The following is a 57,671-nucleotide window of genomic DNA, read 5'->3' as shown; positions in this document are numbered from 1 at the left end:
CCGGTGATGAATGCACCGTTGGCCATGCACCAGAGCGGCTGGACCGACGAGGTGGTCAACCGCGTCATGTACCTCTCCAGTGCCAACCTCAAGTCGGCGGAAATCCAGCTGCAGCCGGCCGAACTCGGGCGCCTGGATATCAAGGTCAACATGAGCGCCGATCAGCAGGCCCAGGTCAATTTCATGAGCGCCCACCCGGTGGTGCGTGAAGCCCTGGAAAGCCAGTCGGGGCGCCTGCGGGAAATGTTCGCCCAGCAGGGCATGGGGCAGGTGGACGTCAATGTGTCTGACCAGTCCCGTGGGCAGGAGCAACAACAACAGCAGCAGGCGCAGACCGCGGGTGTCAGCCGCAGCAGCGGGCGTGGCGGTGATAGCGACGCGGGCGCCCATGTTGAGGTGGCTGAAGCTGTAGCGCCCGTGACCTCGACGGTGATCGGCTCCAGTGCGGTGGATTACTACGCCTGATTCCAGTCAAAGCACGGTCAGTGTGGGAGCTGGCTTGTCGGGTCGCCGCATCGCTGCGATAGCGGTGTATCAGCGGCAGAGATGCCAACTGGCCCACCGCTATCGCAGGCAAGCCAGCTCCCACAGTTGATTTGTGGTGTGCCTCCTTACCCGATAGCCAGACAACTCTGGCATAACACTTGCTCTTGCCTTTCCGTAGATCTATGAATCCCCGAATAGTGACGGATTATTGGCATGGCGAAGAGCGACGACGCAGCAAAAGCACCCGCGGGCAAGGGCAAGCTCAAGCTTATCCTGTTGATTGTGTTGGGCCTTATCCTGGCCATCGGCGCCTCGGTCGGTGGCACCTGGTACATCATGCACAGCAGTGCAAGCAAACCGGCACCTGCCGCCGAAACCGCCACTAACGTCAAGCAACCGGCTATCTTTGAGCCGATGCTGCCGGCCTTTGTCGCCAACTTCACTCAGAACGGTCGTCAACGCTACTTGCAGGTGAGCATCACCTTGCTGGCGCGTAACCAGTCGGACCTGGATGCCCTCAAGGTGCACATGCCGGTGATCCGCAACAACCTGGTCATGCTGTTCTCCGGACAAAGCTTCGACAGCCTGGCCACGCCGGTGGGCCAGGAAATGCTGCGCCAGAAGGTCACTGCCAGCGTGCAGGAAGTGGCCCAGAAAGAGCTCGGCAAAGTCGTGGTCGAACAGGCGCTCTTCACTAACTTCGTATTGCAGTAGGATCACGACATGGCCGTGCAAGACCTGCTGTCCCAGGATGAAATCGACGCACTGCTGCATGGTGTCGACGATGGTCTGGTACAGACCGAAATGGCTGCCGAACCCGGCAGTGTCAAAAGTTATGACCTCACCAGTCAGGATCGCATCGTCCGTGGACGCATGCCGACCCTGGAAATGATCAACGAGCGTTTCGCCCGCTACACCCGTATCAGCATGTTCAACATGCTGCGCCGCTCGGCGGACGTGGCGGTGGGCGGCGTGCAGGTGATGAAGTTCGGTGAATACGTGCACTCGCTGTACGTGCCCACCAGCCTCAACCTGGTCAAGATCAAGCCCCTGCGCGGCACCGCGTTGTTCATCCTCGACGCCAAGCTGGTGTTCAAGCTGGTGGACAACTTCTTCGGCGGCGATGGCCGTCACGCCAAGATCGAAGGCCGCGAATTCACCCCCACCGAACTGCGGGTCGTGCGCATGGTGCTGGAACAGGCCTTCATCGACTTGAAGGAAGCCTGGCAGGCGATCATGGAGGTCAATTTCGAGTACATCAACTCGGAAGTGAACCCGGCCATGGCCAACATCGTCGGTCCCAGCGAAGCCATCGTGGTCTCCACCTTCCATATCGAACTCGATGGTGGTGGCGGCGACCTGCACGTGACCATGCCGTACTCGATGATCGAGCCGGTGCGCGAAATGCTCGACGCCGGTTTCCAGTCGGACCTGGACGACCAGGACGAGCGCTGGGTCAAGGCCCTGCGCGAAGACCTGCTGGACGTCGACGTCCCCCTGAGCGCCACGGTGGCCCGTCGCCAATTGCGCCTGCGCGATATCTTGCACATGCAGCCGGGGGATGTGATCCCGGTCGAACTGCCGGAAGAACTGATCATGCGCGCCAACGGCGTGCCGTCGTTCAAGGTCAAGCTGGGTTCCCACAAGGGCAACCTGGCGTTGCAGGTGGTCGAGCCGATCAACCGACGCTAGTCACACCGCTTGATGCCACCCTATTTATGAATGTTTGCTTCGCCGAGGACATGTAATGGCTACCGAACACGAAAACACTTCCGCTGAAGACCAGGCCCTGGCTGACGAGTGGGCAGCGGCACTGGAAGAGACCGGCGACGCCAGCCAGGACGATATCGACGCACTGCTGGCTGCCGATGCAGCCACCGCGCCAGTGGGCAACCGCCTGGCGATGGAAGAATTCGGCAGCGTGCCGAAGAACAACGACCCGGTGAGCCTCGATGGCCCTAACCTGGACGTGATCCTGGATATTCCGGTGTCCATTTCCATGGAAGTGGGCAGCACCGAAATCAACATTCGCAACCTGCTGCAGCTCAACCAGGGGTCGGTGATCGAGCTGGATCGCCTGGCCGGTGAGCCGTTGGACGTGCTGGTCAACGGCACCCTGATTGCCCACGGCGAAGTGGTGGTGGTCAACGAGAAGTTCGGCATCCGCCTGACTGACGTGATCAGCCCCAGCGAACGCATCAAGAAGTTGCGCTGATATGCGGCGCTTGATGGTAGGACTGTTGGTCGCACTGCCATTGGACGTATTGGCGGCGGAACCGGTGGCCCAGGCGGCGGCCGCAGCGGCGCCGAGCGGCAGCGGCATCGGTGGGCAACTGACTCAGTTGGTGCTGGGGTTGTTGCTGGTGGTGGGCCTGATCTTCGTGCTGGCCTGGCTGATGCGTCGCGTGCAGCGGGTTGGCCCGGGTAATGGCCAGGTGATCGAAATGATCGGCGCCCGTGCCCTCGGCCCGCGTGACCGGCTGGTGCTGGTGCAGGTGGGCGAGGAGCAGATCCTGCTGGGCATCACCCCAGGCCGCATCACGCCGCTGCATGTGCTCAAGACCCCGGTGGAAGTGGCCCAGTCCCAGGCCGCCACGCCGGAATTCGCCCAGCGCCTGATGGAGTTGCTGGGCAAGGATCAGAAGGATAAGAAGTAATGCGCGTTTTATTGACGCTCATGCTGTTGCTGGCGGCGCCGCTGGCGTTCGGCGCCGACCCGCTGTCGATCCCGGCGATCACCCTGGGCACCAACGCGCAGGGCGCCCAGGAGTATTCGGTCAGCCTGCAGATCCTGCTGATCATGACCGCGCTGAGTTTTATCCCGGCGTTCGTCATGCTGATGACCAGCTTCACGCGGATCATCATTGTGTTCTCGATCCTGCGTCAGGCCCTGGGCCTGCAACAGACGCCGTCGAACCAGATCCTCACCGGCATGGCGCTGTTTCTGACCCTATTCATCATGGCGCCGGTGTTCGACAAGGTGAACCAGCAAGCCCTGCAACCCTACCTGGCGGAAAAAATCACCGCCCAGGAAGCCATCGACAAAGCCCAGGGCCCGGTCAAGGATTTCATGCTGTCGCAGACCCGCTCCAGCGACCTCGAGCTGTTCATGCGCCTGTCCAAGCGCACCGACATCGCCACGCCGGACCAGGCACCGTTGACCATTCTGGTTCCGGCGTTCGTCACCTCCGAGCTGAAAACTGCGTTTCAGATCGGCTTCATGATCTTCATCCCGTTCCTGATCATCGACCTGGTGGTGGCCAGTGTGCTGATGGCCATGGGGATGATGATGCTGTCGCCGCTGATCATTTCATTGCCGTTCAAGATCATGCTGTTTGTGCTGGTGGATGGCTGGGCGCTGATTATCGGCACCCTGGCCAGCAGCTTCGGCGGGGTATAGCGCGATGACACCAGAAGTTGCGGTCGACCTGTTCCGTGAAGCGTTGTGGCTGACCACCATGATGGTGGCCGTGCTGGTGGTGCCCAGCCTGTTGGTGGGCCTGCTGGTGGCGATGTTCCAGGCCGCGACCCAGATCAACGAACAGACCCTGAGCTTTCTGCCGCGCCTGCTGGTGATGCTGGTCACGCTGATCGTGGCCGGCCCCTGGCTGGTGCAGACTTTCATGGAATACATCCTGCAGTTGTACGGCAGTATTCCGCAGTTGATCGGCTGACCCGATGCAATCCGTGCTCGCATTGACCGACACCCAGATCAGTACCTGGGTGGCGTCCTTCATCCTGCCGATGTTTCGTGTCACGGCGGTGCTGATGACCATGCCGGTATTCGGTACCACCCTGGTGCCGCGGCGTATCCGCCTGTATTTCGCGTTTGCCATCACGGTGGTGATCGTGCCCGGATTGCCGCCCATGCCGCCGGTGAACGCCCTGGACCTCAGCGCACTGATGCTGATTGCCGAACAGATCCTGATCGGCGCGCTGCTGGGCTTTTCCCTCACGTTGTTTTTCCAGGCGTTCGTGATCGCCGGGCAAATCATTTCGATCCAGATGGGCATGGGCTTCGCGTCCATGGTCGACCCCACCAACGGCGTGTCGGTGGCGGTGATCGGGCAGTTCCTGACCATGTTGGTGACCTTGCTGTTCCTGTCGATGAACGGCCACCTGGTGATGTTCGAGGTGCTGACGGAGAGCTTTACCACCCTGCCGGTAGGCTCCGGGTTGGTGGTCAACCATTTCTGGGAGCTGGTCGGGCGCCTCAGTTGGGTGCTCGGCGCTTCGTTACTGCTGGTGTTGCCGGCGATCACCGCGCTGCTGGTAGTCAACATTGCCTTTGGCGTGATGACCCGCGCGGCGCCGCAACTGAACATCTTCTCCATAGGCTTCCCCCTGACCCTCGTATTGGGCATGGGGATTCTCTGGGTCAGCCTGGCTGACATTCTCAATCAGTATCAACCGCTGGCGACCGACGCCTTGCAGTTTTTGCGTGATCTGGCACGGGCGCGCTGAGCCATGGCCGAGAGCGAGAGTGGTCAGGACAAAACAGAAGACCCCACGGAGAAACGCAAAAAGGACTCCAGGGAAAAGGGCGAGATCGCGCGTTCCAAAGAGCTCAATACCGTTGCGGTGATGCTGGCCGGTGCCGGTGCCTTGCTGATTTACGGTGGCGGCCTCGCGCTGGATCTGATGGAGCTGATGAAGCACAACTTCGCCTTGCCCCGTGACGTGCTGCTCAACCCGGGCACCATGGGCCAGTACCTGATGCACTCGGGCAAGATCGCGATTCTGGCGGTGCAACCGATCCTGATTCCCCTGTTGCTGGCCGCCCTGATCGGACCGGTGTCCCTTGGCGGCTGGTTGTTCGCAGCCGGCAGCATGGCGCCCAAATTCAGCCGCCTGAACCCGGGGGCGGGGCTCAAGCGGATGTTTTCCGCCAAGGCGCTGGTGGAGCTGCTCAAGGCGCTGGCCAAGTTCATCCTGGTGCTGTTCGTGGCGCTGATGGTGTTGTCGTCGGACATCGACGACCTGTTGCGCATCGCCCATGAGCCGCTGGAGTCGGCGATCATTCACAGCGTGCAGCTGGTGGGCTGGAGCTCGCTGTGGATGGCGGCCGGGCTGATCATCATCGCGGCGGTGGATGCACCGATCCAGCTGTGGGAAAGCCACAAAAAACTGCTGATGACCAAGCAGGAAGTGCGTGACGAACACAAGGACCAGGAAGGTCGCCCCGAGGTCAAGCAGCGCATTCGCCAGCTCCAGCGAGAAATGTCCCAGCGCAAGATGATGGCCTCGGTGCCCGACGCCGATGTGGTCATCACCAACCCGACCCACTACGCCGTGGCCCTCAAGTACGACCCGGAAAAGGGCGGGGCGCCGATGCTGCTGGCCAAGGGCGCCGACTTCACCGCGCTGAAAATCCGCGAAATCGCCGTGGCCAACGACATCCTGCTGCTGGAGTCGCCGGCGCTGGCGCGGTCGATCTACTACTCCACCGACCTGGACCAGGAAATCCCCGCCGGTCTGTACCTGGCCGTGGCCCAGGTGCTGGCGTATGTCTATCAGATCCGCCAATACCGTGCAGGCAAGGGCAAGCGCCCGGATCCGCTCAAAGACCTGCCGATCCCGCCTGACCTGCGCCGCGATTCCTGAGGCTTTTTGACGCCTTTGCGTGCTGTCAAATTGACACCGTGCCATTTATCCGAAAATCCCCGAGACCTGTCAACTCTGACAGTAGCCAGCATCGCTCGCTCGCGATTCCATGGCGCTATGGACTGCGCAGAAGTGGTTAAAAGATGCAGAGGAATGGTGGATGGAAGCTGTGACGGGCACGGTCAGCTGTTATTGCCGGGCAACCGGCAAGGGCTGGATTGCACTGGATAATGGGGAAGACTGCGTGCAAGTGGATCTCATCAGCTCGCGCGGGATCTGGCTCAGAAAGGGCCTGCGAGTGCGACTGGGGAGAATCAACCGCCGCGAGGGTGTGTTTGCGGTCAACATCACGCTTATCTAGCGGCGGATGTGTCGCCGTCTTCGCAGGCAAAGCTCCCACAAGCGGCGCGATGTCCCTGGTGGCAGCGTTCTTCCAGCCACTGCCAATCCCCTGTGGGAGTTGTCGAGCCCCGGCGAGGCTACGAAGGCGGTGGGTCAGGCAGCCTCGTTGTCAGCTGTGCCGCCCCGGAAACAACGGGTTCCGATCTGAAGAGCAAAAGTTGGAAGGCTTCTTGCAATAGCGCCTCCAGGACGCTTCTCGGCGTCAAAAGTTTGCTTCAAGGACACGAGGAATACCGGTGGAACGTTCTCAAATGCTCAGCACGGCCCGTGGCACCCTGACTGACCTCTCGCGGGGCAATCTGGGTGTGCCGCTGTTGTTGCTGGTCATGCTGGCAATGATGATGTTGCCGATGCCGCCGTTCCTGCTGGACGTATTCTTCACGTTCAACATTGCCCTGTCTGTCGTGGTGCTGCTGGTGTGTGTGTACGCCCTGCGGCCGCTGGACTTTGCGGTATTCCCCACGATCCTTCTGGTGGCGACCCTGCTGCGTCTGGCGCTGAACGTGGCGTCCACCCGCGTGGTCATGCTCCACGGCCAGGACGGCCACGCCGCCGCCGGTAAGGTGATCCAGGCCTTCGGTGAGGTGGTGATCGGCGGCAACTACGTGGTCGGTATCGTGGTGTTCGCCATCCTGATGATCATCAACTTCGTCGTGGTGACCAAGGGTGCCGGGCGGATCTCCGAGGTGAGCGCGCGGTTTACCCTCGATGCGATGCCCGGCAAGCAGATGGCAATCGACGCCGACCTCAACGCTGGTCTTATCGACCAGAACCAGGCCAAGGCCCGTCGCGCGGAAGTGGCCCAGGAAGCCGAGTTCTACGGTTCCATGGACGGTGCCAGCAAATTCGTGCGTGGTGACGCCATTGCCGGTCTGTTGATTCTGTTCATCAACCTGATCGGCGGCATGGCGGTCGGTATCTTCCAGCACGGCATGACCTTCGGCGATGCGGGCAAGGTGTACGCCTTGCTGACCATCGGTGACGGTTTAGTGGCGCAATTGCCATCACTGTTGTTATCGACAGCGGCGGCGATCATGGTGACCCGTGCTTCGGGCTCCGAAGACATGGGCAAGCAGATCAGCCGGCAGATGTTCGCATCGCCCAAGGCGCTGGCCGTGGCCGCCGGCATCATGGCAATCATGGGCATCGTGCCGGGCATGCCCCACGTATCGTTCCTCACCATGGCCGCGTTGGCCGGCGGCGCCGCTTACCTGTTCTGGAAGAAGCAGCACGCGATCAAGGTCAAGGCCATGCAAGAGGTTGCACGCCAGCAGGAGCTGCTGCCGTCGCCGGCCCGCGCCCAGGAAACCAAGGAGTTGGGCTGGGACGACGTAACCCCGATCGACATGATCGGTCTGGAAGTGGGCTATCGCCTGATTCCGCTGGTGGACCGCAACCAGGGCGGCCAATTGCTCGCGAGGATCAAGGGGGTGCGCAAGAAATTGTCGCAGGACCTGGGCTTCCTGATGCCCACCGTGCACATTCGCGACAACCTCGACCTGGCCCCCAGCGCCTATCGCCTGACCCTGATGGGGGTGATCCTGGCCGAAGCCGAGATCTACCCGGACCGCGAGCTGGCGATCAACCCGGGCCAGGTGTTCGGCAGCCTGAACGGCATTACCGCCAAAGATCCGGCTTTTGGCCTGGACGCGGTCTGGATCGAAATCAGCCAGCGCAGCCAGGCGCAGTCCCTGGGTTACACCGTGGTGGACGCCAGTACCGTGGTGGCCACGCACCTCAACCAGATTCTCTACAAGCACTCCCACGAGCTGATCGGCCACGAGGAAGTCCAGCAATTGATGGGCTTGCTCGGCAAAGCCTCGCCAAAACTCGCCGAAGAGCTGGTGCCGGGCGTGCTCACGCTGTCGCAGTTGCTCAAGGTGCTGCAAGCCTTGCTGGCCGAACAGGTGCCGGTACGCGACATTCGCAGCATTGCCGAGGCCATCGCCAACAATGCCGCCAAGAGTCAAGATACTGCCGCTCTGGTGGCGGCGGTGCGCGTCGGCTTGTCCCGCGCAATCGTGCAAAGCATTGTAGGGCTTGACTCCGAGCTGCCTGTGATCACCCTGGAACCCAGGTTGGAACAAATATTGCTCAATAGTATCCAGAAGGCAGGACAAGGCCAGGAAGAGGGCGTTCTGCTGGAGCCAAGCATGGCCGAGAAGCTGCAGCGTTCGTTGATCGACGCCGCGCAACGCCAGGAAATGCAGGGCCAACCGGTGATTCTGCTGGTGGCGGGCCCCGTCCGGGCGATGTTGTCGCGGTTTGGGCGCCTGGCAGTACCGAATTTGCACGTTTTGGCTTATCAGGAAATTCCTGACAACAAGCAAGTGACTATCGTCGCGACAGTAGGGCCCAACGGCTGAGGGTAGTGGGTTATGCAAGTTAAGCGTTTTTTCGCCGCCGATATGCGTCAGGCCATGAAACTGGTGCGTGATGAGCTGGGCGCTGATGCCGCGATCATCGGTAACCGTCGTATTGCCGGCGGTGTGGAGCTGACGGCTGCCCTGGATTACACCCCCCAGGCCCTGGCGCCGCGTGTGCCGAACATGGAACTCGAAGACGAGTTGCGCAAGACCGCTTCGCGCATCGTTTCGGCCCAGGCCGAGTTGAGCATGCGTGGCGACATCGACGCGACCACCAATCGCCAGCTGTTCGCCGGCCTGCCGCTGACTGCTGCCGAGCCGCTGGTGGAACCGACTTTCAAAGAGCCACCGCGTCCCGCCGCGCCTGCCCCCGCGCCGACGGTGGACCCGCGTGTGTTCGACTCGATGCGCTTTGAACTCAACGGCCTGCGCGAGCTGCTGGAAGTGCAACTGGGCTCGCTGGCCTGGACCCAATTGCAAGGCAGCAAACCGCAACAGGCCAACCTGTGGCGCCGCCTGCAACGCATCGGCTTGTCCGGCCCGTTGTCCCGCGACCTGCTGGCGCTGACCACCGAAATCGAAGAACCCCGCCAGGCCTGGCGCATGCTGCTGGCCCATCTGGCGCGGATGATCGTCACCCCGGAAATCGAACCCCTGGAAGAGGGCGGCGTGATCGCCATGGTCGGCCCGGCCGGCATGGGCAAGACCACCACCCTGGCCAAGCTGGCCGCCCGTTATGTGCTCAAGTACGGCGCGCAGAATATCGCGCTGGTGAGCATGGACAGCTACCGTATCGGTGCGCAGGAACAGCTCAAGACCCTGGGGCGCATTCTCAATGTGCCGGTGACCCATGTCGACCCGGGCCAGTCCCTGGCCAATGCCCTCGACCCGCTGCTGCGCAAGCGCGTGGTGCTGATCGACACCGCCGGCCTGCAAGCCAGCGATCCGGCATTGCGCATGCAACTGGAAAGCCTGGCCGGGCGTGGCATCAAGTCGAAAAATTACCTGGTGCTTGCAACCACCAGTCAAAAACAGGTACTTACCGCTGCTTATCACAGCTACAAGCGTTGCGGCCTGGCCGGTTGCATCCTCACCAAGCTCGATGAAACCGCGAGCCTGGGCGAGGTGTTGAGCCTGGCCATCAGCCATGAACTACCGGTCGCCTACCTGACCGACGGGCCGCGGATCCCGGATGATCTGCATCTGCCGCGCCGTCATCAGTTGGTCAGCCGTGCCGTCAGCGTACAAATGCAAGATGAGCCTAGCGAGGAAGCGATGGCCGACATGTTCGCTGATCTGTACCACAGCCCGGCCAAACGGGTGGGCTGAGCACTATGAACACAGTGCAATGTATCTACATCGATGGTCTGCAAGCGATTCACGCGGCCAAGCCATGTAGCCTGCGTCTAAGCAAGACAAGGTAAAGAAATAAAATGGGCAGCATGCATCCCGTACAGGTGATCGCGGTGACCGGCGGCAAAGGTGGCGTCGGGAAAACTAACGTGTCAGTGAATTTGTCCCTGGCGCTGGCAGAGCTTGGCCGTCGCGTCATGCTGCTGGACGCTGACCTGGGGCTGGCGAACGTCGACGTTCTGCTGGGACTGACGCCCAAACACACCCTTGCCGATGTGATCGAAGGGCGCTGCGAGCTGCGCGATGTGCTGCTCCAGGGCCCTGGCGGCATTCGTATCGTGCCGGCGGCCTCCGGCACCCAGAGCATGGTGCACCTGAGTCCGGCGCAGCATGCCGGCCTGATCCAGGCGTTCAGCGATATCGGTGACAACCTGGATGTGCTGGTGATCGACACCGCTGCCGGGATCGGCGAGTCCGTGGTCAGCTTCGTGCGCGCCGCCCAGGAAGTGTTGCTGGTGGTGTGCGATGAGCCCACTTCGATCACCGACGCCTACGCCCTGATCAAACTGCTCAACCGTGACTACGGCATGAACCGCTTCCGTGTGCTCGCCAACATGGCCCAGAGCCCGCAGGAAGGTCGCAACCTGTTCGCCAAATTGACCAAGGTCACGGACCGCTTTCTCGATGTCGCCCTACAATACGTCGGCGCTGTGCCCTACGACGAGTGTGTGCGCAAGGCTGTGCAGAAGCAGCGTGCAGTCTACGAAGCGTTTCCCCGCTCCAAGTGCGCGCTGGCGTTCAAGGCGATTGCCCAGAAGGTCGATACCTGGCCGTTGCCTGCCAACCCGCGCGGGCATCTGGAGTTTTTCGTCGAGCGATTGGTGCATCAGACGAGCGCAGGACCCGTGCTATGACAGCGACTGGCTACAACGCGTACAAGAAGTCTGCCCGTGACAGCCAAGGCGAGTTGATCGAGCGCTATGCGCCGCTGGTCAAGCGTATCGCCTACCACTTGCTGGCGCGCCTGCCTGCCAGCGTCCAGGTCGAAGACCTGATCCAGGCGGGCATGATCGGCCTGCTCGAAGTGTCGACCAAATACGACGCGAGCAAGGGTGCGAGTTTCGAGACCTATGCGGGTATTCGCATCCGTGGCGCGATGCTCGATGAAGTGCGCAAGGGCGATTGGGCGCCGCGTTCGGTGCACCGCAATACGCGCATGGTCAGTGATGCAATTCGCGCAATTGAAGCAAAAACCGGCCGTGACGCTAAAGATCATGAAGTTGCTGCCGAACTCCAATTGAGTCTCGACGATTACTACGGGATTTTGAACGATACCTTGGGCAGCCGCCTGTTCAGTTTCGACGACCTGTTGCAGGACGGCGAACACGAAGGGCTGCACGAGGACGGCGCGAGTGCTCATCTTGAGCCGTCGCGCGACCTGGAAGACGAACGCTTCCAGGGCGCGCTGGCGGACGCGATTGCCAATTTGCCGGAGCGTGAGCGGCTGGTGTTGGCGCTGTACTACGACGAAGAGCTGAACCTCAAGGAAATCGGTGAGGTCCTGGGGGTCAGCGAATCGCGGGTCAGCCAGTTGCATAGCCAGTGCGCCGCCCGTTTGCGGGGGCGTCTGGGAGAGTGGCGAGCGCGCTGACAGGCAGTGTTGGGGAGCACTGCAGACGAGGCCGTGAGGGGCGTTGACCTTTGCGGGACCGACCCGTGGTGCCACCGGCAGTCCTTTTTGTGTAATGCCTGTTGATTGAAATGGCGCGTCCAGGTGCTGGGCGCGTTTAAGACTGCTTGGAGGTCGAATTGGACAAGAACATGAAAATCCTCATCGTTGATGACTTTTCAACGATGCGGCGGATCATAAAAAACCTGTTGCGTGACCTGGGGTTCACAAACACGGTCGAGGCGGATGACGGCATTACGGCGATTCCGATCCTCAACAGCGGGAGCATCGACTTTCTGGTAACCGACTGGAACATGCCAGGCATGACCGGCATCGATCTGCTGCGCCACGTGCGCGCCGACGAAAAACTGCGCAGCCTTCCCGTGCTGATGGTGACCGCCGAAGCCAAGCGTGAACAGATCATCGAAGCCGCCCAGGCCGGGGTAAACGGTTACGTGGTCAAACCATTCACCGCATTGGCGCTGAAAGAGAAGATCGAAAAAATCTTCGAACGCATCGGTAACTGATGCTGCCACGGGGGAGCTATGGAGCATAACGAAACGTCACAGGGAGACTTCGAGTCGACCCTGAAAAAACATGCTCACCAGTTGGTCGAGAGCCTTGAAAAAGGTCAGTTCGGCGATGCGGTGCAGTTGATCCATGAGCTCAACCAGACCCGTGACCGTGGCCTGTACCAGGAAGTGGGCAAGCTCACGCGCGAGCTGCACAGTGCGATCGTCAATTTCCACATTGACCCGCACATGCCCCAGGCTGAAGAGATTTCGCAGATTACCGATGCCACCGAGCGCCTGTCCTATGTGGTCAGGCTGACCGAGGCGGCGGCCAATCGCACCATGGACCTGGTGGAAAACGCCACGCCCCTGGTCAGCGGCATGGCCAGCGAAGCCCAGGCCCTCAGCGCTGACTGGGGCCGCTTCATGCGCCGCGAAGTCGGGGCGGAAGAGTTCCGCGAGTTGGCCCGTCGGATTGAAGCGTTCCTGTCACGCAGCGAGCAGGAAAACCGTACGGTTTCCAGCAACCTCAATGACATTCTGCTGGCCCAGGATTACCAGGACCTCACCGGTCAGGTGATCAAGCGCGTGACCCAACTGGTCACCGAAGTGGAAAGCAACTTGCTCAAATTGGTGCTCATGGCCGGCCAGGTCGACCGTTTCGCGGGGATCGAACATGACCGCGCAGCGATCCTCTCGGAAAAAGATCCACAAAAACATCTCGCCAAGGGTGAAGGTCCGCAGATTCATGCCGATAAACGTGAAGACGTTGTATCGGGTCAGGATGATGTCGATGACCTGTTATCCAGTTTAGGCTTTTAGGTCCTGATAGCGGCAAATGACGGTCGCGCCGGGCCCCGCAAGGCGCAAGGCTAGGCATGAGGAGAGAGGTTTGGTTTTTCCAAATGAACGACGAATAACGACGGCTTGCGCCTTGCGGGGCCCGGCCCTCCGGGTTGGAGCTGTGAGCGCGCCATGCTGCGTTGCGGAACTTGGCAAGGAAACAACCCTTGCCCGCGTTCCGCGCCTTGCCTGGCCCGCTCACAGCTCCAACGCGATCCGTCATTTGCCGCTATCAGGACCTAAAGGAGCACCCACATGAGCTTCGGCGCCGATGAAGAGATCCTTCAGGATTTCCTTGTAGAGGCCGGCGAAATCTTGGAGCAGTTGTCCGAGCAACTGGTCGAGCTGGAAAGCCGACCGGATGATGCGAACCTGCTCAATGCAATTTTTCGCGGTTTTCACACTGTAAAAGGGGGCGCCGGCTTCCTCCAGCTCCATGAGCTGGTGGAGTGCTGCCACATCGCCGAGAACGTGTTCGACATCCTGCGCAAGGGTGAGCGTCACGTCGACTCGGAATTGATGGACGTAATTCTCGAAGCGCTGGACGCCGTCAATGGCATGTTCGGCCAAGTGCGCGAACGCGCGCCGATTACTCCCGCCACTCCGGAACTGCTGGCCGCCCTGGCGCGCTACGCCGAACCGGCCGATCCGTCGGCGGCGCCGGTGGCTGAAGCGGCGCCCGAGCCTGTGGCCGCGCCTGAGCCGGATGTGACCGACAGCGAGTTCGAACAACTGCTCAACTCCCTCAGTGCGGTCAAGGCCGAAGCTGAAGCGCCGGCGGCGCCGGTGGCTGCGCCCGCCAGCGAAGATATCACCGACGCCGAGTTCGAATCCCTGCTCGATCAATTGCACGGCAAAGGCCAATTCGCCGCCGATGCAGTGGCACCGGCTGCGGTGGAACCGCCGGCGCCTGCCGCCACGGCGAGCACCGACATTACCGACGACGAATTCGAAGCCTTGCTGGACCAGTTGCACGGCAAAGGCACCTTTGCGGCCGATGCACTGCCGGCGGTCGCTGCCACGGCGGCACCGGCTGCTGCGCCTGCTGCTGCGCCTGCGGACGATGGCCTGATCAGTGATCAGGAGTTCGAGTCCCTGCTGGATGAGCTGCACGGCAAGGGCAAGTTCTCTGAAGTCGCCCCGGCTGCCGCCGTGGCGACGGCGGCACCGGTGGCGGCCAAAGCCGCTGCGCCAGCGGCCAAGACCGCACCGGCCCCCGCCGCAGCAGTGGCTCCAGCCCGCGCTGCGCCGGCACCGGTGGCCGAAAAACCGGTCAGCGAAGCCGAGACCACCGTGCGGGTCGATACCGCGCGACTGGACGACATCATGAACATGGTCGGCGAACTGGTGCTGGTGCGTAACCGCCTGGTGCGCCTGGGCCTGAGCAGCGCCGATGAGGCGATGCAAAAAGCCGTGTCGAACCTCGACGTGGTCACCGCCGACCTGCAAACCGCGGTGATGAAGACGCGGATGCAGCCGATCAAGAAAGTCTTCGGTCGTTTCCCGCGCCTGGTTCGCGACCTGGCGCGCCAGCTCAAGAAAGAAATCAACCTGGAACTGGTGGGTGAAGAAACCGACCTCGACAAAAACCTTGTCGAGGCCCTGGCCGACCCGCTGGTCCACTTGGTGCGCAACGCGGTCGACCACGGTGTCGAAACCCCGGAGGAACGCGAAGCCGCCGGCAAGTCCCGCAACGGCAAAGTGGTATTGGCGGCCGAGCAAGAGGGCGACCATATCCTGTTGTCGATCACCGATGACGGCAAGGGCATGGACCCGACCATCCTGCGTAACATCGCGGTCAAGCGTGGTGTGATGGACAAGGATGCCGCCGACCGTCTTACCGACACCGAGTGCTACAACCTGATCTTCGCTCCGGGCTTCTCGACCAAGACCGAGATTTCCGACGTGTCCGGCCGTGGTGTGGGCATGGACGTGGTGAAGACCAAGATCAGCCAGCTCAACGGCTCGATCAACATTTACTCGACCAAGGGCCAGGGCTCGAAGATCGTCATCAAGGTGCCGTTGACCCTGGCGATCATGCCGACCCTGATGGTGATGCTGGGCAACCAGGCGTTCGCCTTCCCGCTGGTCAACGTCAACGAGATCTTCCACCTCGACCTGTCGCGCACCAACGTGGTGGACGGCCAGGAGGTGGTGATCGTGCGCGACAAGGCGTTGCCTCTGTTCTACCTCAAGCGCTGGCTGGTGGCATCGGCCAAGCATGAAGAGCAGCGCGAAGGCCATGTGGTGATTCTCTCCGTGGGCACCCAGCGCATCGGCTTTGTCGTCGACCAGTTGGTGGGCCAGGAAGAGGTGGTCATCAAGCCTTTGGGCAAAATGCTGCAGGGAACCCCGGGCATGTCGGGTGCGACCATTACCGGTGACGGTCGGATCGCGCTGATTCTCGATGTTCCGAGCATGCTCAAGCGTTACGCCGCTCGGCGTATTTGATTCTGGTGGGGCAGGGCAGTAGTGCCTGCCCCGCCTAACGGAGTGTTTATGGCAGTCAAGGTCCTGGTGGTGGACGATTCGGGTTTCTTCCGCCGCCGCGTCTCGGAAATTCTTTCCGCCGATCCAAGCATCCAGGTGGTCGGCACGGCCACCAACGGCAAAGAGGCGATCGATCAAGCCATTGCGTTGAAGCCGGACGTGATCACCATGGACTACGAGATGCCGATGATGGACGGCATCACGGCGGTGCGGCACATCATGCAGCGCTGCCCGACTCCGGTGTTGATGTTCTCCTCGCTGACCCACGAAGGCGCTCGGGTGACCCTCGATGCGCTGGACGCCGGTGCGGTGGACTTCCTGCCGAAGAATTTCGAAGACATCTCGCGCAATCCCGAGAAGGTCAAGCAACTGCTGTGCGAGAAAGTACACAGTATTTCCCGCAGCAACCGTCGCAGCCTGTTCAGTACGCCCGCGCCGACTCCGGCTGCCGTTGCGGCACCGGCCCCTTCACCGGCCTCATCGTTCGGTCGTCCCGCGCCAGCGCCTGCGCCAGCTGCACGCCCAGCACCGGCGCCAGTGCGCGCCGCAGCGCCCGCTGCTCATTCGCCCGCGCCCAAGCGCAAGGCCTACAAGCTGGTCGCCATCGGCACTTCCACCGGCGGCCCGGTAGCCCTGCAACGGGTGCTGACCCAATTGCCGGCCAACTTCCCGGCGCCGATCGTGCTGGTGCAGCACATGCCCGCCGCGTTCACCAAGGCCTTTGCCGAGCGCCTGGACAAGCTGTGCCGCATCAGCGTCAAGGAAGCCGAAGACGGCGACATCTTGCGTCCTGGCCTGGCGCTGCTGGCGCCGGGTGGCAAGCAGATGATGGTGGACGGTCGCGGCGCGGTGAAAATCCTGCCGGGTGACGAGCGCCTGAACTACAAGCCGTGCGTGGACATCACCTTCGGTTCTGCGGCCAAGTCCTACGGTGACAAAGTTCTGGCGGTGGTGCTCACCGGCATGGGGGCCGATGGTCGTGAAGGCGCGCGCCTGCTCAAGCAGGGCGGCAGCGCCATCTGGGCCCAGGACGAAGCCAGCTGCGTGATCTATGGCATGCCCATGGCCATCGTCAAGGCTGACCTGGCCGACGCGGTCTACAGCCTGGACGATATCGGCAAGCATCTGGTGGAGGCCTGTCTCTGATGGATGTGTTAAGCCTGATCGGCATCATCATGGCGTTTGTCGCGATCATCGGCGGCAACTACCTCGAAGGCGGCCATCTCGGTGCGCTGGCCAACGGCCCGGCGGCGCTGATCGTGATCGGCGGTACCGTGGGCGCCGCGCTGCTGCAATCGCCATTGAGCTCGTTCAAGCGCGCGATGCAGATTCTGGTGTGGATCATCTTCCCCCCGCGCGTCGACCTGCCGGGTGGCATCGACCGCGTGGTCAACTGGAGCCTCACCGCGCGCAAGGAAGGCCTGCTGGGCCTGGAAGGCGTGGCGGATGCCGAACCTGACAGCTACGCACGCAAAGGCTTGCAATTGCTGGTGGACGGCGCCGAGCCGGAAGCGATCCGCAGCATCCTGGAAGTGGATTTCTACACCCAGGAAAGTCGCGACATCAACGCGGCCAAGGTGTTTGAGAGCATGGGCGGCTACGCGCCGACCATCGGCATCATCGGTGCGGTGATGGGCCTGATCCATGTAATGGGCAACCTGGCGGATCCGTCGCAACTGGGCAGCGGCATCGCCGTGGCCTTCGTCGCCACCATCTACGGTGTGGCCAGCGCCAACCTGGTATTGCTGCCGGTGGCCAGCAAACTCAAATCGATTGCCCTGCGCCAGTCGCGTTACCGTGAAATGCTGCTTGAAGGCATCCTCTCGATCGCCGAGGGCGAGAACCCGCGCTCCATCGAATTGAAGCTTCAGGGCTTCATGGACTGATGGGAGGGATGAATTGTGAGCCGTCGCCGCCGCGAGCCTGAAGAGCACGTCAATCACGAACGCTGGCTGGTGTCCTATGCGGACTTCATCACCTTGCTGTTCGCATTTTTCGTGGTGATGTACTCGATCTCGTCGATCAACGAAGGCAAGTACAAGGTCATTTCCCAGGCGCTGATCGGCGTGTTCAACGACGCAGACCGCGCCCTCAAGCCGATTCCCATCGGTGAGGAACGGCCCAAGACCGTGACCCCGGCCAAGCCGCTGGTCAACGACAGCGATGAAACCGCTGCCGGCGTGGCCGGTAGCAGCGACCCGCTGAAAAGCATCGCCGATGACATCAGTGCGGCGTTCGGCGACCTGATCAGTTCCAACCAGATGACCGTACGCGGCAATGAGTTGTGGGTGGAGATCGAGCTCAATTCCAGCCTGCTGTTCGCCAGTGCCGACGCCATGCCCAGCGACCAGGCGTTCACCATCATCGACAAGGTTGCGGCGATCCTGCGGCCGTTTGAAAACCCGATTCATGTGGAAGGCTTTACCGACAATTTCCCGATCAGCACGGCGCAGTACCCGACCAACTGGGAGCTGTCGTCGGCGCGGGCGGCGAGTATCGTACGGATGCTCGCGATGCAGGGTGTGAACCCGCAGCGCCTGGCATCGGTGGGGTATGGCGAGTTCCAGCCGGTGGCCAACAATGCCACGGTCGAAGGGCGCGCGCGCAACCGCCGGGTGGTGCTGGTGGTATCGCGCAACCTGGATGTACGTCGCAGCCTGACTGGCACCGGTACGGCCAATGCCACACCGGATGCGGCGTTGAAGCGGGCTGGCACACAAACTGCACCGCCTGCTGCAAAGCCGCCGGTTCGTCAGGGTACCGTCAATTCTCCGTCACCGGCTCAATAACCCATGCCATGTCTCGGTCGCGCCTGTGCCTGCCGGGAGGAACCAACCGAATGAGAGTCTGGGCAGTTGCCAATCAAAAAGGTGGAGTCGGCAAGACCACCTCTTCCATCGCCCTGGCCGGCTTGCTGGCCGAGGCGGGCAAGCGTGTGGTCGTGGTGGACCTGGATCCCCACGGCTCCATGACCAGCTATTTCGGCTACGATCCGGATGCGCTGGAACATAGCTGCTATGACCTGTTTCTGCACAAGGGCAGCGTGCCGGCCGACTTGCCCGGGCAACTGCTGTTGCCCACCAGCAATGACAGTATTTCCCTGCTGCCTTCCAGTACCGCCCTGGCGACCCTGGAGCGCCAGTCGCCCGGCCAGAACGGCCTGGGCCTGGTGATCGCCAAGACGCTGGCGCAACTGTGGCAAGATTTCGACTACGCCATCATCGACAGCCCGCCGTTGCTGGGCGTGCTGATGGTCAACGCCCTGGCGGCCAGCCAGCAACTGGTGATCCCGGTGCAGACCGAGCACCTGGCGGTCAAGGGCCTGGAACGCATGGTCAGCACCCTGGCGATGATCAACCGCTCGCGCAAACAGCCGTTGGCGTTCAGCATCGTGCCGACCCTGTTCGACCGCCGTACCCAGGCCTCTCTCGGTACCCTGCGCGTGCTGCGCGATGCGTACCCGGACACCATCTGGCAAGGCTACATTCCAGTGGACACGCGCCTGCGTGACGCCAGCCGCGCAGGCTTGGTGCCGTCGCAGTTCGACGGCAAAAGCCGGGGTGTGCAGGCTTACCGCGCCTTGCTCAAACACCTGCTGTCCCAGCAGCTTGTGGCGCAGGTGGCCTGATGAGCCGACCCATCGAACTCAAGACCCGGCCGCAACTGGCGCTGGAATCCTACCTGGACGCCTTGCTGCAGGATGCGACCGAAGAAGCCTTGCCCGAGCCGATCCTGGTGCTGGAGCCGGCCGCCGAACCGCACAGCACGCTGGATGAGTTCCAGCTGGCGGTGCTGGAAGAGCAGGCCCGTGATGCCCGGGTGACGCCCGTCGCCGCCGTCGTGGTACCGATCGCGCCGGTCATCGAAGCGCCGGTTGCCCCGGTGGTGATCGCGCCGGTGGTCGAAGTGCACCTGCCGCCGAACAACCCGCCGCCGCCGCTCAGTGGTGACGATCGCCCATCATGGGCCGCCGAGCCGTTCGAATGCCTGTTGTTCGACGTCGCCGGCTTGACCCTGGCCGTGCCGCTGGTATGCCTGGGCTCGATCTATTCGCTGGAAGGCCAGGAGTTGACACCACTGTTCGGACAGCCGGAATGGTTCCTCGGCATCCTGCCCAGCCAGGCCGGCAACCTCAAGGTGCTGGACACCGCGCGCTGGGTGATGCCCGACCGCTACCGCGATGACTTTCGCCAGGGCCTGCAATACGTGATCTCGGTGCAAGGCTACGAGTGGGGGTTGGCGGTGCATCAAGTCAGCCGCTCGTTGCGACTGGACCCGAACGAAATCAAATGGCGCAGCCACCGTGGCCAACGCCCGTGGCTGGCCGGTACCGTGATCGAACACATGTGCGCCTTGCTCGACGTCGCCGAACTGGCCGAGCTGATCGCCAGCGGCGCCGTCAAATCGATGCCGCTCAACAAACGCAGTTGATTGAACAATAAGGGCCGCATGCGAGTGCGGCCGATGAAGCACACACGCCGTACGTAACGGCATTTGAAGGGGAAGGGTCAGAGATATGAACAAGTCAGCGTCCGCACAAGGATCAGATGATCCGATCCTGCAATGGGTAACCTTCAAGCTGGACAATGAGTCCTACGGCATCAACGTGATGCGCGTGCAGGAAGTGTTGCGCTATACCGAGATCGCGCCGGTACCGGGAGCGCCGAGCTACGTGCTGGGCATCATCAACCTGCGCGGCAACGTGGTGACGGTCATCGACACCCGCCAGCGCTTTGGCCTGGTGCCGACCGAAGTCAACGACAACACCCGTATCGTCATCATCGAGGCCGACAAGCAAGTGGTCGGGATCATGGTCGACAGCGTGGCGGAAGTGGTTTACCTGCGCCAATCGGAAGTGGAAACCGCACCGAACGTGGGTAACGAGGAATCGGCCAAGTTCATTCAGGGCGTCTGCAACAAGAACGGCGAGCTGCTGATTCTGGTTGAGCTGGACAAGATGATGAGCGAAGAAGAATGGTCGGAACTGGAGAGCATCTGATTGTTCTTTGAGGCGGCGGTGATTGTCCTGGCCCTGCTGTGGGCCGGGACACTGGCATTTGTGCTGCGTTACATGCGCCAGCAGCGTGAGTCGGCCCTGCAACAGGCCGAGCGTGATGCCGTGCGTGACCGGCGCATTCTGGAGTTGGTCAAGCGCGTTGATCATTACCAGCAGAGTGCGGTGAAGGTGGGGGACGAGGTGCACGAACTGCGTGCGATCCTCGGGCCGTTGCCGGACAAGTTGGCGCAGCTGGAGCAGCGTGATCCTACCAGTCTGTCGTTTGCCCAGGCGGCGAAGTTGGTGGGGATGGGGGCTACGGTGGATGAGCTGACTCAGTCGTGTGGGTTGACGCAGGCTGAGGCGCAACTGATGAGTAAGTTGCACAAAAGCTGACCGAGTGTTGGGTACATATCCGTTATTTAGGTAACGGCCAATTAGGGGGCCGCTCTTACAGCGGCTCACGGATTCAAGCCTGCGTTCGGCCTGCGTGTTTGACGGGGCGCCCAGGATCAAGATCAAAAGCCGGTCTGGTGTACACCACCCTGTGGGAGCTGGCTTGCCTGCGATGCAGCCACCTCGGTCCACCAGACACACCCAGTGGGTGCCATCGCAGGCAAGCCAGCTCCCACAGAGAAGCGCGTGCGCTTTTCACCACTCAGGCAGCCGTTACCCAAAAAACGGATATACACCCGGTAAACAAAACCAAACCCCCTCCCCAAAGGTCCACATCCTCCAAGCACCTTTGAATCAGGAGATTCCCCAATGACCACCGCCAAAGCCCTGTTGATCCTCCACGGCAAGCAAGCCCTCAACGAGGACGTACGCGCCGCCGTGCAGGCCCGGCGCGAGCAGGGCGGGGAGTTGGCGGTGCGCGTGACGTGGGAAGGCGGCGACGCCCAGCGCCTGGTCACCGAAGCCCTGGCCGACGGCTACACCCACCTCATCGCCGGCGGTGGCGACGGCACCTTGCGCGATGTGGCCGAAGCCATGGCCCTGGCCAAGACCGACGCAAGCCTGGTGCTGATGCCCCTGGGCACCGCCAACGACTTCGCCAAGGCCGCCGGCGTGCCGCTGGAGCCCGCCCAGGCCCTCGCACTGCTGGACGTGCCGCCACGCGCCATCGACCTGGGCCAGGTCGGTGGGCAAATCTTTCTGAATATGGCGACCGGCGGCTTCGGCAGTCAGGTCACCGCCAACACTTCCGAAGACTTGAAGAAGGTCCTGGGCGGCGCCGCGTATCTCTTCACCGGCTTGACCCGCTTCAGCGAGTTGAAGGCTGCCTATGGCGAGCTGGAAGGTCCGGACTTCCACTGGAAGGGCGAGTTGCTGGCATTGGGCATCGGCAACGGACGCCAGGCCGGTGGTGGGCATGTGCTCTGTCCGGGGGCACTGGCCGATGATGGCTTGCTGGATATCAGCATCCTGCCGGCGCCCCAGGAAGTGGTTGGCACCTTGCGCGAGCTGATGAACAACGGCTGGGGGCTGGACACCATGTTCGTACGCGCACGTCTGCCGTGGGTGAATATCAAGGTGGCGCAAGGCCTGTACATCAACCTGGATGGCGAGCCGCTGGAGGGCAATGACCTGCACTTCGAAGCCCTGCCCAAGGCATTGCGCGTGCACTTGCCGGAGGACTCGCCCCTAGTCGTCCAGGCTGATGATCTGCTCGCGCACCGCAAATAACACCAGGCCGGCAACGTCGAAGATCTGCAGGCGCTTCATGATCTGCGAGCGGTGGGCTTCCACGGTCTTGATGCTCAGCCCCAGGCCATGGGCGATTTCCCGCGTGGACTTGCCGCGTACGATCAGGCGCAGGATCTCCAGTTGGCGAGCCGTGAGGTTGTGGGTGTGCGCGGTTGCCGACGCCGGACCCTGGTTGCGCACCAGTGCCTGGTTGATCACCGTGTGGGCGATTGCCGGGCTCAGGTAGCGTTCGTTGTTGCGCAGCGCGAGAAGGGCGTGCTCCAGCTCGTTGGCGGTGGTGTCCTTGAGCAAGTAGCCGTGGGCACCGGACTCCAGCGCGCACATGATCAGTTCCGGGTCGGTGTGCATCGACAGGATCAGTACGCGGCTCTTGGGGTAGGCGCGCTTGAGCTGTTGCAGGGCGTCCAGGCCGCCGGTGTGTTTCATCGACAGGTCCAGCAGCACGATATCGGGTTGCAGGGCGCTGAATTTCTCCAGCAACTGCGCACCGTCACTGGCTTCGCCCACGACGCTGTAGCCGGTAATGTCCTGGACCAGTGCGCGTACGCCGGCCCGGATCAGTGCATGGTCATCCACCAGGAGTAATTTGCAGGTCACTCTAGAACCTTAGGGGAACTGGCCCGTTCGAGGGCGCGGGGCGCCCAGGGGAAAAGCGCTTCGATCCGTGTCCCTTTGCCTGGCTGGCTGCTGACGGACAATGAGCCGCCCAGCTGATCTATCCGCTCCGACATACCGGCCATGCCCCGTTGGCCTTCCAGGCCGGGGTTGATGGCGGGCGAAAAGCCCTGGCCGTCATCGCTGATAAACAGCGACAGGCCTTCGGGCAGGCGTTGCAGGCGTACCAACAGATTGCGCGCCTGGGCATGGCGTAGCATGTTGGTCACCGCTTCCTGGGTGATGCGAAAGGCCGCCACGGCCATTTCTTCGGGAATGCCGGTCAGGCGTTGCTGGCATTCCAGGCTCCAGTGAATCGGGGTGTTTTCCAGGGTCTTGAGCAGGTGCGCGCGCAGGCTGGCTTCCAGGCCCAGGCTGGCCAACTGGCGCGGGTTGAGGATGGCGGACACGTCGCGCACCTTGGCCAGGGTTTCATTCAGGGTGTTGCACAGGACCGAGCATTGGCTTTGCAGATCGTCGGGAAGGCGGCGCTTGAGCCATTCGCTCTGCAGCTTGGCGGCGGTCAGCAACTGACCGATGTCGTCGTGCAGCTCGCGGCTGAGGCGATGGCGCTCGTTCTCCTGCACCTGCAGCAAGCGGTCGGCGAGTTCCTGGGGCTGGAACTTGATGGATTTGCGTGAGCGCCACTGCTGCAATCCCACCACCAGCAGGATGGCCAGGTTGAGCAGCAGGACGATGATCGGCACGGGTACGGAGCGGCTATACGCCCACAGGCTGAACAACAGCGAACACACGCACAGGGCAAGTGCCAGGCGGCGCAAGTTGCTGCGCGACACGGACCTTTCGAGGAGTGACTTGAGGCTGGTGTACATAGCGGATGGAGCCACTGAAGGTTCGCTGCGGGAAGACCGGTCATGGAGATTGACGGGGCTTTGTTTGGAATACCTTGCCGAATCGTTTTTATGCATGATGAAGTTGAATCACTTCGAGCGGTGCATAGTACCACCACTGTTACCGTTGGTCGCCTGGCACCTTGAACCGGCAAGCGCATTAACCACGCAAATACACTGGGGCGATAGTCCCAGAGTTAACGAAATAGGGGGCGTGTTATTAACGGGGGGGTGTGTATCGTTAGATGCCATTAGTGGCTAATTGATATCTTTCCCGATTGTAATAATGTTTCACTTTAGTTGGGTGTGTCGTTTTCAGATAAACCCGGTTTGAATACGACCTGATAACTACTCAAGACGCGTGATGCATCCGCTGTTGAGGTTTATAACTGAAATCTTTCTGCGGAATTTGCAGCGTGACTGTTGCAATCAGTGTGGTCTGTTCGCTGTCGTCCATGCTCAGTTGGCCGGTGCGGATGTCGATCAGCTCCAGTTGCCAGGCCAGCAACGTGAGGCAATCGTGCAAAGCCTTGAGGGCCTGATCATGCAATTGCATGGGGCTCGCTGCATTGGCGATCAGGGACTGGATGTGCCGCGAAAACTCGCTGATCGCCTGCAAGGCAAGGCTGTCGGCCTTTTCAGCCAGCTTGGCCAGGCTGCTTTTCATGCAGTCGATGGCGTCGCTGTCGTCACGGATCAGGTGCAGATGGCTCAGGCACTCTTCCGATTTGGCAAGCAGCATTTCCGCTTCAAGCAGGAACTCGGGAAGTGTGGTTTGCCATTCATTTGCGCTGTTCATCATGCAAGTCTCCACAACATACGGTTGGGTGATGGGATGTTGCACCGGGTGAATGGCTTAAAACTACCGCTGAAATATGACTGGAATCTGTAGGTCGCTTCTGGCTTTTCAGTCGGAGCGTTATTTAAATAAGGCCGGCAGCTCGCCGCAGCCCTGTTCAAAGGGCTCAGTTGCACAACTTCGAATGCCGACAGGTGAATGTCTGAAAGACCCGTGGGCCAAGGGCTTGGGATGGCAAACAAAAGCCTGACTCCATTCATGCAATGAGAATGGCGTCACATTAATGGCTATTAGATATTGCGAATATCAGGTTGGGCCTGATTGTGCATAGGGGAATCCCTTACGCAGCGGAACCTCACGCCGATTTCAATGTCGCGCGAGGTGGCTGTATCGCCCTCTTCAAGGGTGTAGCCAGTAAAGCATGATGTCAGTGTGACATCAATGAATTTACGTGGCATTTTAACGGGGTCAAGGTCTGGCGTTCGCCGCCGATAAGCTGCCTAGCAGCGAGCTCGCTCGCGAAGTCTTCAAAGGCGCCGCGTTGAACCCGAACGAACGCGTTTTCGTCAGTTGCACAACCCTTTAGCGCATCAGGAGCTTTTAATGGCCGGCATTCTCGACACGGTAGATCAACGCACGCAACTGGTGGGTGAGAATCGCCTGGAAATTCTCATGTTTCGCCTGGCCGGGCGTCAGCTCTTCGCAATCAACGTGTTCAAGGTGCAAGAGGTCTTGCAACTGCCCAAGTTGACCCTGATGCCCCAGCGTCATCCTTTTGTCTGCGGTGTGGTCAACCTGCGTGGCCAGACCCTGCCGGTGATCGACCTGTCCCAGGCCATTGGCATGCGCCCGCTGGTCCCCGGCCCCAACAGCACCATCATCGTCACCGAGTACAACCGTTCGGTACAGGCGTTCCTGGTGGGTGGCGTGGACCGCATCGTCAACATGAACTGGGAGGCGATCCTGCCGCCACCCACCAGCGCCGGGCGCCAGCATTACCTCACCGCCATCAGCAAGGTCGATGACCAATTGGTGGAAATCATCGATGTGGAAAAGGTATTGGCCGAGATCGTGCCGTACAGCGCCAAAGTCTCCCGCGAAAAGCTCGAGGATCCGGTCCTGGAGCGCGCCCGTGGCCGCGAAGTGCTGCTGGTGGACGACTCCAACGTGGCTCTGTCGCAACTGCGCGACACCCTGGGTCAGTTGGGCGTGAAGATGCATATTGCCAGCGACGGTCTCAAGGCGCTGAACATGCTCAAGGCCTGGGCCGACGCTGGTCAGGTGATGACCGACAAACTGCTGATGGTCTTCACCGATGCCGAAATGCCCGAGATGGACGGCTATCGTCTGACCACCGAAATCCGCAACGACCCGCGCCTGCGTGGCCTGTATGTCGTACTGCACACGTCGTTGTCGGGCAGCTTCAACGATTCGATGGTCAAGAAGGTCGGTTGCGACAACTTCCTGTCCAAATTCCAGCCGGACAAACTGGTGGATGTGGTGCGCCAGCGTCTGATGCTGGACGAAGTGCCCGCTTGACCTTAGGGTGACATCTTTGTCCCTCAGGAACGCAGGCCCATGCTTCGTCTCAGCGCGTTGTACCGTTATCCCCTGAAATCCGGCAAGGCCCAAGTCTTGCAGTCTATCGGCCTGGACAAGCTCGGGTTGGACGGGGATCGACGCTGGATGCTGGTGGATGAAGCCAGCGGGCGTTTCCTCACGCAACGGGCCGTGGCAAAGATGAGCCAGTTGTCGGCGCTGTGGAACGGCCAGGGTGGCCTCACCCTCGGCTCATCCGGCCACGGTTCGCTGGAAGTGCCGCTGCCGGGCGACGACGCCGACTTGCGCGGCGTGACCATCTGGCGTGACACCCTGCGCGTGCCCGACGCCGGAGACGCCGCCGCGGCCTGGGTCAGCGACTTCATCGGCAAGCCCACCCGCCTGGTGCACGTGCCATTGGAGCGTGCACGTACCACCGAGGCCGGTTACGGCAAGGACGATGATCAGGTCGGCTTTGCCGACGGTTTTCCGTTGTTGCTGATCGGTCAGTCTTCTCTGGACGACCTGTCCGGCCGCATTGGCCGCCCCATGGAAATGCTGCGTTTTCGTCCCAACCTCGTCATCGAAGGTGCCGATGCCTTTGCCGAAGACGGCTGGAAACGTGTGCGCATTGGCGATGTGGAGTTTCGCGTGGTCAAATCCTGCTCCCGGTGCATCCTCACCACCATCGACCCCGCAAGCGGCGAGCGCAGTAGCGACCGTGAACCCCTGACCACCCTCAAGTCCTACCGCGAACAGGATGGCGACGTGATGTTCGGCCAGAACCTGGTCAACGATGGCCTGGGGCGCCTGGAAGTGGGCATGCCGGTGACGATCATCGAGTGAGGGCCAAGGCGTCCGCGCCGGCGGGGTAGCACCGCTGGCTGGAGGCGACGTTCACCGCATGCCAGACCGTTTCGGCCACATCGGCTTCTTTTGTGAACTGCGTGGCTTGGCCCGCCCAGGCAAACACTCGTTGAGCCAGCGGTTCGTAAGCGTCGGTAATCAGTCCCTGCATGCGCTGTTCACCATTGGCGGTAAAGCGGGTATCGGGACCGTAGCCCGGTTGAACCACCTTGACCTGCACGTCGAACGCCTCGAGCTCCAGTTCCAGGCATCCGGAAAAGCCTTCGATGGCAGTCTTGCTTGCGGTGTAGGCCGCCACCAGAGGGAAGGGCGCCAGGGTCGCGCTGGAGGTGACATTCACAATCGTACCGGCCCGGCGTTGACGAAATTGCGGGATCACCGCTTGGCACATCGCCATGACGCCAAATGTATTGGTCTCGAAGATTTCGCGCACGGTGGCCATGGGGGTGGCTTCGAAGGCGCCGAGCAGGCCGATTCCGGCATTGTTGACCAGCACATCGATGGGGCCGGCGGCTTCCAGGGCCTGGGCGATGCTGTCGGGCCGTGTCACGTCCAGTGCCAGCACGCGCAGGTGCGGCGAAGAGGGGAGCACATCCTCCCGGGGGGTGCGCATCGTGGCGATGACCTTCCAGCCTTGGGCGAGAAAGTGGCGCGCGGTCTCGAGGCCATAGCCGGATGAACAGCCGGTGATCAGTACCGTTTTCATGTGCGATTCCAAGTTGTGGGAAGAGTCCGGGCAACGATAGAGAAATGTGCGTGGATGATCGATGATGCGCAGTCCACATTTGTTTGGCAGGAATCCTGATATGGCCGATCCGCTTTCCGAAGTCGTGCGCCTGCTGCATCCACGGGCAGCCTTTGCCAACCCGGTCAGTGGCCGGGGCAGTTGGGCCGTTCGGTATTCAGAATTTGGCCTGCCGAGCTTCTGCATCATGCTGGAGGGCAGTTGCCTGCTGGCGGTGGACGGGCACGCGCCGATCATCCTCGCTGCCGGTGATTTTGTGCTGCTGCCCGCAACGCCGCCGTTTACGCTGTCGAGTTTTGCGCCCGCGCCGGCGGTGCCCATGGACCCCCATGCAGTCGCCAGCGTGCGCGGCGAGTTGCGCTACGGCGAACAGGACGGCTTGCCGGAAATGCGCTCGCTGGGTGGCTCATTTGTGTTCGAATGCGCCGATCCGGGCTTGCTGGTGGCGCTGTTGCCTGCCGTTGTCCACGTGCGTGATTCGGCGCGTTTGTCGGCGCTGGTGATGATGGTCGGGGAGGAGTCCGCCGAGCAGCGGCCTGGCAATGAGTTCATATTGGGCCGGCTGGTCGAGTTGCTGCTGGTGGAGGCCATGCGTTCGGTTGCGGGCGGCAGCGCCCCTGCCGGGTTGTTGCGCGGGCTGGCGGATGAGCGGTTGGCGCCGGTACTCAAGCAGATGCATGGACGCATTGCGCATGCCTGGACGGTGGGTCAGTTGGCGCAGATCGCGGCGCTGTCGCGTTCGGCTTTTTTTGCACGGTTCACCCGGGTGGTCGGGGTGGCTCCGATGGAATACCTGTTGGGCTGGCGCATGCAGGTCGCCAAACAATTGCTGCGGGAGCAAACACTGTCGGTGTCGGCTGTGGCGCAGCAGGTGGGCTACGGTTCGACCAGCACTTTCAGCGTAGCGTTCAGCCGGCACGTGGGCGTGCCACCCAGTCAGTACGCCAAGCCATGAAAAATGCCCGTCTCACCAGAGACGGGCATTTTTTTGAGCCTTGAGCTTGCTTAGCCGCGGTATTCGCACAGGTAAGCGGTGTCCACGGCGACCTTCAGCTGGAACTTGCTGTTGGCTGGCACGTTGAACTGGCTGCCGGCGGCGAAGGTTTCCCAGTCGCTGGCGTCAGGCAGTTTGACGGTCAGGGCGCCGGACACCACGTGCATGATCTCGCGCTGGGCAGTGCCGAATTCGTATTCACCCGGAGCCATCACGCCGATGGTCGCAGGACCTTCTGCGGTGCCGAACGCGATCGACTTGACGGTGCCGTCGAAGTACTCGTTGACTTTAAACATGGCTGATTCCTCGGAAAAGGGTCTGAAAAGGTCGGCCAGTATGCCCAAGGGTATGGGAACTGCCTAGACCGGCAGAATCAACGGCAGCAGGCGCGCAGTGTTGCGTGCGTCTTCCAGCGCCCGGTGTTGTTGCCCATGGAACTGCATCCCGGCCAACTGCAACGCGCCGTTGAGGCCCAGGGGCCTGTCCAGGCGGCGCGCCTTGGCGAAGCGCTGCTTGAGGTTCACGTGGGGCGTGTGGGCGAGCACGCTGGCCAGGTCATGGCGCTGCCACTCCAGCTCCAGTTGCTGACGGTCGTAGTCGCCCCAGCTGGCCCAGCCTTCCAGGCGTGCCTGGTGTTGGCCCAACCAGCGCTCGAACAGCGGCCACACCTCGGTCATGGGGGCGGCGGCGTCGATGTGGGCCTGGGTGATGTGGGTCAATTGACGGCAGAAGGGCGTCAGCAAGGGGCGGCGCAGTGGCCGCACGAAGCGCTGGAAATGGTCCAGCTCACGGCCGTCGCGGTTGACCAGGCTCGCGCCGATCTCGATGACTTCCATCTCCGTCACGGGCCAGCCGCCTTCATCCGTTGTGGCTTCAAGGTCAATGATCAGCCAATGAGGCATCGCGCAGGTTCCCGTACTCATCCCTTCCTGATGGGGATAGAGCGTAGCCCGGCCCTGTAGTTCCGCCTAGGGGATCATTCGATCTCGAGCAGAACCTGGCGGTTGCGCACCTGGTCGCCGGCCATGACCTGCACGGTCTTGACCCTGCCGCTGACGCCAGCTTTCAGCGGATGCTCCATTTTCATGGCTTCGAGCACCAGCAGCAGTTGACCCTGGGTCACGCTTTCGCCGGCGCTGACCCGCACATCGACGATGGCACCGTCCATCGGCGCCTTGACCATGCCGCTGCCGGCCTCGGCCTGACGACTGGCCGCTTGTTGGGTGCGATTCGTCACCTTGAGGCCGGGCAACCAGAGTTGGTCGCCATCCAGGTGATAGGCAATGCGCCGGCGAACGCCATTGAGCACCACGATCGCATGGCGGCCATCGGTGCTCAGCTCGCTCACGGCGCTGGCGTCCGCCCGGTGGATTTCATCGTTGGCCTCCAGGCGACAGGTCCAGGGCGTTCGGACGGCGTTGCTCCAGCCCGCCAGACCCTGGGCGTTCCGGTTGGCGCTGTGTTGGTAGAACAGGGCGGCGGCCAGGCTCAACTGCTCAGCGGTGGCTTGGGGGCGCGGGATTTCGCTGAAGTGTTCGGCGATCAGCCCGGTGCTGAACTCACCCTCGATAAAGTCTGGATGTTTGAGCAAATCGACCAGCAGCCGCTGGTTGCTGGTTACCCCCAGCAACACCGTGTCCTCCACCGCCCGCAGCAGTTTGCGCCGCGCCCCTTCACGGGTGGCGCCGTGGGCAATCAGTTTGCCCAGCATGGGGTCGTAGAACGGACTGATCCGCTGGCCCTCACACACGCCATGGTCGAGGCGCACCCCAGCCGCAGGTTCCCAGCGCAGCACATCGCCGGTTTGCGGCAAAAAGCCCTGGGCCGGGTCTTCGGCGTACAGGCGCACTTCCATGGCATGGCCGCTCAGGCTGACCTCCTGCTGGGTCAGCGGCAGCGGTTGGCCGGCGGCGATCTGCAATTGCCAATGCACCAGGTCGAGGCCGGTGATCAGCTCGGTCACCGGGTGCTCCACTTGCAGGCGGGTGTTCATCTCCAGGAAGTAGAAGTGGCCGTTGCGATCCAGCAGGAACTCCACGGTGCCCGCGCCCACGTAGTTGACCGCCCGCCCGGCCTTGAGCGCCGCCTCGCCCATGGCCTGGCGCAGGGCCGGAGTCATGACGGGGCAGGGCGCTTCTTCGATGATTTTCTGGTGGCGGCGCTGGATCGAACAGTCGCGTTCGCCCAGGTAAATCAGGTTGCCGTGGCTGTCGCCGAAAATCTGGATTTCCACATGCCGTGGGTCGATCAGGGCCTGTTCCAGAATCAGCTCATCGCTGCCGAAGGCATTCAACGCTTCGGAACGCGCAGTGCGCAGTTGCTCGGGCAGTTGATCGGCGCTGTGCACCAGGCGCATGCCGCGCCCGCCGCCACCGGCACTGGCCTTGATCATCAACGGGTAGCCGATGCGTTCGGCTTCCGTTTGCAGCGTGGCGTCATCCTGGGCGCTGCCCTGGTAGCCGGCGATGCACGGCACGCCGGCTTCGAGCATCGCGAGTTTGGACTGGCGTTTGCTGCCCATCAGTTCGATAGCCTCGACGCCAGGACCGATAAAGGTGAGGCCGGCGTCTTGGCAGGCGCGGGCGAAGTCGGGGTTTTCGGAGAGAAAACCGTAGCCGGGGTGGACTGCATCTGCGCCGGTTATTTTGGCGGCGGCGAGGATGGCCGGCATGTCGAGGTAGGACTGCTGCACCGGCGCGGGGCCGATGCGCACGGCTTCGTCGGCCATCTGCACGTGCAAGGCCTGGGCGTCGGCGTCGCTGTAGACCGCCACGGTGCGGTAGCCCAGGGCCTGGGCGGTGCGCTGGAGGCGGCAGGCGATTTCGCCGCGGTTGGCGATCAGGATTTTGCTGAATGCGGGCATGGGTTTATCCCTTGGCTGATGGGGTGTTTGATCGGGCCTCATCGCAGGCAAGCCGGCTCCCACAGGTTGGATGTGTGAACACGGTCAACTGTGGGAGCGGGCTTGCCCGCGAAAGCGTCACCTGCACCACCGAGGCTTTCGTTTCTGCACAAACGCCTGCGTCCCCTCGATGCCTTCTTCACTCCTCAAGGATTCGGCGAACCACTGCGCCCCACGATCCAGCACGTTCTCCAGCGGTTCCTCCACACTGGCCAGCAGCAACGCCTTGGTCCGGGCGTTGGCGTGCGGCGCGCACTTGAGTACCTGTCCCAACACCTCATCCAACCGTTCTGCCAACGCCTGCGGGTCACGTTCGGTGAAGTGCACGACGCCCAGTCGTTTGGCTTCAACGCCATCAAACCGCGACGCCGTCAGCGCCAGGCGTCGAGCCTGGGTCAGCCCGATGCGTTTGACCACGAACGGTGCGATCTGCGCGGGCAACAAACCCAAGCCAGTCTCCGGCAAACCGAACTGCGCCTGATGATCGGCAATCGCAATATCACTCACGCACGCCAGGCCAAACCCGCCGCCCAGCACTGCGCCTTGCAGCACCACGATGACCACTTGCGGCACGGCTTCGACCGCTTGCAGCAGGGTGCCGAATGCCCGGTTCAACGCTTGCATGCGGTCACCTGCGCTGGCCATGTCTTTCACATCCGCGCCCGCGCAGAAGTGCCCGCCCGCGCCGCCGATCACCAGCGCTCGCGTACGGCTATCCAGGTCTGCCAGCACGGCGCGCAGTTCGTCGACCATTTCCAGGCTCATGGCATTGCGCTGCTCGGGACGGTTGAGGGTGATGTGCAGCACGCCGTTGTGCGGTTCGAGCAGCAGGGTGTTCATGGTTTTTTCCCCGGCAGGGTGCCCATCAATTTACAGATGATGCCCAGCATGATTTCGTCGGCGCCGCCGCCGATCGACACCAGCCGCACATCGCGATAGGCCCGCGCCACCGGGTTGTCCCACATGAAGCCCATGCCGCCCCAGTATTGCAGGCAGCTGTCGCTGACTTCACGACCCAGCCGCCCGGCCTTGAGCTTGGCCATGGACGCCAGGCGGGTCACGTCCAGGCCTTTGATGTATTGCTCGGTGGCCTGGTACACCAGCGCGCGCAGGCATTCGATTTCGGTGGACAGCTCCGCCAGGCGAAAGTGAATGACCTGGTTGTCGATCAGCGCCTTGCCGAAGGTCTGGCGCTCCTTGCAGTACTCGATCGTGCTGTCGATGCAGTGCTCCAGGCCCTTGATCATATTGGCCGCGCCGAACAGGCGTTCTTCCTGGAACTGCAGCATCTGCATCATGAACCCGGCGCCTTCGTGGCCGATGCGATTGCGCTGGGGCACACGCACGTCATCGAAGAACACCTGGGCGGTTTCGGAGCTGTGCATGCCGAGCTTTTCCAGGGGCGGGCTGACACTGATGCCCGGGGTGTTCATCGGCACCATGATCAGCGATTTGTTGATGTGCGGTTTGTCGTCGGAGGTGTTGGCCAACAGGCAGATGAAGTCGGCGCTGGGCGAGTTGGTGATCCACATCTTGCTGCCGTTGATCACGTAGTCGTCGCCGTCCTTGCGTGCCTGGGTCTTGAGCCCTGCCACATCGGAGCCGGCGCCGGTTTCCGACACGCCGATGCAGCCGACCTGTTCGCCACTGATGGCTGGGCGCAGGAACTCTTCGCGCAGTTCGTCGGAGCCGAAACGGGCGAGGGCGGGGGTGCACATGTCGGTCTGCACGCCGATGGACATGGGAATGCCGCCGCAGCGCACGGTGCCGAATTCTTCGGCGGCGACGATCGAATAGCTGTAGTCCAGGCCCATGCCGCCGAACTTCTCCGGCTTGGAGATGCCCAGCAGGCCGAGCTCGCCGGCCTTGCGGAAGATCGCGTGGATGGGAAAGCGCCCGGCCTTTTCCCACTCGTCCACATGGGGATTGATCTCGCGGTCGACGAAGGCCCGGACAGTGCGGCGCAGTTCCTGGTGTTCCTGGGTAAAGATCATTGTGGTTGTTCTCCTGATCGTCGTTTAGAAACGCGCCACGCCAAAACTGTTGGGTTGCAACTGCCGCACCTCGGCTTCATGGCAGATATCCAGCAAAAAGCCGAGCAACGTCCGGGTGTCCCGTGGGTCGATCAGCCCGTCATCCCACAGATTCGCGCTGCCGTAGAGCGCGGTGGACTGGCTGTCGAGTTTCTGCGCGGTGACCTGCTCCAGCATGTCCAGCACCTTGGGGTCGGGCACCAGGCCGTCCTTCAATTGCTTGGCCTCGGTGACGATGCGCAGCACCTTGCCCGCCTGGGCGCCGCCCATCACTGCCGTGCGGCTGTTGGGCCAGGCGAAGATGAAACGCGGATCGAGGCCGCGTCCGCACATGGCATAGTTGCCGGCGCCGTAGGAGCCACCCACTACCACGGTCAGTTTAGGCACGCGGGCATTGGCCACCGCCTGGATCATCTTCGCGCCGTGCTTGATCACGCCCTGCTGTTCGGACTCGGTGCCCACCATGAAACCGGTGGTGTTGTGCAAAAACAGCAGCGGCGTGCGGCTCTGGTCGCACAGCTGGATAAACTGCGCGGCCTTGCTCGCGCCCTTGGGCGTGATGGGGCCGTTGTTGCCGATCACGCCGACCGCATGGCCCTGGATGTGCAGGTGGCCGCAGACGGTATGGGGGTCGAACTCGCCCTTGAATTCGAGGAAGCGGGAACCGTCTGCCAGGCGCGCAAGGATTTCGCGTACGTCATAGGGTTTTTTCGGGTCGTCGGGGATCAGGCCCAGCAGTTCGTCGATGGGGTACAGCGGTTCTGTGCAGGTTCGTTGCGGCGCCAGCGGCAGGCGATCATTCCACGGCAGCACGCTGACGATGTCGCGCACGATCCGCACGCCGTCTGCATCATTTTCCGCCAGGTATTCGGCAGTCCCGGCGGTTTGCGCGTGCATCTCGGCGCCGCCCAGTTCCTCATCGGTTGCTACTTCACCAGTGGCGGCCTTGAGCAGCGGCGGCCCGGCCAGAAACAGCTTGGCCTTGCCGCGCACCACCACCACGTAATCCGACAAGCCCGGTTGATAGGCGCCGCCCGCGGTGGCCGAGCCATGCACCACGGTGATCTGCGGCAGACCCATGGCCGACATCCGTGCCTGATTGGCGAAGCTGCGCGCGCCTTCGACGAAAATCTCGGCGGCATAGTTGAGGTTGGCGCCGCCGCTTTCGGCCAGGGTCACCACCGGCAGTTTGTTTTCCTGGGCGATCTGTTGCAGGCGCAGGGATTTCTTCAAGCCGGTGGGCGAAATGGTGCCGCCCTTGATCGCGCTGTTATTGGCCACCACCAACATGCGCACGCCGCTGACGTAACCGATGCCGGCGATCAAGCCGCCGCCAGCGGCGCTGCCGTCCTTGTCGTCGTGCAGCTTGTAGCCGGCCAGGCTGGCCAGTTCCAGAAACGGCGCGCCGGGGTCCAGCAGCAGGTCGAGGCGCTCGCGGGGCAACAGTTGGCCGCGCTTGTCGAATTTGGGTTTGGCTTCTTGTGCCTTGTCGAGCAGGTTGCGCTCCAGCTGGCGCAGTTGGGCGATGGCGGCCAGCATCGCCTCGCGGTTCTGGGCGAACGGCGCGCTGTGGGTATCGATCAGGGATTCAATCACGGGCATCGCTTATTTCTCCGCCTTGAGTACATCCGGCAGGTACGCACGGTGGAAACCATTGAACGGCTTGCTCGTGGCCTGGGCCTTGTGCAGCGGCCAGGCACGGTTGCCCAGGCTGGCGGCGCCGTCGATGCGCAGGGTGCTGCCGCTGATGAACGCGGCGGCGGGGCTGAGCAAGAACACGATGGCGGCGCTGACTTCCGATTCGGTACCGATGCGCTTGAGCGGCACATGTTCGCGCAGGGTGGGGATCACCGCCTTGAACGCGCCTTCGTAAGTGTCCATGCCACTGGAGGCGATCCAGCCCGGCGCCACGGCGTTGACCCGCACCCCGGCGTAGCCCCATTCGAAGGCGGCGGTCTTGGTGAAGTTGTCCATCCCCGCACGTGCTGCGCCCGAGTGACCCATACCGGGCATGCCGCCCCACATGTCGGCGAGCATGTTGACGATGGCTCCGCCGTGTTTGCTCATGCACTGGTTGAACACTTCGCGGGCCATCAGGAAGCCGCCGACCAGGTTGGTGCGCAGCACGGTTTCGAAGCCTTTCTGATTGATCGAGGCCAGCGGCGACGGGTATTGGCCGCCGGCGTTATTCACCAGGCCATGGATCGGCCCGTGTTCCTCGAGGACTTGGCTGACCAGCGCTTTCACTGCCTCTTCATCGCGAATATCGCACGCCTGCCAGTGGGCGGTACCGCCGTCTTCGGCGATCTCTGCCGCGACTGTCTGCAGTTTTTCCGGTTTGCGCCCCACCAGAATCACGCGGGCGCCGAGGGCTGCCAGCTCATGGGCGGTGCAGCGGCCAATCCCGCTGCCGCCACCGGTGACGATCACGGTGTGGCCCTGGAACAGGTCGGCGTTGAAGATCGAATCGAAAGCCACGACAGCGCTCCTGTCAGTTGAGTTGATCTTTGAGGTGTTGGGGCACGGCGATCGGGATTTCCAGCAGTTGCTGGGCGAAGGCCTTGCCCTGCGGGTCGATGCGCAGGCTGGCGATACCGCCGCCGCCCAGGGCGTTTTCCAGCAGGAAGTTGAGGCTGTGGCTGCCGGGCAGGTACCAGCGTTCGACGCGACCGTGGAGCGGGTCGAGGACATGGCTCATCCAGTCGACGACTACCGCCGGGGTCAGCGTTTCGGCGATCCACGGCAGGTACTCGGGGGCACGGGCGATCACGCCGATGTTGCTGTGGTTGCCCTTGTCTCCGGAGCGCGCCACGGCGAGTTTCACCAGCGGCACGCTGGCGTCGGCGCGCCCTTGGGTTTGGGGCGGGTCGAGCGGGGCGGTCGGCGTGCCGAGCGGGTGGCTGGGCGGCAGGGTGCAGGCGTGGCGCTGGCCTTGAAACTCGATGCTCGGCGCGCAGGCGGTTTTATCGATCAGGAATGAAAACAGCCGAATCAACGGGTACACCGTCGGCCTGCCGCCCACGATGCCGGTCAATCCCGGCGCCATGCCGGTGGCGGCCTGGGCGATCTCGCGGGCGAACAGCACCAGGGCCTGTTTGCTCGGATGGCGCACCGCAAGTTTCACCACCACTTCGCGGCTGTCGTGACGCCGGGCATGGGCGCCGTACGTGGCCTCGCTGCCGAGCAGTTCGATGTTCACGTCGGTGTAGGGCGCCCAGCCGCGTTGGCTGAACAGCTCCGAGGTCTTTTGAATGATCGCCTGGCTGACGCGCTCGGCCTTGGCCACGGCATCGATTCCGGCGATCAGGCAACTGGCAGTACAACGGAAGCCATCCGCGTACGTGGCACTGACCTTGTACTGATCGGTCGGCGGCAAGCCTTTGGCACCGTGCAGGCGCACACGGTTTTTACCTTGCTGTTGAAGTTGGACCTGACTGAAATCGCAGATCACATCAGGCAATAGATAGGCGCGTGGATCGCCGATCTCATACAGCAGTTGTTCGGCCACGCTGAGTTCGCTGATCAAGCCGCCGGTGCCGTCGACCTTGCTCACGGTGAACTGGCCGTCGGCGCTGACTTCGACGATAGGAAAGCCGATGTGCGCGTAATCGGGCACGTCGCGCCAGTCGGTGAAATTGCCGCCGGTGCACTGTGCGCCGCATTCGATGATATGCCCGGCCAGTGCGGCCTGGGCGAGGCGGTCGTAGTCGTGCCATGACCAGCCGAATTCATGCACCAGCGCGGCGCTGACCACCGCGCTGTCCACCACACGGCCGGTGATGACGATGTCGGCACCCAACGCCAGCGCCTGCACGATGCCCGGTGCGCCGAGGTAAGCGTTGGCCGATACACACGCCGGCGGCAGAGGGGCGCCGCTGGACAGGTCGGTGATGCCGTGCAGGTGCTTGAGTTGGGATTGCAGGTCGTCCCCCAGCAGCACGGCGATTTTCAGCGGGACCTGTGCCTGGTCGCAGGCCGCTTGCAGCGCGGCGGCGCAGGCCTGGGGATGGATGCCGCCCGCGTTGCTGATCACGCGGATGCCCTGGCGCTGGATGTCGGCCAGAAGCGGGGTGAGCACCTCGACGAAGTCCGTGGCGTAGCCGGCCTGTGGATCCTTGAGCCGCGCGCCGGCGAGGATCGACATCGTGACTTCCGCCAGGTAGTCGAACACCAGGTAATCCAGCGCACCGCCCTGCACCAACTGGGCGGCGGCGGTGCAGGTGTCGCCCCAGAAGGCGCTGGCGCAGCCGATACGAACCGTCTTGCTCATGAGAAGTCCTTCTCCGAATGGCTGGCACCGAGACTACCAAGCAAGCGCTTGGTCTGCAACCTGCGGACACAACTTTTGGCCCAAGCGCTTGCTTGGTTGGCGGTCACGGCCTAAATTGCCGGCCAAGACGTCAGTAGAAGTAGAGGAGAGAGACATGGATGAGCACAAAGCCCGGCGGGTGATGCGCGCCATGGTCGACGGCGGCCAGTTGACCGACCCCGACAGTGCCCGTGGCAAGTTGCTGCAAACCGCGGCTCACCTGTTTCGCCACAAGGGTTTCGAGCGCACCACGGTGCGAGACCTGGCGGGGGCCGTGGGCATTCAGTCCGGCAGCATCTTTCATCACTTCAAGAGCAAGGACGAGATCTTGCGGGCGGTGATGGAGGAGACCATCCATTACAACACCGCGATGATGCGCGCCTCGCTGGACGAGGCGAGCAATGTGCGCGAGCGCCTGTTGGCGCTGATTCGCTGCGAATTGCAGTCGATCATGGGCGGCAGTGGCGAGGCCATGGCGGTGCTGGTGTATGAATGGCGCTCCTTGTCGGCCGACGGCCAGGCCCAGGTGCTGGCCCTGCGCGACGTGTACGAAGCCATCTGGTTGCAGGTGCTGGGGGAAGCGAAGGCGGCCGGTTACATCCAGGGCGACGTATTCATTACCCGACGTTTCCTCACGGGTGCCCTGTCGTGGACCACCACCTGGTTCCGCGCCGAGGGCAGCCTGACCCTGGAGCAATTGGCCGAAGAAGCCCTGCTGATGGTGCTGAAAGCACCCTGAGGTGCAAGTTATTAATTTGGCGGTAGAAAGTTGTCTCGACTGACAAAAACGCCTAGCTTATTGCCATCAGAGTGATGAACGGTGTGTGCCTTGATGTTTTCGCCATGGCGGCTGGCTGCAGGACTTACTTTATGGGCACTGGGCACCGCAGGGTGGGTACCGGCGTCGGCCGCGCAACTGGTGCGTATCGGTGCCGCGCACTTTCCCCCTTACACCGTGCGTCCGGAGCAGGGCGCCGACACCGGTCTGTTGCCGCAATTGGTCGAGGCCCTGAATGCCTCGCAGACCGACTACCAGTTTGTGCTGGTGCCCACGTCCATCCCCCGGCGCTTTCGTGATTTCGAGCAAAGTCGCGTCGACATGGCGATCTTTGAAAACCCGCAATGGGGCTGGCAGAAGATTCCCCATACCAGCGTCGACATGGGCCTTGAGGATGCGGAAGTCTTCGTCGCCCAGCGTGAGCCCGGTCGCGATCAGCGTTACTTCGACGACCTGGCCGGCAAACGTCTGGCGGTGTTCAGCGGCTATCACTACGCCTTCGCCAACTTCAACCCCGACCCCAAATACATGGCCGAGCACTTCAACGCCACGTTGACGTATTCCCATGACAGCAACCTGCTGATGGTCGCCCGCGGGCGCGCGGATATCGCACTGGTCACGCGTTCTTACCTGAGTGATTTCATGGTGCGCAATGCGGACATGGCCGGGGATTTCCTGGTGTCGGAACGCATTGACCAGGTCTATCACCATTACGCGTTGCTGCGGCCCAGGGCGCCGATCACCGGCGAGGCGTTTTCCGCGCTGCTCAAGCGCCTGCGGGACAATGGCGAGATGCTGAAGATTTTCGAGCCGTACCGCATCGATGTGATGCCCGTGCCCTGACAGGCATAACATCAATCCAAATGTGGGAGCTGGCTTGCCTGCGATGCGGACACCCAGGTTTTTCAGTTCTGCCAAGGTGATGCGATCGCAGGCAAGCCAGCTCCTACATTTATTCCGCTGAGCGTCAAACCCGGCGCGCAAACGTATCGCTATGGCTGCCCGACACCTTGCGGCAGTGCACCAAAGCATCGCGAATCATGAAGTTCACCAGGGTCGGCGACACGCCGAGTTCCTTGGCGATGTCCTTTTGCGGTACGCCATGCAGGCGGTACATCTCGAAGGCATAGCGGGTGCGCTGGGGCAGTTCCGTCAGGGCGTCGGCGATGTTTTCCAGGGTGTTGAAGTTGATGTGGGAGGTTTCCGGTGAAGCGCCGTGAATGACCACATTCAAGCCTTCCTCTTCCGTCCCGGAGTACTTCAACTCCAGGGCCTGCTTGCGGTAGTGATCGATCGCCAAATTGCGCACGATCTGGAACAGATAGCTCAACTGCGCCTTGAACGATGACGTGATGGTGGGCGCCGATTGCAGCCGGAAGTAGGCGTCCTGCACTACGTCTTCGGCACGGGAGCGGCACCCGGTAATGCGCGCCGCGATCTTCACCAGGATTAGCCGGTTATCGACAAAAGCCTGGAGAAGCGGTGAGTCGCACCTGCCTGTGGATACTTGTTCCGTCATGGAAATCACCTTGTCGCAAAAGAGGTTGGGGGAGGGCGTCCTTGCTGAGGCCTCCTACACATCGGGCAACAAATTATGCTTAATGATAATGATTGTCAAATGAGAAGGTGAACTAATCTTATGCCCGCTTGCACGGTGTGAACCAGGTCTCGCCCATCCGCCGCGACTAATTATTTGCTGGCTCCGTCCGTTCTCATGGTTGACAGGTCCGTTAGTAAAACGGCCAAGGACCAGCACCCGCAGGAGGGCGAAATGGGTTTCTATCGTGCAGACAGCGTGTTTCAGTTTGGAGTCCTCAAAGGATGAGCACGCCGACCCGACTACGCCTGTTTTGCCTGCCCTATTCGGGCGCCAGTGCCATGGTTTACGCGCGTTGGCGGCGAACCCTGCCGGATTGGCTGCAGGTGTGCCCGCTGGAATTGCCGGGCCGTGGCATGCGCATGGACGAGCCGCTGCAACGCGATATCAAAGCCTTGGCCGCGCAACTTGCCGAGGAAATCAGTCGCGACCTCAGCGGCCCTTATGCGTTGTTCGGCCATAGCCTGGGCGGCCTGCTGGCGTTTGAACTGGCCCATGCGCTCAACGCCCGCAACGTCCCCGCGCCGCTCGCCTTGTTCGCCTCCGGCACCGCCGGGCCGGCGCGGCGTGATGTGAGCGAATACGCCATCGAAAAGACCGATGAACAACTGATCGCCCGCCTGCGTGAGCTGCAAGGCACTGCCGAAGAAGCCCTGACCAACCCCGAACTGATGCAGTTGATGCTGCCGATCCTGCGCGCCGACTTCCTGCTCTGCGGCAGTTTCACCTACGGCGAGCGCCAGCCGTTGGGCATGCCGATCCATGTGTTCGGCGGCAAGCAGGACAGCGTGCGCGCCGACCAGTTGCTCGACTGGCAACTCGACGCCGCCAGTGGTTTTTCCCTCGACCTGTTCGACGGTCACCACTTCTTCCTCGTGCAGCACGAAAGCGCGGTGCTGCGTTGTGTACGGCGTTATGCCGACGAACACCTGGCCCGCTGGCGCAATGGCGCGGCGCGGCAACGCGCAGCCAGCTGAACACGCCCCCGAATTCTCGAATTTCCCGTAAGCCGCTTTCAGGCAGGAACCCCATGATGGACGCCTTCGAACTTCCCCGTACTCTGGTCGAGTCCCTTCAACGTCGTGCTGCGCAGACCCCGGACCAGGTGGCTCTGCGCTTCCTCGCCGAGTCCGCTGAACACAACGTCGTGCTCAGTTACCGCGACCTGGACCAGCGCGCCCGCACCATCGCCGCCGCCTTGCAGGCCCGGGCGGACCTGGGCGACCGCGCGGTGCTGTTGTTCCCCAGCGGCCCGGATTACGTCGCAGCGTTCTTTGGCTGCCTGTATGCCGGGGTGATCGCGGTGCCGGCCTATCCACCGGAGTCCACCCGTCGCCATCACCAGGAACGTTTGCTGTCGATTATCAGCGATGCCGAACCGCGCCTGTTGCTGACTATCGCCAGCCTCGCCGACGGCCTGTCGCAGATCGAAAACGCGCCGCCGGTCTTGAGCGTCGACAGCCTGGAAAAGGCGGGCGACTGGACCGCTCCCGACCTGCAGCCCGATGACATCGCCTTCCTGCAATACACCTCCGGCTCCACCGCGCTGCCCAAGGGTGTGCAGGTGAGCCACGGCAACCTGGTGGCCAACGAAGTGTTGATCCGTCGTGGTTTCGGGATTGATCTGAACCCGGATGACGTGATCGTCAGCTGGCTGCCGCTGTACCACGACATGGGCCTGATCGGCGGCCTGCTGCAACCTATCTTCAGCGGCGTGCCCTGCGTGCTGATGTCGCCGGCCTACTTCCTTGGCCGCCCGGTGCGCTGGCTGGAAGCGATCAGTGAGTACCGTGGCACCATCAGCGGCGGTCCGGACTTCGCCTACCGCCTGTGCAGCGAGCGGGTCAGCGACTCGGCCCTGGAGCGTCTGGACCTCAGCCACTGGCGCGTGGCCTATTCCGGCTCCGAGCCGATCCGCCTCGACACCCTGGAGCGCTTTGCCGAAAAGTTCGCTGCCTGCGGTTTCACCCCCAACAGTTTCTTTGCCTCCTACGGCCTGGCCGAGGCGACCCTGTTCGTCGCCGGCGGCACCCGAGGCCGGGGCATCCCCGCGCTGCGGGTGGACGAGCAGGCGCTGGCCGCCAACCGCGCCGAGCCGGGGCAGGGCAGTGCGATCATGAGCTGCGGGACTTCCCAGCCGGAGCACGCGGTGCTGATCGTCGACCCGCAAACGCTCACCGAAGTGGCCGACAACCAGGTCGGTGAACTCTGGGCCACCGGCCCGAGCATCGCCCACGGCTACTGGCGTAACCCCGAAGCCACCGCCAAGACCTTCGTGCAACACGCCGGTCGTACCTGGCTGCGCACCGGTGACCTGGGCTTTATCCGTGAGGGCGAGGTGTACATCACCGGTCGTTTGAAAGACCTGCTGATCGTGCGCGGCCACAACCTGTATCCCCAGGACATCGAGCAAACCATCGAGCGCGAAGTGGAAGTGGTGCGCAAGGGGCGGGTCGCTGCATTCGCCGTGAATGACCAGGGCCTGGAAGGCATCGGCATCGCGGCGGAAATCAGCCGCAGCGTGCAGAAAATCCTGCCGCCCGACGCGTTGATCAAAGCCATCCGCCAGGCCGTCGCCGAGGCCTATCAGGAGGCGCCCAGCGTGGTGGTGTTGCTCAACCCCGGCGCCTTGCCAAAAACCTCCAGCGGCAAGGTGCAGCGCTCCGCCTGTGCGCTTCGCCACCAGGACGGCAGCCTCGACAGCTACGCGCAATTCCCCGACCTGCAAGCGCCGGTCAGCGATGTCGCGCTGGCGTCCGACCTGCAGAACCGGATCGCAGCGATCTGGTGCGAGCAACTGCAAGTCGCCACGGTCGCGGCGGATGACCATTTCTTTTTGCTCGGCGGCAACTCCATCACCGCCACTCAAGTGGTCGCGCGTCTGCGTGAAAGCCTGGGCCTGGAACTGAACCTGCGCCTGCTGTTCGAAGCGCCGACGCTCGCCGCGTTTGCCGCCGGCATCGCACGCCTCCAGCAGGACGGCGGCGTCGCTCAGGGCGCGATCAAGCCCCTGTCGCGGCAGGAAGACCTGCCCCAATCCCTGGCGCAGAATCGCCTGTGGATCACCTGGCAACTGGACCCCCACAGCAGCGCCTACACCATTCCGGGGGCCTTGCGTCTGCGCGGCGCGCTGGACGAAGACGCCGTGCGCTCGAGCTTCCAGCACCTGATCCAGCGCCACGAAGCCCTGCGCACGCGTTTCTACGAGCGTGACGGCCAAGCCTTCCAGCGTGTCGACGCAACCGCTGAGTTCAACCTGCAAGTCATCGACCTCAGCGACCTGCCCGCTGCCGAGCGTGAAGCGCGTGCGCAACAGCTCCGTGAAGACGAAGCCCGCACTCAGTTCGACCTGGAAAAGGGTCCGTTGCTGTGGGTGACCCTGGTGCGCCTGGACGATGAAGAGCACCAACTGCTGGTGACTCTGCACCACATCATTGCCGATGGCTGGTCGCTGAATATTCTGATCGACGAATTCTCACAGCTGTACGCCGCTACCACTCAAGGTCAGACGCTGGAACTGCCACCTTTGGCCCTGCAATACGCCGACTACGGCAGCTGGCAACGCCAATGGCTGGCCGAAGGCGAAGGCCAGCGCCAACTGGCGTACTGGAAAGCGCAATTGGGCGATGAGCATCCAACGCTCAGCCTGGCCACCGACCATCCTCGCTCGGCACAACACCGTCGCAGTGCCGAACGTCACACAGTACGCCTGGGCGCGAGCCTGAGCGAAGCCATTCGCCAGACCGCCCAGGCCAACGAGTCCACGCCGTTCATGCTGTTGTTGGCGGCGTTCCAGAGCTTGCTCTATCGCTACAGCGGCCAGCGCGATATCCGCATCGGCGTGCCCAATGCCAACCGCCCGCGCCAGGAAACCCAAGGCCTGGTCGGGTTCTTCATCAATACCCTGGTGTTGCGTGCCGAGCTCGACGGGCGCCTGCCGTTCACTGAGCTGCTGACCGCAACCCGCCAAGCAGCGCTGGGTGCCCAGGCTCACCAGGACCTGCCGTTCGAACAACTGCTGGAAGCCTTCCCGCAAGCCCGCGAGCAAGGCCTGTTCCAGGTCATGTTCAACCATCAGCAGCGAGACCTCAGTGCCTTGCGCCGTCTGCCCGGTATGCTCGCCGACGAGCTGCCATGGCACAGCCGCGAGGCCAAGTTCGACCTGCAACTGCACACCGAAGAAGACCGCAATGGGCGTCTGAGCCTGTCGTTCGACTACGCCGACGAGTTGTTCGACAGCACGACCATCGAGCGCCTGGCCGAGCACTACGTCAACCTGCTGCAAGCGGTCTGCGAGCAGCCGCAACAAGCCCTCGGCGACCTCAAGCTGATGCAGCACGACGAACAGCAACCCTGGGGCGAAGCACCCTGCGCGCCGGCCCGACAGTGGCTGCCGGAACTGCTCGACCCGCAGGTCTCGGACGACATCGCCCTGGTCTGGGACGGCGGCAGCCTGACCTTCGCCCAACTGCATACCCAGGCCAACCGCCTGGCCCATTACCTGCGCGACAAGGGTGTCGGTCCGGACGTGTGCGTGGCCATCGCCGCCGAACGTTCGCCGCAACTGCTGATCGGCCTGTTGGCGATCATCAAGGCGGGGGGTGCCTATGTGCCGCTCGACCCGGATTACCCTGCCGACCGCCTGGCCTACATGCTCAAGGACAGCGGCGTGCACCTGCTGCTGACCCAGACTGCATTGCTGGAGCAACTGCCGACGGCCGAGGGCGTGTGCGTCATCGCCATGGACAGCCTGCACCTGGACAGCTGGCCGACCCAGCCACCGGGTTTGCACCTGCACGGTGACAACCTCGCCTACGTGATCTACACCTCCGGTTCCACCGGCCAGCCCAAAGGCGTGGGCAACACCCATGCGGCCCTGGCCGAACGCTTGCAGTGGATGCAGGCCACCTATCGGCTCGACCACACCGATGTGCTGATGCAGAAGGCGCCGATCAGTTTCGACGTGTCGGTGTGGGAGTGCTTCTGGCCGCTGATCACCGGTTGCCGTCTGGTACTGGCCGGCCCGGGCGAGCATCGCGACCCGCACCGCATCGCCCAGTTGGTGCAGCAGCACGGCGTGACCACGCTGCACTTTGTGCCGCCGCTGTTGCAACTGTTCATTGACGAGCCCCTGGCCGCCGAATGCACCAGCCTGCGTCGCCTGTTCTCCGGTGGCGAAGCCTTGCCCGCCGAGCTGCGCAACCGTGTGTTGGCACAGTTGCCGGCGGTGCAACTGCACAACCGCTATGGCCCGACCGAAACCGCGATCAACGTGACCCACTGGCACTGCACTGCAGAAGATGGCGAGCGCTCGCCGATTGGTCGCCCGCTGGGCAATGTGATCTGCCGCGTGCTGGATGAGCAGCTCAACCCCGTACCGCTGGGTGTGCCGGGCGAGCTGTGTATCGGCGGTATCGGCCTGGCGCGTGGCTACCTGGGGCGCGCCGGCTTGACCGCCGAGCGTTTTGTCGCCGACCAGCAGGGCGCACGTCTGTACCGCACCGGTGACCGTGCCCGTTGGACTGCCGATGGAGTCATCGAATACCTCGGCCGCCTCGATCAGCAGGTCAAGTTGCGCGGTTTCCGGGTGGAGCCGCAAGAAATCGAAGCCCGTCTGCTGGCACTGGACGGCATCGCCCAGGCCGTGGTGATGGTGCGTGATGCGCAGCTGATCGGTTACTACACCGCCACCACCGAGCTGGACCCACATGACGTCAGGACCGCCCTGGCCGCCGAGCTGCCGGAGTACATGGTGCCCGCGTTGCTGATGCGCCTGGATGCCATGCCCCTGAGCCCCAGCGGCAAACTGGACCGTCGCGCCCTGCCGGAGCCGGTGTGGCAAGTACGTGAGCACATCGAGCCCGAAACCCCGCTACAACAACAGATCGCCGCGATCTGGCGCGAGGTCCTGGGCGTACCGCGCATCGGCCTGCGCGATGACTTCTTCGCCCTCGGCGGGCATTCGTTGCTGGCCACCCAGATCATCTCCCGTACCCGCCAGACCTGCGACGTCGAGCTGCCATTGCGCACCCTGTTCGAAGCCAGTGAGCTGGGCGCGTTTGCCGAACAGATCGAGCAGATCCAGGCGTCCGGTCAACGCAACCAACAGACGGCCATCGCCAGGGTCGATCGCAGCCAGCCGGTGCCGCTGTCCTATTCCCAGCAGCGCATGTGGTTCCTGTGGCAGATGGAGCCGGACAGCCCCGCATACAACGTTGGCGGCATGGCGCGCCTGCGTGGCGTGCTGGACGTGGGGCGTTTCGAGGCCGCGTTGCAAGCGCTGATCATGCGCCACGAAACCCTGCGCACCACCTTTCCGAGCGTGGGTGGCGTGGCGTACCAGAAGGTCTCGCCGCAGACCGGCCTGCGCATGGATTGGCAGGACTTCTCGGCGCTCGATGAAACCGAGCGCCCGCAGCGCTTGCAGCAACTGGCCGACCACGAGGCCCACACCCCGTTCAACCTGGAAACCGGACCGCTGCTGCGGGCGTGCCTGGTCAAGGCCGGCGAGCAGGAACATTACCTGGTGCTGACCCTGCACCACATCGTCACCGAAGGCTGGGCCATGGACATTTTTGCCCGTGAGCTCAGCGCGCTGTACGAAGCCTTTATCGACGAGCGTGACTCACCGCTGGCACCGCTGCCGGTGCAGTACCTCGATTACAGCGTATGGCAGCGCCAGTGGCTGGAGTCCGGCGAACGCCAGCGCCAGCTGGATTACTGGACTGCGCAACTGGGCAGCGAACACCCCTTGCTGGAACTGCCCGGCGACCGTCCACGGCCACCGGTGCAAAGCCATCAGGGCGAGTTGTACCGCTTCGACTTGAGCGATGAGCTGGCCGCTCGCGTGCGGGCGTTCAATGCCGAGCACGGCCTGACCTTGTTCATGACCATGACCGCCACCCTGGCGGTGCTGCTCTATCGCTACAGCGGCCAGACCGACTTGCGCATCGGTGCACCGGTGGCCAACCGTATCCGCCCGGAAAGCGAAGGGCTGATCGGCGCGTTCCTCAACACCCAGGTGCTGCGTTGCCAGCTCAACGGGCAGATGAACGTCGGCGAGTTGTTCGAGCAAGTGCGCCACACCGTCATCGAAGGCCAGTCCCACCAGGACCTGCCGTTCGACCACTTGGTGGAGGCCCTGCAACCGCCACGCAGCGCGGCGTACAACCCGCTGTTCCAGGTGATGTGCAACGTGCAGCGCTGGGAGTTCCAGCAGAGCCGCCAGCTGGCCGGCATGACTGTCGAGTACCTGGCCAACGATGCCCGCGCCACCAAGTTCGACCTCAACCTGGAAGTCACCGACCTCGACCATCGCCTGGGTTGCTGCCTGACCTACAGCACCGACCTGTTCGACGAGCCGCGCATTGCGCGCATGGCCGAGCATTGGCGCAACCTGCTGGAGGCGCTGATCGCCGGCCCCGAGCAACGCCTCAGTGAGCTGCCGTTGTTGAGCGCCGATGAACAGCGCGTGTTGCAAGACAGCCTGGGCACCGAAAAAGGCGAGCACCGCCTCGACCAATGCATCCATCCATTGTTCAGCCAGCAGGCGGCAGCGCGTGGCGATGCACCGGCGCTGACCTTCGCCGGCATGACCCTCAGCTACCGCGAACTCAACGAGCGCGCCAACCGCCTGGCCTGGATGCTGCGTGAGCGTGGGGTGGGCCCGCAGGTGCGTGTCGGCCTGGCGTTGCCGCGTTCCCTGGAGATGGTCATCGGCCTGCTGGCGATCCTCAAGGCCGGCGGCGCCTACGTGCCGCTCGACCCGGAATACCCGCTGGACCGCCTGCACTACATGATTGAAGACAGCGGCATCGGCCTGCTGCTCAGTGATGTGGCGATGTTCGAAGCCCTGGGTGAATTGCCGGCGACGGTGGCATGCTGGTGCCTGGAGGATGACCTGCCCGTGCTGGCCAATTACCCGGCCAGCGAGCCGCCGTCGATCAGCCTGCCGCAGCATCAGGCGTATCTGATCTACACCTCCGGTTCCACTGGCAAGCCCAAAGGTGTGGTGGTGTCCCACGGTGAAATCGCCATGCATTGCCAGGCGGTGATCGAGCGCTTCGGCATGCGTGCCGACGACTGTGAACTGCATTTTTATTCGATCAACTTCGACGCCGCCACCGAGCGCCTGCTGGTGCCGCTGCTCAGTGGCGCGCAGGTGGTATTGCGTGCCCAGGGTCAGTGGGATGCCGAGGAAATCTGCGCGCTGATCCGCACCCATCGCATCAACATCCTGGGCTTCACACCGAGCTACGGCAGCCAGTTGGCGCAATGGCTGGCGACCCGGCAGCAGACCTTGCCGGTGCGCATGTGCATCACGGGGGGTGAAGCGCTGACCGGCGAGCACTTGCAGCGTATCCGCGCCGCGTTCCAGCCCCAGGTGTTCTTCAACGCCTATGGCCCGACCGAAACTGTGGTGATGCCGCTGGCCAGCCTGGCCCCGGAACAGCTGGAAGAGGGTGCCGGCAGCGTGCCGATCGGCAGCATTATCGGCGACCGTGTGGCTTACATTCTCGACGCCGACCTGGCGTTGGTGCCTCAAGGCGCGACCGGCGAGTTGTACGTCGGCGGTGCCGGCCTGGCCCAGGGTTATCACCAGCGTCCAGGCATGACGGCGGAGCGGTTTGTCGCCGATCCTTTCGCGCGCAATGGCGGCCGCCTGTATCGCACCGGCGACCTGGTACGCCAGCGCGCCGATGGCTTGGTGGAGTACCTGGGGCGTATCGACCATCAAGTGAAGATTCGCGGTTTCCGCATCGAGCTGGGCGAGATCGAAACCCGCCTGCTGGAACACGAAGCCGTACGCGAAGCGGTGGTGCTGGCGCTGGAGTCGCCGAGTGGCAAACAGTTGGTGGCCTATCTGGTCAGCGATGCAGAAGGCGCCACCTTGCGTGACGCGCTGAAGGCCCACCTCAAGGCGCAGTTGCCGGACTATATGGTGCCCGCGCACCTGATCGTACTCGACAGCATGCCGCTGACCGCCAACGGCAAGCTCGACCGCCGCGCCTTGCCGCAGCCGGACCCGGAAGCCAACCGTCAACAGTACGTGGCACCGCGCAGCGAGCTTGAACAGACTTTGGCCGCGATTTGGTGCGCGGTGTTGAATGTGCAGCAAGTCGGCCTGGACGATAACTTCTTCGAGCTGGGCGGTGACTCGATCCTGTCGATCCAGGTGGTCAGTCGTGCGCGGCAGGCGGGGATTCACTTCAGCCCGCGTGATCTGTTCCAGCACCAGACCGTGCAAACCCTGGCCGCGGTTGCTACGCGTTCCGAACGCATCACCGCCGAGCAGGGCGTGCTCACCGGCAGCTCGGGGCTTACGCCAATCCAGCACTGGTTCTTCGACACCCGGATCCCCAATCGCCAGCACTGGAACCAGGCGCTGGTACTCAAGCCGCTGCAATTGCTGGACCCTCATCGTCTGGAGCAAGCGCTGCTGGCGGTGCTGGAGCACCACGATGCGCTGCGCCTGAGCTTTTCCCGGCGCGACGCAAAATGGCATGCCGAGCACTTGGCTGTGCCGCAAGGCGGTGTGTTGATGCAAGCGCAAGTGCGCGACCTGGACCAGTGCACCGCGCTGTTCACCGACACCCAGCGCAGCCTCGACCTGGCCCATGGCCCGCTGCTGCGTGCGTTGCTGGTGGACGGTCCTGAGGGCCAGCAACGCCTGTTGATCGCCATCCATCACCTGGTGGTGGACGGCGTGTCGTGGCGCGTGTTGCTGGAAGACCTGCAAACGGCCTATCGCCAACTGAGCGACGGCCAGTCGGTGAGCCTGCCGGCCAAGACCAGCGCCCTGCGCGACTGGGCTGCGCGCTTGCAGGCGTATGCCGGCAGCGAATCCCTGCGTGAAGAGCTGGGCCTGTGGCAGGACCGGTTGGCCGGTCCGGACGCGAGGCTGCCGGTGGCCCGTGCGCAAGGTTCGTTGCGCAACGGCGACGCCGAGACGGTCAGCGTGCGCCTGGATGCCGAGCACACGCGCCAACTGCTGCAACAGGCGCCCAGTGCCTACCGCACCCAGGTCAATGATCTGCTGCTGACTGCCTTGGCCCGCGTGCTATGCCGCTGGAGCGGCCACGCCTCGGCGCTGATCCAGCTGGAAGGCCATGGCCGCGAAACCCTGTTCGATGACCTCGACCTGACCCGCAGCGTCGGCTGGTTCACCAGCGCCTACCCGCTGCGCCTGACCCCGCAGGCCGGGCAGGGCGACTCGATCAAGGCGATCAAGGAGCAACTGCGCAGCGTGCCGCACAAGGGCCTGGGTTATGGCGTGCTGCGCTACCTGGCCGACGATGCGACCCGGCAAACCATGGCCGCGCTGCCGAGCGCCGAAATCACCTTCAACTACCTTGGCCAGTTCGACCAGAGCTTCGGCGCCGATGCGCTGTTCCACCCGCTGGACGAGTCCGCAGGCTTGGCCCACGACCCGGATGCGCCGCTGCCCAACGAACTGAGCGTGGACAGCCAGGTGTACGGCGGCGAACTGGTGCTGCGCTGGACCTTCAGCCGCGAGCGCCACGATCAACAGCGCATCCGCGAGCTGGCCGATGCCTACCTCGCGGAGCTGCAAAGCCTGGTTGCGCATTGTTTGCAGGACGCTGTCGGCGGGCTCACGCCGTCCGACTTCCCGCTGGCGCAACTGACCCAGGCGCAACTCGACAGCCTGCCGGTCCCGGCCAGCGTCATCGAAGACGTCTATCCGCTGACCCCGATGCAAGAGGGCCTGCTGCTGCACACCCTGCTGGAGCCGGGCACCGGGCTGTATTACATGCAGGACCGTTACCGCATCAACAGCGAACTGGACCCGGCGCGTTTCGCCCAGGCCTGGCAAGCGGTGATCGCCCGTCACGAAGCCCTGCGTGCCTCGTTCTGCTGGAACGTCGGCGAAGAGATGCTGCAAGTGATCCATAAGCCGGGCAGCACGCCGGTCGACTACCTGGACTGGAGCAACGACCCGGAACACGAACACGAACCGCGCCTGCAAGCCTTGCTCAAGGCCGAGCGCGAAGCCGGTTTCGATCTGCTTAACCAGGCGCCGTTCCACCTGCGCCTGATCCGGGTCGGTGAAGCGCGCTACTGGTTCATGATGAGCAACCACCACATCCTCATCGATGCCTGGTGCCGTTCGCTGTTGATGAATGACTTCTTCGAGATCTACATGGCCCTCGGCGAAGGCCGTGATGCGCAGTTGGCCACGCCGCCGCGTTACCGCGACTACATCGCCTGGCTGCAACGCCAGAACCTGGCCGAAGCGCGTCAGTGGTGGCAGCAGAACCTGCAAGGGTTCGAACGCACTACGCCGATCCCGAGCGACCGACCGTTCATGCGCGATCACGCCGGCCATGGCGGCATGGTGGTGGGGGACTGCTACACCCGTCTCGACGCCCGTGACGGTGCGCAACTGCGCGAGCTGGCCCAGGCCCATCAACTGACCGTCAACACCTTCGCCCAGGCCGCGTGGGCCCTGGTGCTGCGTCGCCTGAGCGGTGACCGCGACGTACTGTTCGGCGTGACCGTGGCCGGCCGCCCGGTGGAAATGCCCGAGATGCAACGCACCGTCGGCCTGTTCATCAACAGCATCGCGCTGCGGGTGAAGCTGCCCGCAGACGACCAACGTTGCAGCGTGCGCCAGTGGCTGAGCGCGTTGCTCGACAGCAACATGCAGCTGCGCGAGTACGAATACCTGCCGCTGGTGACGATCCAGGAGCACAGCGAACTGCCCAAGGGCCAGCCGCTGTTCGACAGCCTGTTCGTGTTCGAAAACGCCCCGGTGGAGGTCTCGGTGCTGGACCGGGCGCAAAGCCTGAACGCCACCTCGGATTCCGGTCGCACCCACACCAACTTCCCGTTGACCGCCGTGTGCTACCCGGGCGATGACCTGGGCCTGCACCTGTCCTACGACCAGCGTTATTTCGATGAAAGTACCGTGCAGGGCATGCTCGGCGAATTCAAGCGCCTGCTGCTGGCGCTGGTGCAAGGCTTCCATGGCGACATGGCCGACTTGCCGCTGATTGGCGAGCAGGAGCACGCGTTCCTGGTGCACGGCTGCAACCAGAGCGAGCATGACTACCCGCTGGAGCGCAGTTATGTGGAGCTGTTCGAAGCCCGGGTGGCGCAGCATCCACAGCGCATCGCCGCCAGTTGCCTGGACCGGCAATGGAGCTACGCCGAGCTGAACCTGCGCAGTAATCGCCTCGGTCATGCGCTGATTCAAGCGGGGGTCGGTGTGGATCAGCCGGTCGCCTTGCTGGCCGAGCGCGGCCTTGATCTGCTGGGCATGATCATCGGCAGCTTCAAGGCCGGTGCCGGTTACCTGCCGTTGGACCCGGGCCTGCCCGGCCAGCGTTTGAGTCGCATCATCGACCTGAGCCGCACGCCGTTGCTGGTGTGCACCCAGGCCTGTCGCGAACAGGCGCTGGAACTGCTGGAAGAGTTCGCCTGCACCGGGCGGCCCAAGCTGCTGGTGTGGGAGGACCTGGCACCGGCGGACCACAATCCCGGGATCTACAGCGCCCCGGACAACCTGGCCTACGTGATCTATACCTCGGGGTCCACCGGCTTGCCCAAGGGCGTGATGGTGGAACAGCGCGGCATGCTCAATAACCAGCTGAGCAAGGTGCCGTACCTGAACCTGAGCGACAAGGATGTGATTGCCCAGACCGCCTCGCAAAGCTTCGACATTTCCGTGTGGCAGTTCCTCGCCGCACCGCTGTTCGGCGCGCGGGTGGACATCGTGCCGAACACCCTCGCCCATGATCCGCAGGGCTTGCTGACCCATGTTCAGGCCCAGGGCATCACGGTGCTGGAAAGTGTGCCGTCGCTGATCCAGGGCATGCTGGCCCAGGACCTTGTTCACTTGGACGGTCTGCGCTGGATGCTGCCGACCGGCGAAGCGATGCCGCCGGAACTGGCGCACCAATGGCTGCTGCGTTACCCGCAGATTGGTCTGGTGAACGCCTATGGCCCGGCGGAATGTTCGGACGATGTGGCGTTCTTCCGCGTCGACCTGGCCTCGACCCGTGGCAGCTACCTGCCGATCGGCACGCCAACCGACAACAACCGTCTGTACCTGCTTGATGGCGCGCTGGAGTTGGTGCCCCAAGGTGCGGTCGGCGAGCTGTGCGTGGCCGGCACCGGTGTGGGGCGTGGTTATGTGAGTGACCCCTTGCGCACCGCCCAGGTGTTTGTACCGAACCCGTTCGGTGCACCGGGCGAGCGCTTGTACCGCACCGGCGACCTGGCACGTCGGCGTGGCGACGGCGTGCTGGAGTACGTCGGACGCATCGACCATCAGGTGAAGATTCGCGGTTACCGCATCGAGCTGGGTGAAATCGAAGCGCGCCTGCACGAGCAACCGGAAGTGCGCGATGCGGCGGTTGGCGTACAGGAGGGCGTCAACGGCAAGCATCTGGTGGGTTACCTGGTGGCGGCGGATGAAGCGCTGAACCCAAGCGAACGCCTGGACCGCATCAAGCAACGCTTGCGCGCCGAACTGCCGGAATACATGGTGCCGCTGCACTGGTTGTGGCTCGACCGCCTGCCGCTCAACGCCAACGGCAAGCTTGACCGCAAGGCGCTGCCGGCCTTGGAAATCGGCCAGTTGCACAGCCAGGACTACCTGGCGCCGCGTACCTCACTGGAAACCACCTTGGTGGCGATCTGGGCCGAGGTACTGAAAGTCGAGCGGGTGGGTGTGCAGGACAACTTCTTCGAACTGGGCGGGCACTCGTTGCTGGCCACGCAAATTGCGTCGCGGGTACAGAAGACGTTGCAGCGGGATGTGCCGCTAAGAGCGATGTTCGAGTGCAGCACGGTGGCGGAGTTGGCCGAGTACATCGACGGGCTGGCAGCCAGCGAGATCAGTGCGGAGAAGGCGGGTCGGTTGAGTGATTTGATGGCGGAGTTGGAGGGGCTTTAATCGGCATCGCCTGTCAGGGCCTCTTCGCGGGCAAGCCCGCTCCCACATTGGAGTGCATTCACACATCTTTATGTGTGAGCACAGTCAAGGGTGGGAGCGGGCTTGCCCGCGATGAAGTGCGCTCAGGCGCCGCCTTTTTCACTCGGATTGTGTGGCGGCCGTTGGTCGGGTAATCCCCGATGACGCGTCATAACTGTCAAATCTGACAGTAGGCAACTGCACTCCCACAGGAATTAAATAACCGCTATGACTGGGTCTGCCCGGGGTGGGCCGAAGGGTTATTTATCCTTGGATGGGAGTGTGGATCATGGCTACAGCTAAAACACCTAAATCAAAAACCGGTGCCGCAACCGTCGCTTCTTCGCCTCTGCCCAAGCCCCAGGGCGCAACGCTCAAGCAACTGCCGTTGCCAAAGGTGCTGCATGCCACGGCCAATAGTACCTTGCCGCCGATGACGTCCACGGCGGGTACGGAGGTGATCATCGACGCCGCCATCCCCAGCGGTGCGCCCATCAATGTGTTCTGGGCGATCAAGGGGCAGGAGGCATCGCCCGTGTTCAGCACCGTGGCGCAGGGTGCCGGCAGTGGTGGGGTCAAGGTGCCTGTGCCGGCCTGGGTGGTCGGTTATTGCATCGGCCAGACGCTGACCATCTGGTACGAAAGCGGGAATGATGAGTCGCTGCGGTTGGAGTTGACGGTGGAAGTCATTGATCCCGACGACATGCCGACGCCCAAGTTCCTGGACCTGGTGTTTGTCCAGGGTTCCTGGTGGCTGGACATGACCCGTTTCCCCGGCAACGCCCGCATCGAACTGTGCGCCTGGCCGTTTATCGCCGCCGGGCAGCGGTTGTGGGTCGAGGCGGTGGGCAACGAGCACCTGTCGCCACGGCGTTTTCACTGGGTTCTGGAAGATCACGTGGTCACCGATGAGGAGGCCCGGGGTGGCTACTGCTTCCTGCTGCAGATCCTGCGCGAGTGGCTGGGCGAAAACGAAGACTGGTCGTCGGTGACAGTGCACGTCGGGGTCACCTTCGATGGGGCGCACGGCACGCCGCCGGAAGATCCACAGATTTCCCACATCCCGGCCAATGCCCATGAGATTCCGCGTGCTACCGCGAACCTGCGAGTCGGTGAACCGGAGCTCAATTTGTTGGCGCCCAAACTGCGCGAAGCGGTTTACGTTGAGGGACAAGGGTATGTGCTCAACCCGGCGCTTACCGTCGACGGTGCTCATGTCGAGGTGGCGTATGACGGCATGAAACCCGGTGACCATGTGTGCGTGAAATTTTCAGGAACACCGGGCCCGGGGTCACCCGTGCTGGTGTGCCAGGACGTTCAGGGCGGAGAGAGCAAACTTGTGTTCCCTGTGCCGGCGTCGGCGATCAGTGCCAACTTTGATGAGTCGGTTGATATCTCCTATACGGTGCGGCGTGACGTGTTGTGGCCTTCGCCGACAAGCTCGGTGCACGTGCTCAAGCCTACGGGCCTGAGTGGCATCGAGGTTGACGAGCAAACCGGTGGCAAGCTGTGCCTCAACACGTTCCCCGGCGACGCCACTGCCCGTGTTGCCGCCTGGGATTACAGCGCGCCGGGACAAACCTGCTGGATGTGGATCGACGGCCAACGTGAGGATGGCAGTGCCTTTCACTGGGATATTCTGGTGGCTGCGCCCGTTACGCCTGAGTGGGTGAACGAGGGTGTCAGTGCGGCACTGGCCCGTGAGCAGCTTGAAAAACTTGCCGACTGCCTGGTCTTTGAAATCCATTTTGCGGTGAGTTTCCAAGGCTCGACGGATCTGGCCGATGCCATAGCGTTCCGACCGTTGCAACTGCAAATGGTCCAGGCCGACCTGGTGCTGTTGGCGCCCTCGGTGCGTGAGGCGGTGGGGAACCAGCTGACGGTGTGGAACGGCAAGGATGGCGTGACGGTGCGCGTGGAATATGACGGCATGAGTGCACATCACACCATCGCCTTGTGCTGGGAGCAGGCCGGTGTGTGCCTGGCGCTCGCACCAAAACCGGGAGATCCCGCACAGGGGTTTGTCGATTTTGCTGTGGCGCGTGAGGCGGTGATTCACGGCATCGGCAAAACCGTGCCGATCCGCTACAGCGTGACCAGCCGGTGCCGGCAGCAGACTTCGCGAGATCTTGAATTGGACGTGAGTATACCGGTCCGTCTGCCGACGCCTGTCGTCCGGCAAGCCACGGCGGGCGTGCTCGATCTGCGCACCTTTTCCACCCATGCGGATGTCTCTGTTGCCGCCTGGTGGTTTGCCCTGGCGGGGCAGAAAGTTTGGTTGAGCGCGACTGGAACGCTCAAGGATGGAAGCGTTTATGCGTTAAAGTGATGCGATGGTGTTTCATCAATTGAAACTGACCATTCGCCAGGCTTTCGACGACGTCACCACGTTTGACGACGGTGACTGGAACGGCTGGATAAAAGGCCCGGCCGCTGCGGATCCGAGGGACTTGGTGATCAAGCACGAGGGTGGAAACTGGTTCCTCTACAACTGGACGTACACCGATCGCTCTGCGGGCGTTTTCCTCTATCGCAATTACGCCGGCTTGGAAGTCGGGCGCGATTACGTGTTCAGTATCTCGATTCGGCGAGTGAATGATGTGCCGGCCATACCCCAGGTATCCCTATGGGTCGCAGGCGCGAAATTGCTGGGACCCGCTGCTATTTCCAGTCAGAGCTGGCAGCAAATGAGCGTGATCTTCACTGCCCGCGCCACTACTGTGCTCCTCGAACTCTACAACCATGTTGCGACTGGCTTAGGGAATGACTATGCCGTCGACAATATTCGAGTGAAGGAGCTCTAGCCCCGCAACACTGACTGTGTTCACCGATAGAAATGTGTGAATACAGTCAAATGTGGGAGCGGGCTTGCCCGCGAAAGCGTTAGCGCAGGCGCCGCTTATTTCGGCCCCTTGCTGCTGCAACCCACCGTTGTCGTCCAGATAGAAAATCGCCGGCGTGATGGCGGAGTTGGAGGGGCTTTAATCGGCATCGTCTGTCAGGGCCTCTTCGCGGGCAAGCCAGCTCCCACACTGGCCGTGTTCACCGATAGAAATGTGTTAATACAGTCAAATGTGGGAGCGGGCTTGCCCGCGAAAGCGTCAGCGCAGGCGCCGCTTATTTCGGCCCCATGATCTTCACCAGCTTCTCCGGTGATGGCGCCCCTTGTTGCTGCAACCCGCCGTTGTCGTCCAGATAGAAAATCGCCGGCGTGATGGCGGAGTTGGAGGGGCTTT

Annotated in this window: 47 protein-coding genes (1 of these 47 running past the window's edge); 34 read left to right on the top strand and 13 right to left on the bottom strand. The window is 62.8% G+C overall.

Features of this window, described 5'->3' with window-relative positions; all coding sequences use genetic code 11:
- The 25 genes from ACW9IN_RS12010 to yegS form a co-directional block, all read left to right on the top strand.
- A protein-coding gene (locus tag ACW9IN_RS12010; protein WP_457366067.1) for a flagellar hook-length control protein FliK crosses the window boundary here: on the top strand, window positions 1-465 show its 3' end. It extends 894 nt beyond the left edge of the window; the window shows 465 of its 1,359 coding nt (coding positions 895-1,359); the start codon falls outside the window, past its left edge; the stop codon is at window positions 463-465.
- 234 nt (window positions 466-699) lie between these two features.
- The gene (gene fliL, locus ACW9IN_RS12005) at window positions 700-1,200 is read left to right on the top strand and encodes a flagellar basal body-associated protein FliL (protein WP_457366066.1); all 501 of its coding nucleotides are present in this window, start codon (window positions 700-702) and stop codon (window positions 1,198-1,200) included.
- Window positions 1,201-1,209: 9 nt separating this feature from the next.
- A complete protein-coding gene (gene fliM / locus ACW9IN_RS12000) occupies window positions 1,210-2,178 on the top strand; it encodes a flagellar motor switch protein FliM (protein WP_105523143.1) in 969 nt (322 codons plus the stop codon).
- A gap of 55 nt (window positions 2,179-2,233) precedes the next feature.
- Complete coding sequence (gene fliN / locus ACW9IN_RS11995; protein ID WP_457366065.1) at window positions 2,234-2,701, top strand: flagellar motor switch protein FliN; 468 nt, start codon at window positions 2,234-2,236, stop codon at window positions 2,699-2,701.
- Window position 2,702: 1 nt separating this feature from the next.
- On the top strand, window positions 2,703-3,143 hold the full coding sequence (gene fliO / locus ACW9IN_RS11990) for a flagellar biosynthetic protein FliO (RefSeq protein WP_457366064.1): 441 nt from the start codon (window positions 2,703-2,705) through the stop codon (window positions 3,141-3,143).
- Window positions 3,143-3,886: a flagellar type III secretion system pore protein FliP gene (gene fliP / locus ACW9IN_RS11985; protein WP_457366063.1), complete on the top strand. Its 744-nt coding sequence runs from the start codon at window positions 3,143-3,145 to the stop codon at window positions 3,884-3,886. Before fliO ends, fliP begins: the two co-directional genes overlap by 1 nt.
- A 4-nt stretch (window positions 3,887-3,890) precedes the next feature.
- Complete coding sequence (gene fliQ / locus ACW9IN_RS11980; RefSeq protein ID WP_003175300.1) at window positions 3,891-4,160, top strand: flagellar biosynthesis protein FliQ; 270 nt, start codon at window positions 3,891-3,893, stop codon at window positions 4,158-4,160.
- 4 nt (window positions 4,161-4,164) lie between these two features.
- Window positions 4,165-4,950: a flagellar biosynthetic protein FliR gene (fliR, locus tag ACW9IN_RS11975; RefSeq protein WP_457366062.1), complete on the top strand. Its 786-nt coding sequence runs from the start codon at window positions 4,165-4,167 to the stop codon at window positions 4,948-4,950.
- Window positions 4,951-4,953: 3 nt separating this feature from the next.
- Window positions 4,954-6,090: a flagellar biosynthesis protein FlhB gene (gene flhB, locus ACW9IN_RS11970; RefSeq protein WP_457366061.1), complete on the top strand. Its 1,137-nt coding sequence runs from the start codon at window positions 4,954-4,956 to the stop codon at window positions 6,088-6,090.
- A gap of 160 nt (window positions 6,091-6,250) precedes the next feature.
- On the top strand, window positions 6,251-6,451 hold the full coding sequence (locus ACW9IN_RS11965) for a cold-shock protein (RefSeq protein ID WP_457366060.1): 201 nt from the start codon (window positions 6,251-6,253) through the stop codon (window positions 6,449-6,451).
- Between the two features lie 292 nt (window positions 6,452-6,743).
- Window positions 6,744-8,858 (top strand): flagellar biosynthesis protein FlhA, encoded by a 2,115-nt coding sequence (gene flhA, locus ACW9IN_RS11960; protein WP_457366122.1) that lies wholly within the window; start codon window positions 6,744-6,746, stop codon window positions 8,856-8,858.
- Between the two features lie 12 nt (window positions 8,859-8,870).
- Window positions 8,871-10,187, top strand: coding sequence for a flagellar biosynthesis protein FlhF (gene flhF / locus ACW9IN_RS11955; protein ID WP_457366059.1), 1,317 nt, complete (start codon window positions 8,871-8,873; stop codon window positions 10,185-10,187).
- A gap of 104 nt (window positions 10,188-10,291) precedes the next feature.
- Window positions 10,292-11,125 (top strand): flagellar synthesis regulator FleN, encoded by an 834-nt coding sequence (gene fleN / locus ACW9IN_RS11950; RefSeq protein ID WP_003192912.1) that lies wholly within the window; start codon window positions 10,292-10,294, stop codon window positions 11,123-11,125.
- The gene (fliA, locus tag ACW9IN_RS11945; protein WP_135292003.1) at window positions 11,122-11,862 is read left to right on the top strand and encodes an RNA polymerase sigma factor FliA; all 741 of its coding nucleotides are present in this window, start codon (window positions 11,122-11,124) and stop codon (window positions 11,860-11,862) included. Before fleN ends, fliA begins: the two co-directional genes overlap by 4 nt.
- A gap of 170 nt (window positions 11,863-12,032) precedes the next feature.
- On the top strand, window positions 12,033-12,407 hold the full coding sequence (locus ACW9IN_RS11940) for a chemotaxis response regulator CheY (RefSeq protein WP_457366058.1): 375 nt from the start codon (window positions 12,033-12,035) through the stop codon (window positions 12,405-12,407).
- Between the two features lie 18 nt (window positions 12,408-12,425).
- Complete coding sequence (locus ACW9IN_RS11935; protein ID WP_457366057.1) at window positions 12,426-13,214, top strand: protein phosphatase CheZ; 789 nt, start codon at window positions 12,426-12,428, stop codon at window positions 13,212-13,214.
- 276 nt (window positions 13,215-13,490) lie between these two features.
- Window positions 13,491-15,686 (top strand): chemotaxis protein CheA, encoded by a 2,196-nt coding sequence (locus ACW9IN_RS11930; RefSeq protein WP_457366056.1) that lies wholly within the window; start codon window positions 13,491-13,493, stop codon window positions 15,684-15,686.
- Between the two features lie 48 nt (window positions 15,687-15,734).
- Entirely contained in the window at window positions 15,735-16,871 is a 1,137-nt protein-coding gene (locus ACW9IN_RS11925; protein ID WP_457366055.1) for a protein-glutamate methylesterase/protein-glutamine glutaminase, read from the top strand.
- Entirely contained in the window at window positions 16,871-17,611 is a 741-nt protein-coding gene (locus ACW9IN_RS11920; protein ID WP_025855889.1) for a flagellar motor protein, read from the top strand. The genes ACW9IN_RS11925 and ACW9IN_RS11920 overlap by 1 nt, the downstream gene beginning before the upstream one ends.
- A 15-nt stretch (window positions 17,612-17,626) precedes the next feature.
- Window positions 17,627-18,514, top strand: coding sequence for a flagellar motor protein MotD (gene motD / locus ACW9IN_RS11915; protein ID WP_457366054.1), 888 nt, complete (start codon window positions 17,627-17,629; stop codon window positions 18,512-18,514).
- 50 nt (window positions 18,515-18,564) lie between these two features.
- A complete protein-coding gene (locus ACW9IN_RS11910) occupies window positions 18,565-19,353 on the top strand; it encodes a ParA family protein (protein WP_457366053.1) in 789 nt (262 codons plus the stop codon).
- A complete protein-coding gene (locus ACW9IN_RS11905; RefSeq protein ID WP_457366052.1) occupies window positions 19,353-20,156 on the top strand; it encodes a CheW domain-containing protein in 804 nt (267 codons plus the stop codon). Before ACW9IN_RS11910 ends, ACW9IN_RS11905 begins: the two co-directional genes overlap by 1 nt.
- Window positions 20,157-20,241: 85 nt before the next feature.
- Window positions 20,242-20,724: a chemotaxis protein CheW gene (locus ACW9IN_RS11900; RefSeq protein WP_105694886.1), complete on the top strand. Its 483-nt coding sequence runs from the start codon at window positions 20,242-20,244 to the stop codon at window positions 20,722-20,724.
- Window positions 20,725-21,117 carry a DUF2802 domain-containing protein gene (locus ACW9IN_RS11895; protein ID WP_457366051.1) on the top strand — a complete coding sequence of 131 codons (393 nt, stop codon included), beginning with the start codon at window positions 20,725-20,727 and terminating at the stop codon, window positions 21,115-21,117.
- A gap of 369 nt (window positions 21,118-21,486) precedes the next feature.
- Window positions 21,487-22,407 (top strand): lipid kinase YegS, encoded by a 921-nt coding sequence (gene yegS, locus ACW9IN_RS11890; protein ID WP_457366050.1) that lies wholly within the window; start codon window positions 21,487-21,489, stop codon window positions 22,405-22,407.
- On the opposite strand, the gene ACW9IN_RS11885 is transcribed toward yegS, so the two are convergent.
- The 3 genes from ACW9IN_RS11885 to ACW9IN_RS11875 all read right to left on the bottom strand — a co-directional run bounded on the left by ACW9IN_RS11885 (window position 22,366) and on the right by ACW9IN_RS11875 (window position 24,735).
- Window positions 22,366-23,025 (bottom strand): response regulator, encoded by a 660-nt coding sequence (locus tag ACW9IN_RS11885; RefSeq protein ID WP_457366049.1) that lies wholly within the window; start codon window positions 23,023-23,025, stop codon window positions 22,366-22,368. The genes yegS and ACW9IN_RS11885 overlap by 42 nt on opposite strands.
- The gene (locus tag ACW9IN_RS11880) at window positions 23,022-23,915 is read right to left on the bottom strand and encodes a sensor histidine kinase (RefSeq protein WP_457366121.1); all 894 of its coding nucleotides are present in this window, start codon (window positions 23,913-23,915) and stop codon (window positions 23,022-23,024) included. Before ACW9IN_RS11880 ends, ACW9IN_RS11885 begins: the two co-directional genes overlap by 4 nt.
- 370 nt (window positions 23,916-24,285) lie before the next feature.
- Window positions 24,286-24,735 carry a hypothetical protein gene (locus tag ACW9IN_RS11875; RefSeq protein WP_457366048.1) on the bottom strand — a complete coding sequence of 150 codons (450 nt, stop codon included), beginning with the start codon at window positions 24,733-24,735 and terminating at the stop codon, window positions 24,286-24,288.
- 600 nt (window positions 24,736-25,335) lie between these two features.
- Between ACW9IN_RS11875 and ACW9IN_RS11870 the strand changes: the two genes are divergently transcribed.
- Window positions 25,336-26,271, top strand: coding sequence for a chemotaxis protein CheV (locus ACW9IN_RS11870; RefSeq protein WP_457366047.1), 936 nt, complete (start codon window positions 25,336-25,338; stop codon window positions 26,269-26,271).
- A gap of 39 nt (window positions 26,272-26,310) precedes the next feature.
- On the top strand, window positions 26,311-27,117 hold the full coding sequence (locus ACW9IN_RS11865; protein ID WP_457366046.1) for an MOSC domain-containing protein: 807 nt from the start codon (window positions 26,311-26,313) through the stop codon (window positions 27,115-27,117).
- Here the strand turns inward: ACW9IN_RS11865 and ACW9IN_RS11860 are convergent.
- Window positions 27,107-27,844, bottom strand: coding sequence for an SDR family oxidoreductase (locus tag ACW9IN_RS11860; RefSeq protein WP_457366045.1), 738 nt, complete (start codon window positions 27,842-27,844; stop codon window positions 27,107-27,109). The genes ACW9IN_RS11865 and ACW9IN_RS11860 overlap by 11 nt on opposite strands.
- Before the next feature lie 100 nt (window positions 27,845-27,944).
- Between ACW9IN_RS11860 and ACW9IN_RS11855 the strand changes: the two genes are divergently transcribed.
- Window positions 27,945-28,838 carry an AraC family transcriptional regulator gene (locus ACW9IN_RS11855; RefSeq protein ID WP_457366044.1) on the top strand — a complete coding sequence of 298 codons (894 nt, stop codon included), beginning with the start codon at window positions 27,945-27,947 and terminating at the stop codon, window positions 28,836-28,838.
- A 50-nt stretch (window positions 28,839-28,888) separates the two neighbouring features.
- On the opposite strand, the gene ppnP is transcribed toward ACW9IN_RS11855, so the two are convergent.
- The 8 genes from ppnP to ACW9IN_RS11815 all read right to left on the bottom strand — a co-directional run bounded on the left by ppnP (window position 28,889) and on the right by ACW9IN_RS11815 (window position 38,082).
- The gene (gene ppnP / locus ACW9IN_RS11850) at window positions 28,889-29,173 is read right to left on the bottom strand and encodes a pyrimidine/purine nucleoside phosphorylase (RefSeq protein WP_058424671.1); all 285 of its coding nucleotides are present in this window, start codon (window positions 29,171-29,173) and stop codon (window positions 28,889-28,891) included.
- 63 nt (window positions 29,174-29,236) lie between these two features.
- On the bottom strand, window positions 29,237-29,779 hold the full coding sequence (locus tag ACW9IN_RS11845; protein WP_457366043.1) for an exonuclease domain-containing protein: 543 nt from the start codon (window positions 29,777-29,779) through the stop codon (window positions 29,237-29,239).
- Window positions 29,780-29,853: 74 nt separating this feature from the next.
- Entirely contained in the window at window positions 29,854-31,740 is a 1,887-nt protein-coding gene (locus ACW9IN_RS11840) for an acetyl/propionyl/methylcrotonyl-CoA carboxylase subunit alpha (protein ID WP_457366042.1), read from the bottom strand.
- A 117-nt stretch (window positions 31,741-31,857) separates the two neighbouring features.
- A complete protein-coding gene (locus tag ACW9IN_RS11835) occupies window positions 31,858-32,619 on the bottom strand; it encodes an enoyl-CoA hydratase/isomerase family protein (protein WP_457366041.1) in 762 nt (253 codons plus the stop codon).
- Complete coding sequence (atuD, locus tag ACW9IN_RS11830) at window positions 32,616-33,773, bottom strand: citronellyl-CoA dehydrogenase (RefSeq protein ID WP_457366040.1); 1,158 nt, start codon at window positions 33,771-33,773, stop codon at window positions 32,616-32,618. Before atuD ends, ACW9IN_RS11835 begins: the two co-directional genes overlap by 4 nt.
- Before the next feature lie 24 nt (window positions 33,774-33,797).
- Window positions 33,798-35,414 (bottom strand): geranyl-CoA carboxylase subunit beta, encoded by a 1,617-nt coding sequence (gene atuC, locus ACW9IN_RS11825; protein ID WP_457366039.1) that lies wholly within the window; start codon window positions 35,412-35,414, stop codon window positions 33,798-33,800.
- 3 nt (window positions 35,415-35,417) lie between these two features.
- A complete protein-coding gene (locus tag ACW9IN_RS11820; RefSeq protein WP_457366038.1) occupies window positions 35,418-36,290 on the bottom strand; it encodes an SDR family oxidoreductase in 873 nt (290 codons plus the stop codon).
- A gap of 13 nt (window positions 36,291-36,303) precedes the next feature.
- A complete protein-coding gene (locus ACW9IN_RS11815) occupies window positions 36,304-38,082 on the bottom strand; it encodes an acyclic terpene utilization AtuA family protein (RefSeq protein WP_457366037.1) in 1,779 nt (592 codons plus the stop codon).
- Window positions 38,083-38,236: 154 nt separating this feature from the next.
- Between ACW9IN_RS11815 and ACW9IN_RS11810 the strand changes: the two genes are divergently transcribed.
- Both ACW9IN_RS11810 and ACW9IN_RS11805 read left to right on the top strand, forming a co-directional pair.
- Window positions 38,237-38,860: a TetR family transcriptional regulator gene (locus tag ACW9IN_RS11810; protein ID WP_457366036.1), complete on the top strand. Its 624-nt coding sequence runs from the start codon at window positions 38,237-38,239 to the stop codon at window positions 38,858-38,860.
- A gap of 93 nt (window positions 38,861-38,953) precedes the next feature.
- The gene (locus ACW9IN_RS11805; RefSeq protein WP_457366035.1) at window positions 38,954-39,742 is read left to right on the top strand and encodes a substrate-binding periplasmic protein; all 789 of its coding nucleotides are present in this window, start codon (window positions 38,954-38,956) and stop codon (window positions 39,740-39,742) included.
- A 124-nt stretch (window positions 39,743-39,866) separates the two neighbouring features.
- On the opposite strand, the gene ACW9IN_RS11800 is transcribed toward ACW9IN_RS11805, so the two are convergent.
- On the bottom strand, window positions 39,867-40,418 hold the full coding sequence (locus ACW9IN_RS11800) for an RNA polymerase factor sigma-70 (RefSeq protein WP_005789991.1): 552 nt from the start codon (window positions 40,416-40,418) through the stop codon (window positions 39,867-39,869).
- A 302-nt stretch (window positions 40,419-40,720) separates the two neighbouring features.
- Between ACW9IN_RS11800 and ACW9IN_RS11795 the strand changes: the two genes are divergently transcribed.
- From ACW9IN_RS11795 to ACW9IN_RS11780, 4 genes are all read left to right on the top strand, one after another.
- A complete protein-coding gene (locus ACW9IN_RS11795; RefSeq protein WP_457366034.1) occupies window positions 40,721-41,473 on the top strand; it encodes a thioesterase II family protein in 753 nt (250 codons plus the stop codon).
- A 53-nt stretch (window positions 41,474-41,526) separates the two neighbouring features.
- Entirely contained in the window at window positions 41,527-54,417 is a 12,891-nt protein-coding gene (locus ACW9IN_RS11790; RefSeq protein WP_457366033.1) for a non-ribosomal peptide synthetase, read from the top strand.
- Window positions 54,418-54,724: 307 nt separating this feature from the next.
- Window positions 54,725-56,764, top strand: coding sequence for a hypothetical protein (locus ACW9IN_RS11785; RefSeq protein ID WP_457366032.1), 2,040 nt, complete (start codon window positions 54,725-54,727; stop codon window positions 56,762-56,764).
- 19 nt (window positions 56,765-56,783) lie between these two features.
- Window positions 56,784-57,239 carry a hypothetical protein gene (locus ACW9IN_RS11780; RefSeq protein WP_457366031.1) on the top strand — a complete coding sequence of 152 codons (456 nt, stop codon included), beginning with the start codon at window positions 56,784-56,786 and terminating at the stop codon, window positions 57,237-57,239.
- Window positions 57,240-57,671: the final 432 nt, after the last annotated feature.

It is taken from the genome of Pseudomonas sp. SDO5271_S396 (assembly GCF_054071795.1).
The sequence above is the reverse complement of the archived record's forward strand: the minus strand, read 5'-3'. Positions and strand labels throughout refer to the sequence as shown.

What these genes read in the sequence shown, in the direction of transcription:
- fliL (WP_457366066.1), top strand. Translation starts at nt 700, where the DNA reads ATGGCGAAGAGCGACGACGCAGCAAAAGCACCCGCGGGCAAGGGCAAG.
- yegS (WP_457366050.1), top strand. Translation starts at nt 21,487, where the DNA reads ATGACCACCGCCAAAGCCCTGTTGATCCTCCACGGCAAGCAAGCCCTC.
- ACW9IN_RS11910 (WP_457366053.1), top strand. Translation starts at nt 18,565, where the DNA reads ATGAGAGTCTGGGCAGTTGCCAATCAAAAAGGTGGAGTCGGCAAGACC.
- ppnP (WP_058424671.1), bottom strand. Translation starts at nt 29,173, where the DNA reads ATGTTTAAAGTCAACGAGTACTTCGACGGCACCGTCAAGTCGATCGCG.
- fliO (WP_457366064.1), top strand. Translation starts at nt 2,703, where the DNA reads ATGCGGCGCTTGATGGTAGGACTGTTGGTCGCACTGCCATTGGACGTA.
- ACW9IN_RS11920 (WP_025855889.1), top strand. Translation starts at nt 16,871, where the DNA reads ATGGATGTGTTAAGCCTGATCGGCATCATCATGGCGTTTGTCGCGATC.
- ACW9IN_RS11785 (WP_457366032.1), top strand. Translation starts at nt 54,725, where the DNA reads ATGGCTACAGCTAAAACACCTAAATCAAAAACCGGTGCCGCAACCGTC.
- fliR (WP_457366062.1), top strand. Translation starts at nt 4,165, where the DNA reads ATGCAATCCGTGCTCGCATTGACCGACACCCAGATCAGTACCTGGGTG.
- ACW9IN_RS11930 (WP_457366056.1), top strand. Translation starts at nt 13,491, where the DNA reads ATGAGCTTCGGCGCCGATGAAGAGATCCTTCAGGATTTCCTTGTAGAG.
- ACW9IN_RS11800 (WP_005789991.1), bottom strand. Translation starts at nt 40,418, where the DNA reads ATGACGGAACAAGTATCCACAGGCAGGTGCGACTCACCGCTTCTCCAG.
- ACW9IN_RS11875 (WP_457366048.1), bottom strand. Translation starts at nt 24,735, where the DNA reads ATGATGAACAGCGCAAATGAATGGCAAACCACACTTCCCGAGTTCCTG.
- ACW9IN_RS11805 (WP_457366035.1), top strand. Translation starts at nt 38,954, where the DNA reads ATGTTTTCGCCATGGCGGCTGGCTGCAGGACTTACTTTATGGGCACTG.
- ACW9IN_RS11925 (WP_457366055.1), top strand. Translation starts at nt 15,735, where the DNA reads ATGGCAGTCAAGGTCCTGGTGGTGGACGATTCGGGTTTCTTCCGCCGC.
- ACW9IN_RS11905 (WP_457366052.1), top strand. Translation starts at nt 19,353, where the DNA reads ATGAGCCGACCCATCGAACTCAAGACCCGGCCGCAACTGGCGCTGGAA.
- fliA (WP_135292003.1), top strand. Translation starts at nt 11,122, where the DNA reads ATGACAGCGACTGGCTACAACGCGTACAAGAAGTCTGCCCGTGACAGC.
- ACW9IN_RS11790 (WP_457366033.1), top strand. Translation starts at nt 41,527, where the DNA reads ATGATGGACGCCTTCGAACTTCCCCGTACTCTGGTCGAGTCCCTTCAA.
- fleN (WP_003192912.1), top strand. Translation starts at nt 10,292, where the DNA reads ATGGGCAGCATGCATCCCGTACAGGTGATCGCGGTGACCGGCGGCAAA.
- ACW9IN_RS11865 (WP_457366046.1), top strand. Translation starts at nt 26,311, where the DNA reads ATGCTTCGTCTCAGCGCGTTGTACCGTTATCCCCTGAAATCCGGCAAG.
- atuD (WP_457366040.1), bottom strand. Translation starts at nt 33,773, where the DNA reads ATGATCTTTACCCAGGAACACCAGGAACTGCGCCGCACTGTCCGGGCC.
- flhA (WP_457366122.1), top strand. Translation starts at nt 6,744, where the DNA reads ATGCTCAGCACGGCCCGTGGCACCCTGACTGACCTCTCGCGGGGCAAT.
- ACW9IN_RS11810 (WP_457366036.1), top strand. Translation starts at nt 38,237, where the DNA reads ATGGATGAGCACAAAGCCCGGCGGGTGATGCGCGCCATGGTCGACGGC.
- flhB (WP_457366061.1), top strand. Translation starts at nt 4,954, where the DNA reads ATGGCCGAGAGCGAGAGTGGTCAGGACAAAACAGAAGACCCCACGGAG.
- fliP (WP_457366063.1), top strand. Translation starts at nt 3,143, where the DNA reads ATGCGCGTTTTATTGACGCTCATGCTGTTGCTGGCGGCGCCGCTGGCG.
- ACW9IN_RS11940 (WP_457366058.1), top strand. Translation starts at nt 12,033, where the DNA reads ATGAAAATCCTCATCGTTGATGACTTTTCAACGATGCGGCGGATCATA.
- ACW9IN_RS11900 (WP_105694886.1), top strand. Translation starts at nt 20,242, where the DNA reads ATGAACAAGTCAGCGTCCGCACAAGGATCAGATGATCCGATCCTGCAA.
- fliQ (WP_003175300.1), top strand. Translation starts at nt 3,891, where the DNA reads ATGACACCAGAAGTTGCGGTCGACCTGTTCCGTGAAGCGTTGTGGCTG.
- ACW9IN_RS11860 (WP_457366045.1), bottom strand. Translation starts at nt 27,844, where the DNA reads ATGAAAACGGTACTGATCACCGGCTGTTCATCCGGCTATGGCCTCGAG.
- ACW9IN_RS11870 (WP_457366047.1), top strand. Translation starts at nt 25,336, where the DNA reads ATGGCCGGCATTCTCGACACGGTAGATCAACGCACGCAACTGGTGGGT.
- ACW9IN_RS11815 (WP_457366037.1), bottom strand. Translation starts at nt 38,082, where the DNA reads ATGAGCAAGACGGTTCGTATCGGCTGCGCCAGCGCCTTCTGGGGCGAC.
- ACW9IN_RS11835 (WP_457366041.1), bottom strand. Translation starts at nt 32,619, where the DNA reads ATGAACACCCTGCTGCTCGAACCGCACAACGGCGTGCTGCACATCACC.
- ACW9IN_RS11840 (WP_457366042.1), bottom strand. Translation starts at nt 31,740, where the DNA reads ATGCCCGCATTCAGCAAAATCCTGATCGCCAACCGCGGCGAAATCGCC.
- ACW9IN_RS11795 (WP_457366034.1), top strand. Translation starts at nt 40,721, where the DNA reads ATGAGCACGCCGACCCGACTACGCCTGTTTTGCCTGCCCTATTCGGGC.
- ACW9IN_RS11880 (WP_457366121.1), bottom strand. Translation starts at nt 23,915, where the DNA reads ATGTACACCAGCCTCAAGTCACTCCTCGAAAGGTCCGTGTCGCGCAGC.
- ACW9IN_RS11855 (WP_457366044.1), top strand. Translation starts at nt 27,945, where the DNA reads ATGGCCGATCCGCTTTCCGAAGTCGTGCGCCTGCTGCATCCACGGGCA.
- fliM (WP_105523143.1), top strand. Translation starts at nt 1,210, where the DNA reads ATGGCCGTGCAAGACCTGCTGTCCCAGGATGAAATCGACGCACTGCTG.
- ACW9IN_RS11965 (WP_457366060.1), top strand. Translation starts at nt 6,251, where the DNA reads ATGGAAGCTGTGACGGGCACGGTCAGCTGTTATTGCCGGGCAACCGGC.
- ACW9IN_RS11845 (WP_457366043.1), bottom strand. Translation starts at nt 29,779, where the DNA reads ATGCCTCATTGGCTGATCATTGACCTTGAAGCCACAACGGATGAAGGC.
- atuC (WP_457366039.1), bottom strand. Translation starts at nt 35,414, where the DNA reads ATGCCCGTGATTGAATCCCTGATCGATACCCACAGCGCGCCGTTCGCC.
- ACW9IN_RS11935 (WP_457366057.1), top strand. Translation starts at nt 12,426, where the DNA reads ATGGAGCATAACGAAACGTCACAGGGAGACTTCGAGTCGACCCTGAAA.
- fliN (WP_457366065.1), top strand. Translation starts at nt 2,234, where the DNA reads ATGGCTACCGAACACGAAAACACTTCCGCTGAAGACCAGGCCCTGGCT.
- flhF (WP_457366059.1), top strand. Translation starts at nt 8,871, where the DNA reads ATGCAAGTTAAGCGTTTTTTCGCCGCCGATATGCGTCAGGCCATGAAA.